General features: G+C 63.7%; 56 protein-coding genes (2 of these 56 cut by a window edge). 20 read left to right on the top strand and 36 right to left on the bottom strand.

Annotation, left to right across the window (positions count from 1 at the left end; genetic code table 11):
* The 14 genes from AC1DPX_RS27160 to AC1DPX_RS27225 form a co-directional block, all read right to left on the bottom strand.
* Nucleotides 1-328: the 5' end (the start) of an ABC transporter permease gene (locus AC1DPX_RS27160; protein ID WP_477240453.1), read on the bottom strand. It extends 422 nt beyond the left edge of the window; 328 of the gene's 750 nt are visible here — the first part of the coding sequence; the start codon lies at nucleotides 326-328; its stop codon lies off the left edge, out of view.
* A complete protein-coding gene (locus tag AC1DPX_RS27165; protein ID WP_477240455.1) occupies nucleotides 325-1263 on the bottom strand; it encodes an ABC transporter ATP-binding protein in 939 nt (312 codons plus the stop codon). Before AC1DPX_RS27165 ends, AC1DPX_RS27160 begins: the two co-directional genes overlap by 4 nt.
* Complete coding sequence (locus tag AC1DPX_RS27170) at nucleotides 1260-2459, bottom strand: ABC transporter permease (RefSeq protein WP_477240457.1); 1200 nt, start codon at nucleotides 2457-2459, stop codon at nucleotides 1260-1262. Before AC1DPX_RS27170 ends, AC1DPX_RS27165 begins: the two co-directional genes overlap by 4 nt.
* Nucleotides 2460-2477: 18 nt before the next feature.
* Nucleotides 2478-3389 carry a glycine betaine ABC transporter substrate-binding protein OsmF gene (gene osmF, locus AC1DPX_RS27175; protein ID WP_202354770.1) on the bottom strand — a complete coding sequence of 304 codons (912 nt, stop codon included), beginning with the start codon at nucleotides 3387-3389 and terminating at the stop codon, nucleotides 2478-2480.
* A 152-nt stretch (nucleotides 3390-3541) separates the two neighbouring features.
* Nucleotides 3542-4786 (bottom strand): MFS transporter, encoded by a 1245-nt coding sequence (locus AC1DPX_RS27180; protein WP_202354771.1) that lies wholly within the window; start codon nucleotides 4784-4786, stop codon nucleotides 3542-3544.
* On the bottom strand, nucleotides 4783-5283 hold the full coding sequence (gene nusB, locus AC1DPX_RS27185; protein WP_202354772.1) for a transcription antitermination factor NusB: 501 nt from the start codon (nucleotides 5281-5283) through the stop codon (nucleotides 4783-4785). The genes AC1DPX_RS27180 and nusB overlap by 4 nt, the downstream gene beginning before the upstream one ends.
* A complete protein-coding gene (gene ribH / locus AC1DPX_RS27190) occupies nucleotides 5280-5774 on the bottom strand; it encodes a 6,7-dimethyl-8-ribityllumazine synthase (protein WP_202354773.1) in 495 nt (164 codons plus the stop codon). Before ribH ends, nusB begins: the two co-directional genes overlap by 4 nt.
* Nucleotides 5775-6020: 246 nt before the next feature.
* Nucleotides 6021-6638 (bottom strand): riboflavin synthase, encoded by a 618-nt coding sequence (locus AC1DPX_RS27195; protein ID WP_477240459.1) that lies wholly within the window; start codon nucleotides 6636-6638, stop codon nucleotides 6021-6023.
* A 68-nt stretch (nucleotides 6639-6706) separates the two neighbouring features.
* Nucleotides 6707-7837, bottom strand: a complete 1131-nt coding sequence (gene ribD / locus AC1DPX_RS27200) for a bifunctional diaminohydroxyphosphoribosylaminopyrimidine deaminase/5-amino-6-(5-phosphoribosylamino)uracil reductase RibD (protein WP_202354775.1) — start codon at nucleotides 7835-7837, stop codon at nucleotides 6707-6709.
* A gap of 2 nt (nucleotides 7838-7839) precedes the next feature.
* Nucleotides 7840-8319 carry a transcriptional regulator NrdR gene (gene nrdR, locus AC1DPX_RS27205; protein ID WP_013895995.1) on the bottom strand — a complete coding sequence of 160 codons (480 nt, stop codon included), beginning with the start codon at nucleotides 8317-8319 and terminating at the stop codon, nucleotides 7840-7842.
* Nucleotides 8320-8414: 95 nt separating this feature from the next.
* Nucleotides 8415-8744, bottom strand: coding sequence for a GlpM family protein (locus tag AC1DPX_RS27210; protein ID WP_477240461.1), 330 nt, complete (start codon nucleotides 8742-8744; stop codon nucleotides 8415-8417).
* A 27-nt stretch (nucleotides 8745-8771) separates the two neighbouring features.
* On the bottom strand, nucleotides 8772-9350 hold the full coding sequence (locus AC1DPX_RS27215; protein WP_477240463.1) for a hypothetical protein: 579 nt from the start codon (nucleotides 9348-9350) through the stop codon (nucleotides 8772-8774).
* Between the two features lie 97 nt (nucleotides 9351-9447).
* Entirely contained in the window at nucleotides 9448-10761 is a 1314-nt protein-coding gene (gene glyA, locus AC1DPX_RS27220; RefSeq protein ID WP_477240465.1) for a serine hydroxymethyltransferase, read from the bottom strand.
* A gap of 194 nt (nucleotides 10762-10955) precedes the next feature.
* On the bottom strand, nucleotides 10956-12602 hold the full coding sequence (locus tag AC1DPX_RS27225) for a Na+/H+ antiporter (protein ID WP_202354777.1): 1647 nt from the start codon (nucleotides 12600-12602) through the stop codon (nucleotides 10956-10958).
* Nucleotides 12603-13005: 403 nt separating this feature from the next.
* Here AC1DPX_RS27225 and AC1DPX_RS27230 point away from each other — a divergent pair, with 403 nt between their 5' ends.
* Nucleotides 13006-13731, top strand: a complete 726-nt coding sequence (locus AC1DPX_RS27230; RefSeq protein ID WP_477240467.1) for a helix-turn-helix domain-containing protein — start codon at nucleotides 13006-13008, stop codon at nucleotides 13729-13731.
* Nucleotides 13732-13791: 60 nt separating this feature from the next.
* Here the strand turns inward: AC1DPX_RS27230 and AC1DPX_RS27235 are convergent, their stop codons facing one another.
* The 5 genes from AC1DPX_RS27235 to AC1DPX_RS27255 form a co-directional block, all read right to left on the bottom strand.
* Complete coding sequence (locus AC1DPX_RS27235; RefSeq protein WP_477240469.1) at nucleotides 13792-15045, bottom strand: L,D-transpeptidase family protein; 1254 nt, start codon at nucleotides 15043-15045, stop codon at nucleotides 13792-13794.
* 359 nt (nucleotides 15046-15404) lie between these two features.
* Nucleotides 15405-15812 carry a hypothetical protein gene (locus tag AC1DPX_RS27240; protein WP_477240471.1) on the bottom strand — a complete coding sequence of 136 codons (408 nt, stop codon included), beginning with the start codon at nucleotides 15810-15812 and terminating at the stop codon, nucleotides 15405-15407.
* Nucleotides 15813-16017: 205 nt separating this feature from the next.
* Complete coding sequence (ldtR, locus tag AC1DPX_RS27245) at nucleotides 16018-16533, bottom strand: transcriptional regulator LdtR (protein ID WP_013896002.1); 516 nt, start codon at nucleotides 16531-16533, stop codon at nucleotides 16018-16020.
* A gap of 238 nt (nucleotides 16534-16771) precedes the next feature.
* Nucleotides 16772-17194 carry a DUF6163 family protein gene (locus AC1DPX_RS27250; RefSeq protein WP_115139495.1) on the bottom strand — a complete coding sequence of 141 codons (423 nt, stop codon included), beginning with the start codon at nucleotides 17192-17194 and terminating at the stop codon, nucleotides 16772-16774.
* Complete coding sequence (locus AC1DPX_RS27255; RefSeq protein WP_202354780.1) at nucleotides 17191-18234, bottom strand: enoyl-CoA hydratase/isomerase family protein; 1044 nt, start codon at nucleotides 18232-18234, stop codon at nucleotides 17191-17193. Before AC1DPX_RS27255 ends, AC1DPX_RS27250 begins: the two co-directional genes overlap by 4 nt.
* A 185-nt stretch (nucleotides 18235-18419) precedes the next feature.
* Here AC1DPX_RS27255 and AC1DPX_RS27260 point away from each other — a divergent pair, with 185 nt between their 5' ends.
* From AC1DPX_RS27260 to AC1DPX_RS27275, 4 genes are all read left to right on the top strand, one after another.
* Nucleotides 18420-19241 (top strand): DUF2066 domain-containing protein, encoded by an 822-nt coding sequence (locus tag AC1DPX_RS27260; RefSeq protein ID WP_477240473.1) that lies wholly within the window; start codon nucleotides 18420-18422, stop codon nucleotides 19239-19241.
* Between the two features lie 109 nt (nucleotides 19242-19350).
* On the top strand, nucleotides 19351-20382 hold the full coding sequence (gene hemB, locus AC1DPX_RS27265) for a porphobilinogen synthase (RefSeq protein WP_202354782.1): 1032 nt from the start codon (nucleotides 19351-19353) through the stop codon (nucleotides 20380-20382).
* Nucleotides 20383-20641: 259 nt separating this feature from the next.
* Entirely contained in the window at nucleotides 20642-21184 is a 543-nt protein-coding gene (locus AC1DPX_RS27270) for a glyoxalase superfamily protein (RefSeq protein WP_202354783.1), read from the top strand.
* 167 nt (nucleotides 21185-21351) lie between these two features.
* Nucleotides 21352-21999: a dihydrofolate reductase family protein gene (locus AC1DPX_RS27275; protein WP_477240535.1), complete on the top strand. Its 648-nt coding sequence runs from the start codon at nucleotides 21352-21354 to the stop codon at nucleotides 21997-21999.
* Nucleotides 22000-22204: 205 nt separating this feature from the next.
* On the opposite strand, the gene ppk2 is transcribed toward AC1DPX_RS27275, so the two are convergent.
* Nucleotides 22205-23125 (bottom strand): polyphosphate kinase 2, encoded by a 921-nt coding sequence (gene ppk2, locus AC1DPX_RS27280; RefSeq protein ID WP_202354784.1) that lies wholly within the window; start codon nucleotides 23123-23125, stop codon nucleotides 22205-22207.
* Nucleotides 23126-23406: 281 nt separating this feature from the next.
* Here ppk2 and AC1DPX_RS27285 point away from each other — a divergent pair, with 281 nt between their 5' ends.
* Nucleotides 23407-24450, top strand: coding sequence for an aldo/keto reductase (locus tag AC1DPX_RS27285; RefSeq protein WP_477240475.1), 1044 nt, complete (start codon nucleotides 23407-23409; stop codon nucleotides 24448-24450).
* Between the two features lie 97 nt (nucleotides 24451-24547).
* On the opposite strand, the gene AC1DPX_RS27290 is transcribed toward AC1DPX_RS27285, so the two are convergent.
* Complete coding sequence (locus AC1DPX_RS27290) at nucleotides 24548-25519, bottom strand: glycosyl transferase family 90 (RefSeq protein WP_477240477.1); 972 nt, start codon at nucleotides 25517-25519, stop codon at nucleotides 24548-24550.
* Between the two features lie 196 nt (nucleotides 25520-25715).
* Here AC1DPX_RS27290 and AC1DPX_RS27295 point away from each other — a divergent pair, with 196 nt between their 5' ends.
* On the top strand, nucleotides 25716-25862 hold the full coding sequence (locus AC1DPX_RS27295) for a hypothetical protein (RefSeq protein ID WP_202354787.1): 147 nt from the start codon (nucleotides 25716-25718) through the stop codon (nucleotides 25860-25862).
* 54 nt (nucleotides 25863-25916) lie between these two features.
* Here AC1DPX_RS27295 and AC1DPX_RS27300 read toward each other — a convergent pair whose 3' ends face one another.
* Nucleotides 25917-26177, bottom strand: coding sequence for a DUF982 domain-containing protein (locus tag AC1DPX_RS27300; RefSeq protein ID WP_477240479.1), 261 nt, complete (start codon nucleotides 26175-26177; stop codon nucleotides 25917-25919).
* A 102-nt stretch (nucleotides 26178-26279) separates the two neighbouring features.
* The gene (locus AC1DPX_RS27305; RefSeq protein WP_477240481.1) at nucleotides 26280-26945 is read right to left on the bottom strand and encodes a GntR family transcriptional regulator; all 666 of its coding nucleotides are present in this window, start codon (nucleotides 26943-26945) and stop codon (nucleotides 26280-26282) included.
* A 112-nt stretch (nucleotides 26946-27057) separates the two neighbouring features.
* Here AC1DPX_RS27305 and AC1DPX_RS27310 point away from each other — a divergent pair, with 112 nt between their 5' ends.
* Both AC1DPX_RS27310 and AC1DPX_RS27315 read left to right on the top strand, forming a co-directional pair.
* Nucleotides 27058-28311, top strand: a complete 1254-nt coding sequence (locus AC1DPX_RS27310; protein WP_477240483.1) for a multidrug efflux MFS transporter — start codon at nucleotides 27058-27060, stop codon at nucleotides 28309-28311.
* 35 nt (nucleotides 28312-28346) lie between these two features.
* Nucleotides 28347-28706: a DUF423 domain-containing protein gene (locus AC1DPX_RS27315; protein ID WP_477240485.1), complete on the top strand. Its 360-nt coding sequence runs from the start codon at nucleotides 28347-28349 to the stop codon at nucleotides 28704-28706.
* A gap of 15 nt (nucleotides 28707-28721) precedes the next feature.
* On the opposite strand, the gene AC1DPX_RS27320 is transcribed toward AC1DPX_RS27315, so the two are convergent.
* Nucleotides 28722-28871, bottom strand: a complete 150-nt coding sequence (locus AC1DPX_RS27320) for a hypothetical protein (protein ID WP_477240487.1) — start codon at nucleotides 28869-28871, stop codon at nucleotides 28722-28724.
* Between the two features lie 55 nt (nucleotides 28872-28926).
* A complete protein-coding gene (locus AC1DPX_RS27325; RefSeq protein ID WP_477240489.1) occupies nucleotides 28927-29070 on the bottom strand; it encodes a hypothetical protein in 144 nt (47 codons plus the stop codon).
* 163 nt (nucleotides 29071-29233) lie between these two features.
* On the opposite strand from AC1DPX_RS27325, the gene AC1DPX_RS27330 reads away from it, so the two are divergent.
* Entirely contained in the window at nucleotides 29234-30310 is a 1077-nt protein-coding gene (locus AC1DPX_RS27330; RefSeq protein WP_477240491.1) for a LacI family DNA-binding transcriptional regulator, read from the top strand.
* A 12-nt stretch (nucleotides 30311-30322) separates the two neighbouring features.
* On the opposite strand, the gene AC1DPX_RS27335 is transcribed toward AC1DPX_RS27330, so the two are convergent.
* On the bottom strand, nucleotides 30323-31543 hold the full coding sequence (locus tag AC1DPX_RS27335) for an OpgC family protein (protein WP_477240493.1): 1221 nt from the start codon (nucleotides 31541-31543) through the stop codon (nucleotides 30323-30325).
* Nucleotides 31544-31744: 201 nt separating this feature from the next.
* On the opposite strand from AC1DPX_RS27335, the gene AC1DPX_RS27340 reads away from it, so the two are divergent.
* Nucleotides 31745-32449 carry an alpha/beta hydrolase gene (locus AC1DPX_RS27340; protein WP_477240495.1) on the top strand — a complete coding sequence of 235 codons (705 nt, stop codon included), beginning with the start codon at nucleotides 31745-31747 and terminating at the stop codon, nucleotides 32447-32449.
* Nucleotides 32450-32661: 212 nt separating this feature from the next.
* Here the strand turns inward: AC1DPX_RS27340 and sthA are convergent, their stop codons facing one another.
* Nucleotides 32662-34047 carry a Si-specific NAD(P)(+) transhydrogenase gene (sthA, locus tag AC1DPX_RS27345; RefSeq protein ID WP_477240497.1) on the bottom strand — a complete coding sequence of 462 codons (1386 nt, stop codon included), beginning with the start codon at nucleotides 34045-34047 and terminating at the stop codon, nucleotides 32662-32664.
* A gap of 210 nt (nucleotides 34048-34257) precedes the next feature.
* Here sthA and AC1DPX_RS27350 point away from each other — a divergent pair, with 210 nt between their 5' ends.
* From AC1DPX_RS27350 to AC1DPX_RS27360, 3 genes are all read left to right on the top strand, one after another.
* Nucleotides 34258-34728: an RDD family protein gene (locus AC1DPX_RS27350; protein WP_202354799.1), complete on the top strand. Its 471-nt coding sequence runs from the start codon at nucleotides 34258-34260 to the stop codon at nucleotides 34726-34728.
* 140 nt (nucleotides 34729-34868) lie between these two features.
* Nucleotides 34869-35633 (top strand): arginyltransferase, encoded by a 765-nt coding sequence (locus AC1DPX_RS27355; protein ID WP_010915563.1) that lies wholly within the window; start codon nucleotides 34869-34871, stop codon nucleotides 35631-35633.
* Nucleotides 35634-35761: 128 nt separating this feature from the next.
* Nucleotides 35762-36658, top strand: a complete 897-nt coding sequence (locus AC1DPX_RS27360; protein WP_202354800.1) for a DMT family transporter — start codon at nucleotides 35762-35764, stop codon at nucleotides 36656-36658.
* A 12-nt stretch (nucleotides 36659-36670) separates the two neighbouring features.
* Here AC1DPX_RS27360 and AC1DPX_RS27365 read toward each other — a convergent pair whose 3' ends face one another.
* Together AC1DPX_RS27365 and parC are read right to left on the bottom strand one after the other, a co-directional pair.
* Complete coding sequence (locus AC1DPX_RS27365; protein ID WP_477240499.1) at nucleotides 36671-37885, bottom strand: AI-2E family transporter; 1215 nt, start codon at nucleotides 37883-37885, stop codon at nucleotides 36671-36673.
* Between the two features lie 279 nt (nucleotides 37886-38164).
* Entirely contained in the window at nucleotides 38165-40417 is a 2253-nt protein-coding gene (gene parC / locus AC1DPX_RS27370) for a DNA topoisomerase IV subunit A (protein ID WP_477240501.1), read from the bottom strand.
* Nucleotides 40418-40756: 339 nt separating this feature from the next.
* Between parC and AC1DPX_RS27375 the strand changes: the two genes are divergently transcribed.
* A complete protein-coding gene (locus tag AC1DPX_RS27375; RefSeq protein ID WP_202354803.1) occupies nucleotides 40757-41947 on the top strand; it encodes a hypothetical protein in 1191 nt (396 codons plus the stop codon).
* Nucleotides 41948-42064: 117 nt separating this feature from the next.
* Here AC1DPX_RS27375 and aspS read toward each other — a convergent pair whose 3' ends face one another.
* Both aspS and AC1DPX_RS27385 read right to left on the bottom strand, forming a co-directional pair.
* On the bottom strand, nucleotides 42065-43855 hold the full coding sequence (aspS, locus tag AC1DPX_RS27380; protein ID WP_477240537.1) for an aspartate--tRNA ligase: 1791 nt from the start codon (nucleotides 43853-43855) through the stop codon (nucleotides 42065-42067).
* Between the two features lie 139 nt (nucleotides 43856-43994).
* Entirely contained in the window at nucleotides 43995-44753 is a 759-nt protein-coding gene (locus AC1DPX_RS27385) for a DeoR/GlpR family DNA-binding transcription regulator (RefSeq protein WP_477240503.1), read from the bottom strand.
* 112 nt (nucleotides 44754-44865) lie between these two features.
* Here AC1DPX_RS27385 and AC1DPX_RS27390 point away from each other — a divergent pair, with 112 nt between their 5' ends.
* From AC1DPX_RS27390 to rnd, 3 genes are all read left to right on the top strand, one after another.
* The gene (locus AC1DPX_RS27390; protein WP_477240505.1) at nucleotides 44866-46095 is read left to right on the top strand and encodes an MFS transporter; all 1230 of its coding nucleotides are present in this window, start codon (nucleotides 44866-44868) and stop codon (nucleotides 46093-46095) included.
* Between the two features lie 199 nt (nucleotides 46096-46294).
* A complete protein-coding gene (locus tag AC1DPX_RS27395; RefSeq protein WP_202354806.1) occupies nucleotides 46295-47539 on the top strand; it encodes an MFS transporter in 1245 nt (414 codons plus the stop codon).
* 75 nt (nucleotides 47540-47614) lie between these two features.
* Nucleotides 47615-48766 carry a ribonuclease D gene (rnd, locus tag AC1DPX_RS27400; protein ID WP_202354807.1) on the top strand — a complete coding sequence of 384 codons (1152 nt, stop codon included), beginning with the start codon at nucleotides 47615-47617 and terminating at the stop codon, nucleotides 48764-48766.
* Nucleotides 48767-48814: 48 nt separating this feature from the next.
* On the opposite strand, the gene AC1DPX_RS27405 is transcribed toward rnd, so the two are convergent.
* The 3 genes from AC1DPX_RS27405 to guaB form a co-directional block, all read right to left on the bottom strand.
* Complete coding sequence (locus tag AC1DPX_RS27405; RefSeq protein WP_202354808.1) at nucleotides 48815-49234, bottom strand: MAPEG family protein; 420 nt, start codon at nucleotides 49232-49234, stop codon at nucleotides 48815-48817.
* Between the two features lie 133 nt (nucleotides 49235-49367).
* Nucleotides 49368-49904, bottom strand: coding sequence for a hypothetical protein (locus AC1DPX_RS27410; RefSeq protein ID WP_477240507.1), 537 nt, complete (start codon nucleotides 49902-49904; stop codon nucleotides 49368-49370).
* A gap of 31 nt (nucleotides 49905-49935) precedes the next feature.
* Entirely contained in the window at nucleotides 49936-51438 is a 1503-nt protein-coding gene (gene guaB / locus AC1DPX_RS27415) for an IMP dehydrogenase (RefSeq protein ID WP_477240509.1), read from the bottom strand.
* 39 nt (nucleotides 51439-51477) lie between these two features.
* Between guaB and AC1DPX_RS27420 the strand changes: the two genes are divergently transcribed.
* Complete coding sequence (locus tag AC1DPX_RS27420) at nucleotides 51478-51627, top strand: hypothetical protein (RefSeq protein WP_284278590.1); 150 nt, start codon at nucleotides 51478-51480, stop codon at nucleotides 51625-51627.
* Nucleotides 51628-51742: 115 nt separating this feature from the next.
* Entirely contained in the window at nucleotides 51743-53164 is a 1422-nt protein-coding gene (locus AC1DPX_RS27425; RefSeq protein WP_477240511.1) for an MFS transporter, read from the top strand.
* Between the two features lie 7 nt (nucleotides 53165-53171).
* Here AC1DPX_RS27425 and AC1DPX_RS27430 read toward each other — a convergent pair whose 3' ends face one another.
* Both AC1DPX_RS27430 and AC1DPX_RS27435 read right to left on the bottom strand, forming a co-directional pair.
* The gene (locus tag AC1DPX_RS27430) at nucleotides 53172-53969 is read right to left on the bottom strand and encodes an RlmE family RNA methyltransferase (RefSeq protein ID WP_202354813.1); all 798 of its coding nucleotides are present in this window, start codon (nucleotides 53967-53969) and stop codon (nucleotides 53172-53174) included.
* On the bottom strand, nucleotides 53969-54901 hold the 3' portion of the coding sequence (locus tag AC1DPX_RS27435; protein ID WP_477240539.1) for a Ppx/GppA phosphatase family protein. It continues 414 nt past the right edge of the window; 933 of the gene's 1347 nt are visible here — the last part of the coding sequence; its start codon lies beyond the right edge, outside the window; it ends in the stop codon at nucleotides 53969-53971. Before AC1DPX_RS27435 ends, AC1DPX_RS27430 begins: the two co-directional genes overlap by 1 nt.

A 54901-nucleotide genomic window follows, 5' to 3' on the forward strand; every position in this document is an offset into this window, starting at 1 on the left:
GCACCGCGAGCGCCAGCACCGCCACCGGCGGGAAAGTCTGGCCGATATTGACCAGGCTGCGCGACAGCGGCAGGAATTCGGCGCCAGCCGGCCTGGTGACAAGGATGGCCAGGGCCACCGCCACGATGGTCGCGGCGACGGTGGCGATCAGCACGGTGCGCAGATGCAGCAGCGTCAGCGTCAGCAGGCTGCCCTGATTGTAGATCACCGGCGCGTTGTTTTCGGTCAGCGGCTTGAGCAGCGGCTCGAACCAGCCGGGATTGGTGAGGAAGGCCACGAGCAACATCACCAGCGCAAGCCTGAGCAGCAAGGGCAGCCAGGCTTTCATGCCGGCCTCGCCGCCCGCTTGACCAGCCCGTCCACCGTGACGCGGCCAAGCGGCTTGCCGTCGGCGCCTTGGACCGGCAGCGCCGGCCGGCCCGACCACAGGAGTTCGGCCAGTGCATCGCGCTGGCTGGCATCGCCGGGAATGGCTTCGCCCTCGGCGGCGCCGTTCTCCACCGCGTCACGCACCCGTCCGAGCGACAGCAGCCGGAATGGCCGTTCGCTGGCGCCGACCAGGGTTTCGACGAAGCTGCTGGCCGGGTTTGCCAGGATCTCGGCGGGTCTGGCGTATTGCACGAGCTTGCCGGCATCCATGACGGCGATCTTGTCGCCCATATGCACGGCCTCTTCCATGTCGTGGGTGACGAGGATGATGGTGGTGCCGAAGCGCTTCTGGATCGCCAGCAGATCTTCCTGCGCCTTGGTGCGGATGATCGGATCGAGCGCGCCGAACGGCTCATCCATCAACAGCACGTTGGGCTCGGCGGCGAGCGCGCGGGCCACGCCGACGCGCTGCTGCTGGCCACCGGACAGTTCGTGCGGATAGCGCGGTCCGAATTCCCGGGGATCGAGCTGGTAGAGCGTCATCAGCTCATCGACGCGGGCCTTGATGCGGTCCTTGTCCCAGCCAAGCAGCACCGGCACCGTGGCGATGTTCTGCGCCACGGTGCGGTGCGGGAACAGGCCGTGGCCCTGGATGGCGTAGCCGATGCTGCGGCGCAGTTCGTAGCCGGGCACAGAACGATTGTCGGCGCCATCGAGCTTGATGATGCCTAATGTCGGCTCGACCAGCCGGTTGATCATGCGCAGCAGCGTCGTCTTACCGGACCCCGAGGTGCCGACGATGACGGCGATCGTACGCGGCTCGATGACCATCGAGACGTCATCGACAACCGTTGTCGCGTCATAGCGCTTGGTAATGCCTTCGATCTCGATCATGCCGTTTCAACCCTGTGCTTGGTGGCGGTCATTTCGATCACTGCGTCGAGGATGATAGCGGCGGCGAAGGCCAGCGCCACGGTCGGCACGGCGCCGAGCAGCACCAGGTCCATCGCCGTCTGGCCAACGCCCTGGAAGACGAACACGCCGAAGCCGCCGCCACCGATCAGCGCGGCGATGGTCGCAAGGCCGATGTTCTGCACCAGCACGATGCGGATGCCGGTCAGGATCACCGGAAAGGCCAGCGGGAACTCGACGCCGAACAGACGCTGGCGGTCGGTCATGCCCATGCCGCGCGCGGCGTCGTTGGCCGCACGCGGCACACCGGCGAGCCCAACCACGGTGTTGGCCACGACCGGCAGCAACGAATAGAGGAACAGAGCCACGAAGGCAGGCGCCGTGCCGATGCCGCGAATGCCGAGCGCGGCCGCTCCCGGCACATGCGCGGCGACCCAGCCGAGCGGCGCGATCAGCAGACCGAACAGCGCGATCGAAGGAATGGTCTGGATGATGTTGAGCACATTGAGCACGCCGGCGCGCAGCCTTTCGACACGATGGCAGAGTATGCCGAGCGGCAGGCCGACAGTGACCGCCGCAAATAGCGAGCCGAGCGCCAGCGTCACGTGCTTGGAGCCCTCGGCCCAGAAACTGTCGGCGCGGTTGGCGTATTCCTTCAGGATGGAAAGGTCGTTCCAGGCTCCCGACACCAAGAGCAGGCCGATGGCCACGGCGGCAACTACCAGCACGCCGACACGGGCCAATGGCGACAAATTCAGGCGCGTCAGCACGTCCGCCAGCAAAAGCGTGAAGGCGAAGATGAGTATCCAGAAACCGGAGGCCGGCGATACTCTGGCAAAGGTGTTGCCGGCCGGCGTCAGGAATGTGCCGGCGACGCCGACGAGGAGCACGAGCGCGGCAAGCGCGACCAGACCGGCGGCGAGGCGCAGCACGAGCGGTGTCCTGAACAGCGCTATGAGCGCGGCCACGACCACGATTGCCAGAAGCAACGGCCCGGCGGTTGCCGGAAGCGCCTCGAGAATCGAGCGCGCCTGGCCCGGAACGATGCGGTTGGCGCGGAACGTGGCGAAGGGAGCGAGGAACGCCGCATAGGCCGCGATCGCGGCGATGACCACGCCGAGCTTGTCGAAACGGATATTCACGCCCTCCCCCGTCGGTGGTTCCGGCGCGCCACGCATGCGGCGCGCCGAAGCGTCCTACTTCAGGAAGCCGTTCTTCTTCAGGAAGTCCTCCGCGACGCCCTTGACCGGCTCGCCCCCGACCTGCACGCGGCCGTTCAGCTCCTGCAGCGTGACGAGATCGAGCTTGGCGAAGACCGGCTTCAGCAGCGTCTCGATCTCCGGGTGCTGCTTGAGCACGGATTCGCGGATGATCGGCGCCGGCTGGTAGACCGGCTGCACGCCCTTGTCGTCCTCGAGCACGACCAGGCCGGACGGCGCGATGCCGCCATCGGTGCCGTAGACCATGGCGGCATTGGCGCCGCTGGTCTGGTTGGCGGCCGCGGCGATGGTCGCCGCCGTGTCGCCGCCCGAGAGCGTGATCAGCTGATCCGGCTTCAGTGTGAAGCCGTAGGTGGTCTGGAAGGCCGGAAGGGCGGCCGCCGAATTGACGAACTCGGCGGAAGCGGCGAGCACCACCTTGCCGCCGCCGGCGACGTATTTGCCGAAGTCCGACAGCGTGACGAGCTTGTTCGCGTCCGTCACTTCCTTGCGCAGGGCGATCGCCCAGGTGTTGTTGGCCGGCGCCGGCGACAGCCAGACGATCTTGTTGGCATCATAGTCGAGCTTCTTGGCCGTCTCATAGGCCTTGGCGGCGTCCTTCCAGACCGGGTCATCGGCCTTCTCGAAGAAGAAGGCGGCGTTGCCGGTGTATTCGGGATAGATGTCGATCTCGCCGGCGGTGATCGCCTTGCGCACCACCGGCGTGCCGCCGAGCTGGATGCGATCCGATGTCTTGATGTTGTTGGCGTTGAGAACGAGCTGGATGATGTTGCCGAGCACGCCACCCTCGGTATCGATCTTCGAGGAGACGACCACCTGAGCACTGGCGGAAGCTGCCGTGACGGCCAGCGCCAATGCCGCGCCGGCGAAAACCTTGACTGAAAACATCGTGAAAATCCCTTGCTGTGAACCGGAATGCGGCGGCCGCATATGAGCATGGCTTCAACGGCCAGTCGGGGCACACGGTTTCATAACAATAGGTGCAGACGCAATAATTTTGTTTCAGATCGGCAAATTCAACCGAAGCAATCCTGACAGCATCATGTCAGGTCTGCATCGACCAGGGGATCAGGTACTGATTTACGCGAAGCGGTCAACTTGAGCGCGCCAAGTGCCACGAAGCACAGGACGGTGACCGGGAAGACCATCCAGTTCAGCATCTCCCAGCCCCAGGCGTTGTAGACCATGCCCGACAGCAGCGACGCGCAAGCGACGGAGCCGAACAGGACGAAGTCGTGGAAACCTTGCACCTTGCCCTTTTCCGACGGCCGGTAGCTGGCCGCCACCATGGCGGTGGCGCCGATGAAGCCGAAATTCCAGCCGAGGCCGAGCAGGATGAGGGACGTCCAGAATTGCCACAGCGCAAGGCCCGACAAGGCGACAATGGCGCAGCCGATGAGCAGGACCAGGCCGATGGCGACGATGCGCTCGGCGCCGAAGCGATGGATCAGCGAGCCGGTGAAGAAGCTCGGCGCGAACATCGCCATGACGTGCCAGGAAATGCCCAGCGTCGCGTCGTCCTCCGACAGGCCGCAGCCTACCATGGCCAGCGGCGCGCCGGTCATGACGAAGCTCATCAGCGCATAGCTGCCGACAGCGCAAAACAGCGCGGCGACGAAGCGCGGCTTGGTGACGATTTCGGCCAGGGGCCTGGCATCGCCGTCGGAAACGTCAACCTTGCTCGGCGTCTTCGCCGGCAGGCGCAGAAACGACAGGATGACAGCGCCCACCGCCGCCAGCGGCAGGATGGAGGCGAACGAGCCGGCAAACATCACCGGTGCGAACAGTTCCCGGGTGAAGATGACGATCTGCGGCCCGAGGATGGCGGTGATGATGCCGCCGGCCAGCACGAAGGAAATGGCGCGCGCCTTGAACTCCGGCGGCGCGTTGTCGGCGGCGGCGAAGCGGAACTGCTGGACGAAGGCGCCACCGATGCCGATCACCAGCAGCGCGAACGCGAACAGCCAGAAACTGCCGTGGAAGAGCGCCAGTGTGGCAAGCAGGCCGCCAAGCGCGGTGACGACGGTTCCGGTCATGAAGCCGCCGCGCTGGCCCAGCCGGCGAATGATGGCCGCGGCAGGCAAGGCTCCGAGCGCGACACCGATGTTGAAGCCGGTGATCGGCGCCGTCGCCAGCGATTTGTCGGCGCCTAGCAGATATTGTCCCGCCAGCGCGCCCATGGAAATGGCGATGGGCGCCGCGGAGCCGATGATCGCCTGCGAGACGGCGAGGATCAGCGCGGTGCGCCGCGCCTCCCTGCTCGTCTCGATGGCGATTGATGTCACGATGCGTCCTTGCCGCGCCCCTCGCCACGCACCCGGCGTGACACGCGGTCGAGCACGGCATTGACCAGCTTCGGCTCGTCTTCCTCGTAGAAGGCCTTGGCGATGTCGACATATTCCGAAACGATGACCGCCACCGGAACGTCGTCGCGCTTCATCAATTCATAGACGCCGGCGCGCAGGATGGCGCGCAGCGTCGAATCGAGCCGCGACAGCGGCCAGTCATCGGTCAGCGCCTGGCGGATGACCGGATCGATGGTCTTCTGGTCCTCGACGACGCCGGTCAGGATGGCGCGGAACCATTGGGCATCCGCCTCGCGATAGAGCGCGCCGTCGACTTCCTTGCCAAGCCGGAACGCCTCATATTCGGCGGTGATTTCGAAGACGCCACTACCGGCGACATCCATCTGATAGAGCGCCTGCACGGCGGCCAGACGCGCCGCGCCGCGCTTGTTGGCATGGCGCACGGCGGGCTGTCCGGGCGAAGCGGGTTCGCTCACGAGCGCGCCCCCAATTGTTCCTTGAGCGCAATCATGGTCAGCGCCGCGCGCGCGGCAAATCCGCCCTTGTCGCCTTCCGAGCGCTTGGCCCGCGTCCAGGCCTGGGCATCGTTTTCGGTGGTGAGGATGCCGTTGCCGATACAGACCGAGTCCTGCACGGACAGGTCCATCAGCGCGCGGCTGGATTCATTGGCGACGATGTCGAAGTGATAGGTGTCGCCGCGGATGATGGTGCCGAGCGCAACGAAGCCATCATAACTCGTGCCGCCTTCCGCCGCGCCGTCCAGCGCGAATGTGATCACTGCGGGAATTTCGAGCGAACCTGGAACGGTGACGACGTCGTAGGTCGCGCCCGCTTCCTCGAGCGCGCTCGTCGCGCCGTCGAGCAGCGCGTCGGCAAGGTCGTCGTGAAAGCGCGCTTCGACAATCAGCAGATGCGCCTTCGCCTTCGGACGAATGAAGGCTTTGCCGTGTTGGGATGTGCCTGCCATAAAAATCTCCGGGGGGTTGCCGGTGACTTAGGCCGAAGCCGGATTGATCGCAAGCGGAAGATTGAGGGAGGTGCGTTAGGCCTATCGTCTCTTTGGGGACGGCGCCAAGACCGGGCAGTCCGTACCAACGCTTTCAGCCCAGGCAACAACGGCTTCGTGATCCACCACACGGCCGGCATCTACATCGGCCAAAGCTTCCCGAGTGAGCCGCTCTTGCTCTTTGGAATTCCCGCTTTCCGTCACAGGCTATAGCCCCTCTTTCGCCGCTTCCGCCAGCCGCGCCGCGTAGCGAGCCATGGTGTCGATCTCGAGGTTGACGCGGTCGCCGGCCGTGCGTTCGCCCCAGGTGGTGACGGTCAGCGAGTGGTGGATCAACAGCACGTCGAAGCGGACGCCCTCAACCTTGTTGACGGTGAGCGACGTGCCGTCGAGCGCGACGGAGCCCTTTGGTGCGATGAATTTCGCCAGATGGCGTGGCGCCTCCAGCGTGAAGCGCACCGCGTCGCCCTCGTCCTTGCGCTCGACGATCTCGGCCATCCCGTCGACATGGCCCGACACGATGTGGCCGCCGAGTTCGTCGCCGATCTTCAGCGCCCGCTCAAGGTTGACCTTGCTGCCGGATTTCCAGCCCGAAGCCGTGGTCAGCCGCAAGGCCTCTTCCCAGGCCTCGACCTCGAACCAGCGCGCGTTCGAGCCATGTTCGGGCAAAGCCGTGACCGTCAGGCAGACGCCGCCGCAGGAGATCGAGGCGCCGATGGCGATGGTTTCGGGGTCGTAGGCGGTGTCGATGCGCAGACCGACGCCTTCGCTGAGCGGCTTGACGGCCGCGACGGTGCCGATATCGGTGACAATTCCGGTGAACATCGATGCTATCTTCCCGTTTTGACCATGACCTTGTCCGAAAACCGGGTCCCACTTTTCGGGATCATGGTCTAGAGGTCTCTTACCCATTCGGCGTAGCTGTCCTCGCCGAAGCGCATTTCGCGCAGTTTGCGGAAGCCTGCCGGGATATGGTCGGCATCGACCGGCGATGCAATGCCATCCTCGCCAATCGCCTCCGGTCCCTGGAACAACACGATGCGATCGACCAGCTCTTCGTCCAGGAATGCCCTGGCGACCTGGGCGCCGCCCTCGACCAGCACGCTTGCCATGCCGAGCGCCGCCAGGTCTTCGAGCAGTTCCGGCAAGGCGACGACGCCGTCATGCGTTTCGGTGCCGATGAAGCGCACGCCGGCGCGTTCGAGTGCGGCGCGACGGTGCGGATCGGCTTCAAGACAGGAAGCGACATAAAGCGGAACGCGGTCGACACCGGAAACAAGCTTCGAGGCTTCCGGGAGCCGTATCTGGCGATCGAGGATGATGCGCGCCGGCGAACGGTTTTCCAGCCCCGGCAACCGCACGGTCAGCGCCGGATCATCCTCCAGCGCCGTGCCGATGCCGATCAGGATGGCATCCGACTCCGCGCGCATCAGATAGACGTCACGGCGCGCGATCTCACCGGTGATCGCAACCTGGCCGGCGCCTTTCCTGCCGATCTTGCCGTCGCTCGAAAGTGCAAGCTTCAGCGTCACTTCCGGGCGTTTTCGCAGGGATCGAATCAAATAGCCCGCCATCTGCTCGGCGGCTTCCGTGGCCAGCACCTTCTCGACCACCTCGATGCCGGCGGCGCGCAGGATGGCGTAGCCCTTGCCTGAAACGCGCGGATCCGGATCGCTGGCAGCCCCCACGACGCGCGCAATACCGGCGTTGACCAGCGCGTTGGCGCAAGGCGGGGTGCGGCCGTGATGGGCGCAAGGTTCAAGCGTGACATAGGCGGTGGCACCACGCGCCAGTTCGCCGGCCTCGGCCAGCGCCTCTGTCTCGGCATGCGGCCGGCCGCCGACGGCGGTGACACCGGTGCCGACGATCATCGGCCCGGCGCCGTCATCGCGCACGATCAGCGTGCCCACGGAAGGATTGGTGGAGGTGCGGCCGGCATTCCTGCGCGAAAGCCGCAGGGCGGCGGCCATGAAACGACGATCAAGGGCCGCTTGTTCGGCCTCGCTCCGTTGCGATGCTGCCATGCTCAGCCGGCTTCCTCTTCACTCTTGTCTTCGTCGCCCTTCAACTCGCCCAGCAATTCGTGGAAATCCTTGGCCTCGCGGAAATTGCGGTAGACCGAAGCAAAGCGGACATAGGCGACGTCATCGAGCGATTTCAGCGCCTCCATGACCAGCCGGCCGACTTCGCCGGAGGCCACTTCCGTCTCGCCGGAGCTTTCGAGCTGACGCACGATGCCGGTCACCGCGCGGTCGATGCGTTCGGGGTCGACATTGCGCTTGCGCACAGCGATCTCGACCGAGCGCAGCAGCTTGTCTCGGTCGAACGGCACTTTGCGGCCCGACTTCTTGACCACGACCAGATCGCGCAATTGCACGCGCTCGAACGTGGTGAAGCGGCCGCCGCAATCGGGGCAGACACGGCGCCTGCGGATCGCCGCGCCATCCTCGGCGGGGCGCGAATCCTTCACCTGCGTATCTTCGGACTGGCAATAGGGACAGCGCATGGAGAGCCTTGGGTTCGCGAATCTGGTGAGGCGGAAGGCTTAGAGCCTTTCCGGCCGGGATTGAAGCCGTTCCGTCTCGTCAACGGACTGCAGCATCAGAGATAGCGAGGCGCGAGGAAGATTGCCAGCGCGGCAACCAGCCAGACAGCGATGCCGCCGGCAACGGCCAGCCGATAGTCGACCTTGTCGATGAACAGCCAGCAGGCGCCGAGGAAGGCGAGATAGGCGGGAATTGTCTTCATTCCGGCAAGGCAGGCATCGCGGAAACCGCCCGGATCGCCATTGGCGCCGACGGCGAGCAAGGCAATGACGGCAAAGGTGGGCGCCAGCGGCAGGATACCCGGCAGGACATTACCGCGCTTGAACGCCCAGACGATCAGCGCCGTCACCAGCCCGCCGACCACACCCTTCCAGACAATATCCATCCGCGGCCCACTACTGCGACCTGACCGTCACGGCGCGACGTCCTTGGTCGGGAAGCCGCAAGACGTTCCGAGATTGCGGTAGGCCTTGGTGAAGCCGTCCATCGGGATGCTGGCGAAGGCCTGCTTGCCGAAAGTCACGTCGAGCGAGACGACCTGGCGCATGGCTCGCAGCAGCGCGAGACTGGTCTTGGCCTGGTTGTCGACCGTCCAGCTTGGACGGCCAATGAGGGCATCGTTGGAATAGACCGTTGCGGAAACCTTGACGCCTGGATCGCCGAACGTCGCCGCTATCTTCTTGCCGGTCGGCAACTGCTTGTTGTCAACGGTGAGCATGATGGCCGGGTAGGCATCAGGCGGCAGCGCATCGCCGGTCGAGATCGACAAGGTCAGCGTGCCCGAATTGCCGCTCGCATCGAAGAACGCCGTCGAGGCCGCGCAGGTCTTGTGCGCATCCTGGCCGGTGTCAAGCGTATCGACCATGGTTGTCCATCGGCCGAAGGTGCTCGTGGCAGGCAGGTCCGGAGCGGGCTGCGTTTGCGCCGAAACAGGACCGCAAATGGCCAGCCAGCCGACAGCGCCGAGCAAGGCGATACGAAAATTGCGCATCATCAAATCTCCAGTTCCATGCGCCACCCGATCAGGGGTGGCGCACCGCCGGCGGATAAAAGATGACGCTTCGCGCCTGGTCAATCGATAAGGATGGTCAACCGAGATAAGGATAGAGCGGGAAACGATCGGTCAGCGCCACGACCTTGGCCTTGACCGCCGCCTCGACCGCGGCATTGCCCTCGTCCGAATTGGCGACCTTGAGACCATCCAGCACCTCGGCGATCAGCTTGCCGATCTCGCGGAATTCGGCCTGGCCGAAGCCGCGCGTGGTGCCGGCTGGCGTGCCGAGACGCACACCCGAGGTAACGAAGGGCTTTTCCGGGTCGAAGGGAATGCCGTTCTTGTTGCAAGTGATGTTGGCGCGGCCAAGAGCGGCCTCGGCGCGCTTGCCTGTGGCGTTCTTGGGGCGCAGATCGACCAGCATCAGATGGTTGTCGGTACCGCCGGAGACGATGTCGAGGCCGGTCTCCTTGAGGCTCGAAGCCAGCGCCGTGGCGTTGGCGGCGACACTCTCGGCATAGATCTTGAAGCTCGGCTTCAGCGCCTCGCCGAAGGCCACCGCCTTGGCGGCGATGACATGCATCAGCGGGCCGCCCTGCAGGCCGGGGAACACGGCCGAGTTCATCTTCTTGGCAATCTCTTCGTCGTTGCACAGGATCATGCCGCCGCGCGGGCCGCGCAGCGACTTGTGCGTGGTGGTGGTCACCACATGGGCGTGCGGCAGTGGCGAGGGATGCACGCCGCCGGCGACGAGGCCCGCAATATGCGCCATGTCGACCATCAGATAGGCGCCGACCGCATCGGCGATCTCGCGAAAGCGCTTCCAGTCCCAGATGCGCGAATAGGCGGTGCCGCCGGCCAGGATCAGCTTCGGCCTGGTCTCATGCGCGGTCTTTTCGATCGCGTCCATGTCGAGCAGGTGGTCTTCCTTGCGCACGCCATAGGAGACGACCTTGAACCACTTGCCGCTCATGTTGACCGGCGAGCCGTGGGTGAGATGGCCGCCGGAATTGAGGTCGAGGCCCATGAAAGTGTCGCCGGGCTGCAGCAGCGCCAGGAACACCGCCTGGTTCATCTGGCTGCCGGAGTTCGGCTGGACGTTGGCGAAATTGCAGCCGAACAGCTTCTTCGCCCGCTCGATGGCCAGTTCCTCGGCCACGTCGACGAACTGGCAGCCGCCATAGTAGCGCTTGCCGGGATAGCCCTCGGCGTATTTGTTAGTCATGATCGACCCCTGCGCCTCGAGCACGGCGCGGGAAACGATGTTTTCCGAGGCGATCAGCTCGATCTCATGGCGCTGGCGGCCAAGCTCGTTGCGGATGGCGCCGAAAATCTCCGGATCGGCGTCTTCCAGCGTGGTTTCGAAGAAGGATTCGAATTTGTTCGACGCTGCCGCTGCTGTTGCCATGGCCTGAAATCCTCCGGTTCGGGGCAATTTACCTATGCTTATCGTTGCCCCAAAACCGCTGCACACTTTTGGGCGACATGCATTGCCGCGCCATTAACACAGTTGTTTTCGACCCGCCACGTTTGCGGCGCGAAATTTGCTGGCCGGTTTGCGGCAGAGACTGCAAATCCACCGCCTCTGGGGCATCGCCGGCGCTATTTCCGCGTCTGCCTGCCGTTCAAAAGGGCTTCGGTGAGCGTGATCTCGGTGAACAGCGCCCGCGCCGTGTGGTCGTTGATATCGCCGCGGCGAAGCATGGCGCGCACGGCGTCACGCTCGGCGGCGATGCCGGCCAGCCTCAGATCGATCTCCAGCCTTCCCGCCTCGCGCATCTCGGCGCGTGCCTCGTCGGCCTCGTCGGACGCCGCGATGCGTCGCCGATAGGCAGCAACGATGCCGTTGGCGGCGGCCAGCTTGAGGCCGGGCACATCGCCCTCCCCTTCGTCATCGGTCTGCGCGATGCTTTCGAGGTGGGCGATCGCCGCCTTTGCCGCGCCGACGCGCGCCATGCGTTCCTCGGCAGCACCAGCGTCCTCGCCGGGCTCTACCAGTCCGCGCGCGATCACCGGCAAGGCCAGGCTGGCGATGACGAGCGAGCAGATGATGACGCCGGCGGCGAGGAAGATGACCAGGTCGCGCGCGGGGAATGGCGAACCATCCTGCAAGGCCAGCGGCAGCGACAATATGCCGGCCAGCGTGATGGCGCCGCGCACGCCCGCCACCGAACCGGCGAGCCGCACGCGCATGCCGAACGGTTCGGCCTGCCGCTTGCCGAGCCGCGCCGCAAAACCGGCCGTGATGTCGCCAATCCAGATCCAGACGAAGCGTAGCGCGATCAGGCAAAGGGTCAGCAGCAGGACCGTCAGCACCGGTTCCAAAAACCAATGGCGGCTGGACAGTTCGGGCGGAACCTTGCGGATGATCTCGGGAAGCTGCAGGCCAAGCACGATGAACAGCGCGCCGTTGAAGACGAAGGAAAACGTCGTCCACAGCGAGATCGTCTGCATGCGCGCCGAGACGCCGAGGAAGCGGAATATGCCGGTGCTCCCGGTCAAGAGGCCGGCGGTCACTGCCGCCAGGATGCCCGAAGCGCCGAAATGCTCGGCGCCAAGATAGGCGACGAAGGGAAGCAGGATGGTGATCAGCACCTGCGCCTCGGCCGGCACGCCGCCGATGCGGTTCAAGAGTTGCAGCGCCTTGGCGGCGACGAACAAGGCCGCCACGCCGGCCAGGATGCCGACCGCCACGGCGTAGAGGAAACTCAGCGAGGCGGCGGCAAAGGAAAAACTGCCGGTCAGTGCCGCCGCGACGGCAAAGCGGAACATCACCAGGCCCGACGCATCGTTGAGCAGCGACTCGCCTTCCAGAATGTGCATCAGCCGCGCCGGGACGACGTTCCTGTCCACAATCGAGGAGACGGCCACCGCATCGGTCGGCGACAGCACCGCCGCGAGCGCGAAGGCAACGACCAGCGGAATGCTCGGCACCAGCCAGTGCAAGGCATAGCCGAAGCCGACAATGGTGAAGAAGACGAGGCCGATGGCGAGGTCGAGGATCGGCCCGCGCAGCGCCATCAGTTCTCGCTTGGGCGCGCCGAAAGCGTCGCTGAACAGCAGCGGCGGAATGAACACCAGCAGGAACAGTTCCGGATCGATCTCGACATGGATGCCGCGCACCGGCCAGGCAAGGGCAGCACCTATGGCGATCTGCAGCACCGGCAGCGGCACCCGCACCAGCCGCACCAGCGCGCCGGAAACGGCGACGAAGACGAGCACGACGAGGACGAAGATGGCGGCTTGCATGGCGCGATTCCGGCTGTTTGGGGAACCATGCGCAATCGTCGCCGTCGCGTCCAGACAGCGCCGGCTCGGCGATTGCCGGAGCACGGCAGACCGTGCGGCCGGCATCAGGCCGACGCCAAAAAAAGGCCGGCACCTGGCGTCAGCGCAAGGCTGCCTAGGGGCACCAGGTGGCCGGCCGCACGCCAGCCCCCCGTTGACGTGCGTATGCAGGGGCGCCGGTGTCCAGGCATTCGGACTTGAATGCCGGATGCCGGCGCTGCTCCTTTCTGGATAATCGAGCATCGTCCGGCATCAACCTCCCGATAGCGCGGGGTTGACAGAGGGGTTTCGCCGGGCGGCTGCCTTGCAGCCGACATACCGCTGTGCCACGCTGCATCACGGCTGGCGAGCGGGGGTTCGATCGATGCTGTCACGGATCATGGCACTTGCCGAACCGGCCCTGGCCTCGGAAACGGCCGAGGGCGCAAGCACCGCTTATTTCGCGGCGATGGAAAGCTTCGGCGCTTCGTATCTGCAGACCCGCCTCTACCGAAGGCCGACAGCGACGCTGACCTCGGCCAGCCATTGGGCGGCTGGAGGCTTCATCACGCGGCTGGCGCCGGCGGACTGGCCGGGCAGCCCGGCATTCGACTATGTCTGCTTCGAATGCAATCCGTTGCTGGGCGCGATCCGCGAAAACCGCACGCGCTACCGCTTCTCCGATTTTGCCCCGCGCGGCAGCGCGCAATTCGGTACCTACTGGGACGCGCTCGGCGAGGCGGCGATCAACGACGCGCTTTGTTCCACCTCCTATGGGGCGGATGGCGCCATAGCCTCGCTGCATCTCGGCTTCCACCGGCGCGACTTCACGGATGAAGAGAGTTTTGCCATCCAGATGGCCGGCCTCGTGCTGACCGAACGGCTGATGGATCTGACGACGCCCCCGCCCACCGCCACCGTCCGGCTGACGGTGCGCGAGCGCGACAGCCTGGCGCTTGTCGCCGAAGGCAAGACGGATTGGGAAATCTCGGTCATTCTCGGCATTGCCGAAGCGACGGTGCGCTTCCATGTCGACAATGCCAGGCGCAAGCTCGGCGCCGTCAACCGCGCGCAAGCGGTGGCGCGGCTGGTGAACCAGCGGCTGATCTAACAATCCCGCAAACAAAAAGGCCGCCCCTTCGAGCGGCCTTTCGTCAAGACTATCAGCTGCTTACAGCGAAGATGTGATCTGCAGTTCGCTGGCGCCGTCCAACGCGTAGACGTCGTCGCGGAACTGGACGACCCCTGGTCCGGTCGACCAGGCGGAGAGATAGAGGAAGTGCACCGGCACCGGGTTGGTGACCTGGATCGGCGTGTTCTGGCCAGTCTTGATCGCCGCCTCGAAATGCTGGCGGTCCCAACCGGGCGTGTCGCGCAGGATCCAGGTGACGAGATCGCGCACGTTCTGGACGCGCACGCAGCCCGAGGAATCGAAGCGCATCATCTTGCCGAACAGGCTCTGCTGCGGGGTGTCGTGCATGTAGACGCCGTCCGGGCTCGGGAAGTTGATCTTGACCGACGCCATGGCGTTTTCCGAACCGGGATCCTGGCGGAACCGGTACTTGGCCGCATCATCCGTCGACCAGTCGACATTCATCGGATCGACTTCGCTGCCATCCGGCGCGAACAGGCGGATATGGCTGTTCTTCAAATAGTTGGGGTCCTTCCGCATCAGTGGAATGATGTCCTTGCGCACGATCGAAACCGGCGCGTTCCAGTACGGGTTGACGATGATCTCGTTGATCTTGGAATTGACGATCGGCGTCTGGCGATCGATCTTGCCGACGATAGCGGTGTGGCGGAGCACGACGCGGTCATTCTCGACCGCTTCGATCTGAGCGGCCGGAATGTCGACCAGCACGTAGCGGTTGCCGAGCGTGCCGGCCTTCTCCTTCAGCCGCAGCAGGTTGGTCTGCAACTGGCCGAGCCGGACCTGCGCCGAAACATTCATCGCCGCATAGGTGTATTTGCCCATGGAGCCGTCAGCCGGCAAGCCGTGGCGCAACTGGAACCGCTTGACGGCCGAGTCGACATAGGAATCGAAGGCCGTCGATATGCCGGCGCTCTGCGACAGATCGCCCGCAACCATCAGGCGCTTGCGCAGCGGCACCACGTCCGGATCATCGACGCCTAGTTCCAGCTTCTTGGTCGCGGGAACCTCTACCCAGCCGCCCTGCCCGACAATGTTCTGATACTGCGCGACCGCCTGCTCGGTAAACGCAACGGTCTGCGGGCTGAAGATCGGCAGCGTCGAGGCGACCTTGCCGCCTTCGCTGGCGCGGGCGTCGAACTGATCGTCCCAATTGCCGCGGGCCGAGGATTTCAGGATATCCCCGATCACATCCTGCGCGCTCGCACGGCCGGCCACCATGGCGGCGGCGAGCAACGAGGCTCCGGAAAGGAAAAAGCGGCGGCTGGTTCTCATGGACGTTCCAGACATAGGTAGCGGTTCGATCATTTGCTGTGTCGATCATCGGGCGATCTCGCCCGCACTCTAAAATTGGCAATCTTAACAATTAGCCAACCATGGCCCGTATCACATTGCCAAGAAACGCACGAGGCGCGATACGGTTGCGGGTGGACGCATGATCTTCACGACAGCATCACTGCCACCCTCGGTTCCATTGGAATATGGCGGCAACGTGGCCTTGCGCCCAATTTGAGCCGACCGGCGTGGCGAAATGAAAGGGGCGTGGTTTTTCGGTATCGAACCCACCTTGCCCTCGCATTGTCAGGGCCATGACGTGGCGCGCGGGAACCGCGGCGTTCTATCGGCGCGGACAGCTAAGGCTTCGGGCTGGTCTTGGCCTTTAGCTCCGAACACCGTTGCAGCACCTGGTACTCGGGATACCGCAATATCTTGTTGTCATCGAGTTTGAGCAACAGCGCGCGTCTCTTCTCGACACTCTGCTCGTCATCCGAGCAGGTCATGTCCATGATGACTGCCTCCAGGCCCCTGAGTTTCTGGACCCTGTCGAGTGTGCAGCCGACTTCCCACATGTCCACGGACTTGTCGGTGAAGGTCACCCTGGAATCATTGTTGTCGCAGGGGCTGCTGCCTTCGATGGCGAAGGAGTCTTTCCACCAGTCCTCCGCGAAGGCCATTTCCGGTGCCAGCAGGAGCACCGCGGCGACCGAACAGATTTTGAAGCAGTTCCTCGAGCCCATCATGTCCCCCTTGCGCGGCGACATTAGCATTGTCGAGGCGAAAGCAAAGCGGGCGGCGGAAGCCGCCGGTGACCGGCTTCCGGTGCTGCATCGGTCAAGAGACGACCACCGAACTGCCGGCTGGCTGTCCTTGACGAGAAAAAGGGCCGGTGCTTTTCGGCACCGGCCCCTGACTGGAGGTCGCTGTTCCGGCCACGCTTCTGCGGCGCGGCTGCCGTTCGTGGATTGCTTACATCCGGTAGGCGATGGTGTCGTTCCAGAAGCGGTCGAGGCGCTGCAGGGCGCGGTTCATCTGCTTGAACTCGTCGGTGTTGATGCCGCCGACCTGTTCGATCGAGCCGACATGGCGCTCATAGAGACCGGCGACCACGTCCGCCACCTCATTGCCCTTCGGGGTCAGCGAGACGCGGACCGAACGGCGGTCGATGCGCGAACGCTGGTGGTTGATGAAGCCGAGATCGACCAGCTTCTTCAGATTGTAGGAGACGTTCGAGCCGAGATAGTAGCCACGCGAGCGCAGCTCGCCGGCGGTCAGCTCGGAATTGCCGATGTTGAAGAGTAGCAGCGCCTGGATGGCATTGATGTCGGAACGGCCGTTGCGGTCGAATTCGTCCTTGATGACATCAAGCAGACGGCGGTGCAGCCGCTCGACCAGCTGCAGCGATTCCATGTACAGGGAACGGATAGCCTCGCGGCGATCGTCGGAAACGTTGGCGGTCTTCGCCGCCGGACGCGAATTGATCATTGTCTTTGCCTCTCGTTTGTCGCCCTGGTGATTTTTTGTTTTTCACCTTGATCGCGACACTATCGAATACTCATAAAATTCGACTTAAACGCTAGGGCTAACAAGAGCTTACCGGTAAGAGGTTTCGGAAGAGGCTTAACGAACGGTCACCCGAGTAAGGATAATTAACCTAAAGGCTTAGGCAGTCATCGCAGGGTTCAATCCGGGCGTTTGCCAAGACGCCAACGGGCTCAACGGTTTAGTGCCGGACGGGGCGTTTTTGCAGCCATATGACGACGCGAAAGACGATGTAGAGCAGCGCCACCGCCGCATGCGAGACGACGATCAGCAGGCGATGACCGAAAAGCTCGGGAAAACCGGCATACATGACGGTCTCGGTGACCGCGCAGATGAACCAGATCACCGGCCCCCACGAGGCCAGCATCCAGAGCCCCGCCGCGGCAAAGGGGAAAAACACGGCGAGCATCACCGCCGCCACCTGCCAATGCACCGGCATCAGGTCGAAGCGCCACAGCGAGCCCGGATAGAAGCCGATCAGCTTGATCCAGTAGAGAATGCCGAACAAAAGGCAGTAGCCGGCGATGACGCGCTGGAACCAGGCGAAGATCACCTCGACCGTCGAGGGCTGCAGCACGACGCGTCTCGACGTCACCTCGCTCATAGCTGGAGTTCCCGTTCGCCGAGCGGGGCGAAATAGGCATCGATATCGGCCGCGCTCACCGCATCCAGTTTCGCCGGCCGCCATTGCGGGGTCGAGCCTTTGTCGATGATGGCGGCGCGGATGCCCTCGTAGAAATCATGGCCGGCGAGCATGCGGTTGAGAATGCGGAACTCCATCTTCATGCATTCATCCATCGACAGCGTCTGGCCGGCACCGATCTCGCGCCAGGCAATGTGAAGGCTGGTCGGCGAGCGGCTTCTGATCATCGCCAGTGTCTTCTCGGCAAAGGCATCACCGCCGGCTGCGTCCTCAAGACTGGCGATGATGCCGGCGAGCGTGCCTTGCGAAAAATGGCGGGCGATCGAATCAAGGTCCTGCCGTTCCGTCTCGCGTTTGGCCGGGACGAAGAAATCCCGCAACTCGGCGTTCGGGTCATTGCTGGTCGCCAGCTCGTCAAGCAGCCCTGCCTGATCGTCGGCCTTGATCGTGTGCGTGGCAAGGCCGGACCACAGCGCATCGCCATAACGGATACGCGCTCCCGTCAAGCCGAGATACATGCCAAAGCTGCCGCCAAGATCCGGAAGCAGATGGCTGGCACCGACATCGGGGAAGAAGCCGATGCCGACCTCGGGCATGGCGAACTGCGCATTCTCGGTCATTATGCGGTGTGAGCCATGGAAGGAGATACCGACGCCGCCGCCCATGACGATGCCGTCGATCAGCGCGACATAGGGTTTCTTGAAGCGCGCGATGCGGGCGTTGAGCCTGTATTCATCAGCAAAGAAATCGACTGGCGGCTTGCCGGCGCGGCCGCCCTCGTAGACCTGCAGGATATCGCCGCCGGCGGAAAACGCCCTGCCCTCCGCCTTGACGACGACGACGTTGACGCTCGCGTCCTGCTCCCAGGCATCGAGCGCCTTGCCGAGCGCCTTGACCATGTTGTGCGTGATGGCATTGAGCGCCTTCGGCCGCGTCAGCGTGACGACACCGGCTCTGCCCAGCCGCTCGAAGCGGATCTCGTCGCCGCCACCAAAATCCATCGCCAGAGAATCCCTCCCCCGCGCCTGCGGGATTGAAGTGCTAAAGGCGGCGCATGGGTGCGTCAATGGCAGCAGCCTCCGCGCCGTGGTCTTGGCGACCGGCGGCGGCCGATGCTACGAAGATCGCCGCCGTCGCAAGCGATGCGCCGCTATCGCGCGCCGACGGCGTCGGGGAACAGTTGGCCATGCCAGGATTTCTTTGTGCCTTGCTTTTGACGATCGGGGTGACAATCGCCTGCATGGCGCCTCGTGATGCGTTCGCCGTCACGACCGACGAGCTCTACCAATCACAGACCATCGTCACCGGCCAGGGCGAGGTGAACCGCCAGATAGGCTTCAGGGATTGCCTGGACCGGGTCCTGGTCAGGGTCTCAGGCGATCGGCGTCTTCCTGAGAAACCCGAAATGGCGGCCCTTCGCGACAAGGCCGGCGATTTCGTCGACACCTTCCGCTACCACGACCGGCTGGAGGGCATTCCGATCCATGACGAGCAAGGCACGCATGACCGGCCGCACGATCTGACCTGCCTCTACAAGCCCGCCACGGTCGACAAGCTGCTCGCGCAACTCGGCAGCAAGCCCTGGCCTGGCGAGCGACCGACGCTTGCCGTCTTTTTCACCGCCGAACAGGGTGCCCGGCATTTCGTGCTCAGCGCCGAAGAGAAGCGTGGTGAGACGATGCGCGAATCCTTCGCCAATGCCACCGGTCCGCTGTTGATGCATGTGGTGTTTCCGAAGGCAGCGCTGCTGGCCGAATTCGGCGAAAAAGGGCTGCGCACCGACGACATGGCAAGGCTGGATCGCCTGGCCAAACAGACCGGTGGCACACAAGCGCTCGCCGGCAGCATCGTATGGAGCGACAAGGAGCTCGGCTGGATCGCCGACTGGCGGCTGGCCGATCAGGGCAAGACCTATCGCTGGCAGGTCCGCGGCGTCAGCTTCGACGAGGCGTTCCGTGTGGCCATCGGAGGCGCAGCGCAGATTCTTTCGGGCAATGGGCAACCCTGACCGGATAGACATGGCAGGACGTACGCCCCACCGCCGGCTTGGCACAAACGTGTCGCATTGGTCTGCGCCAAGGGCTCGTGGTAAAAGCCGCTGAAAGAGAGTTTTGGCGATGAACAAATTCACCCCGACAAAGCCAGCCGGCGCGCGCAGCGTCGACGAAATCACCGGCAGCCGCCGCCTGCGTCGCATGCGCAAGGCCGATTGGTCGCGCCGCCTGGTGCAGGAGAACCGGGTCACCGTCGACGACCTGATCTGGCCGATCTTCGTCGTCGAGGGCAGGAACGTACGCGAGCCGATCGCCGCCATGCCCGGCGTCTTCCGCCTGTCGGTCGATCTCGCTGTCAAGGAGGCCGAACGCGCGGCCAAGCTCGGCATTCCGGCGCTCGCCACCTTCCCCAATGTCGAACTCGGCCTGCGCGACCAGACCGGTTCGCACATTCTCGACCCGGAAAACATCATCAACCGCGCCACCCGCGCCATCAAGGACGCGGTGCCCGGGATCGGCATCATCACCGACGCGGCGCTCGACCCGTTCACCAGCCACGGCCATGACGGCATCCTGCGCGACGGCATCATCGTCAACGACGAAACGGTCGAACAGGTCGCGGCGGCGGCCGTCATCCAGGCAGCGGCCGGCGCCGACATCATCGCGCCGTCCGACATGATGGACGGCCGCATCGGCGCCATCCGCGACGCGCTCGACGCAAACGGCTTTCAGGACGTGGCGATCATGTCCTATGCGACGAAATTCGCCTCGGCCTTCTACGGCCCCTACCGCGAGGCGGTGGGCACCGCCGGCCTGCTCAAGGGCGACAAGAAGACCTATTACATCGACCACGCCAATTCGGACGAGGCGGTGCGCGAGGCCGAGCAGGACATCGCCGAGGGCGCCGACATGCTGATGGTCAAGCCCGGCCTGCCCTATCTCGACATCATCCGCCGGCTGAAGGACGAATTCCAGATGCCGACCTTCGCCTACCAGGTGTCGGGCGAGTATTCGATGATCAAGGCGGCGGGCGCCAATGGCTGGATCGACGGCGAGAAAGCGATGCTGGAATCGCTGCTCGCCTTCAAGCGCGCCGGCTGCGACGGCATCCTGACCTATTTCGCGCCAGAAGTGGCACAGATGCTTAAGGGCTAGTCCCGGCCTCCCCGCAAAGCCTTTCAGCAGATGTCACCATTCTTTCGCCCCGCCGGCGGTTCTTTCGAATTCCCGCAGACAAAAACCGGCGGCTGCGGCTATGATGCCGGCACGGCCGGAGGCGGCCGGCAGCCCGCACCTCGCCGAGAGGTATGGCGAACGCCTCCAGAGGATGCTTCCTGACCGTTTCACCGTCGGGCGAAGGCGTCGGCAATGCGGGCACTGACGAAGGCTTCGCCGTGACCCCGAGGAAACGGACATGCTTGCCTATCGTGATGCCAAGACCATGGCGAAAGCCATGCGGGAGGCGCTTGCCGACCGCGACCTGACGATCAGCCACAGCGAAGCGCTAGAGATCGTCGCGCGCCAGTTCGGACTGGCGACCTGGAATATCCTTTCGGCGAAGATCGAAGCGCCGCCTGCCAGGCAGGAGACAATCATCTTCGAACGGATAGCACCGATCGTGCGCATCTTCGACATAGCCAAAGCGCACGAATTCTACCTCGGCTATCTCGGCTTCAGCGTGGACTGGGAGCACCGATACGGCGACAACTTCCCGCTTTATACGCAGGTTTCGCGCGGCAACCTTGTCCTGCATTTGTCCGAACATGCCGGCGACGCGACCCCGGGCGGCAACATGGTCGTCTATATGAGAGGCATTCGCGACTTCCACAGGGAACTTGCGGGCAAGGGTTACCGCTACATGAACCCCGGCCTGGAACATGAGGACGGGCGGCTGACGGTCGAGGTCATCGACCCGTTCAGCAACCATATCCGCTTCATGGAACTCACCGACGAATGAGCCGACAGGGCAGCCGTCGCCGGCGGCTGCCCGTCGCCATCCGAACAATGCGGACATCGATTGGCAGCGATGTCCGGCTTTCGTTCTGCAAATAGCACTTGCAATTCGCAATCGGATTGCTACAAAAAACTGCTTGCGAAACACAACCGGTTACAAAGGAGGCTTTCATGTCCATGCTGCGTGTCAACGCATTCACCCTGTCGCTCGACGGCTACGGCGCCGGTCCCGATCAGGATCTGCAAAACCCGCTCGGCATCGGCGGGGAATCCTTGCACAAGTGGTTTGTCGACACCCCAACCTTCCGCAATATGGTGCTCGGAAAAGATGGCGGCACCAACGATATCAACGAGACGTTCGCGGCGCGCAGTTTCGAAAACCTCGGCGCATGGATCCTCGGCCGCAACATGTTCGGGCCGATCCGCGGCGAGTGGCCCGACGACAGTTGGAAAGGCTGGTGGGGCGTCAACCCTCCCTACCATGTGCCGGTTTTCGTGCTGACGCACCACGAGCGGGCGCCCATCACGATGGAAGGCGGCACGACCTTCTATTTTGTGACCGACGGCATCCATTCGGCGCTCGAACAGGCCAAGGCGGCGGCCGGCGGCAAGGATGTGCGGATCGGCGGCGGGGTCTCCACCATCCGGCAATATCTGCAGGAGAGCTTGATCGACGAGATGCATCTGGCAATCTCGCCGGTGTTGCTCGGCAAGGGCGAGCACCTCTTCGCTGGCCTGGACATGTTGAAGCTTGGCTATCAATGCACCGAGCAGGTGGCGACGGCGCTTGCCACGCATGTGGTGATCAAACGTGGTTAGCGGCTTTCTCCCCGTTCTACGGGGAGAAATGCCCGGCAGGGCAATGAGGGGCGGCGCTGACGTTTCGAAGATTTGCGCTGCCGGCGACGCAAGCGATTGCATACGGTTGAAGGATGACTAGGCCCAACTTTCGACGCTGGCGCTGCCTCTCATCCGCCTGCCGGCACCTTCGCCCCGTATAGTGACGGGGAGAAGGGAGCTAGTCTCAATACTTCTCCGGCACGTAAAGTTCGCGCGGCAGCGTCTGGCGCTCGTATTCGGGATTGAAGACGCGTTCCGGTAGTGTGATTTCCTCGTGCGGCACCTCTTCATACGGCATCTGCTTGAGCAGATGATCGATGCAGTTCAGACGCGCGCGCTTCTTGTCGTTGCCCTCGACGATGAACCAGGGCGCCTCGGGAATGTTGGTGCGGGCGAAGGTTTCTTCCTTAGCCTTGGTGTACTGCTCCCAGCGCACGCGCGACTGCAGGTCCATCGGCGACAGCTTCCATTGCTTCATCGGGTCATGGATGCGCATCAGGAAGCGCATCTGCTGCTCCTCGTCGGTGATCGAGAACCAGTACTTCACGACAGTGATGCCCGAGCGCACCAGCATGCGTTCGAACTCGGGGACGTCGCGGAAGAATTCCTCGACCTGCCCTCCATCGGCAAAGCCCATCACCCGCTCGACGCCGGAGCGGTTGTACCAGGAGCGGTCGAACAGCACGATCTCGCCGCCTGCCGGCAGATGCGGGACATAACGCTGGAAGTACCATTGCGACTTCTCGCGCTCGGTCGGCGCGGGCAGCGCCACGACACGGCAGATGCGCGGGTTGAGCCGCTGGGTGATGCGCTTGATGACGCCGCCCTTGCCGGCGGAATCGCGCCCCTCGAAAATCACCACCAGCTTCTTCTTGTGGTAGGCGACCCAGGACTGCAGCTTGATCAGTTCGGACTGCAGGGTGATCAGGTCGCGAAAATATTGCATGCGGTCGATCGAAGGCGGATGCGCGTTCTTGTAGATCTTGGCGATCTCCATCGACAGCGCCGGCTCCGACATCTCGAGCTCATAATCTTCGTCGAGCGTGTCGGCGAGCTCGGCTTCGAGCCAGTCCTTGGCGGGAGAATTCTGTCTTAGCTCGGTCATTTGCACTGCTCCGCTTGCAAGCCCTGTCGGTTTCCGTACGGCGCCCCAAAGTGCTGGCCAGCAGCCTGGAAGGGAAACACCTGAGCCGACTTCAATATAGACCGGCAGTGACGGTTTTATTGCAGCCCAAGCGCGATAGCGGCCGCCGCGGCGGCCGCCATGTCCAATTGATCCATCGCCATGGCATGGCGACAAGCCGGCTGAATTGTCCTACAAATGGCCGTCACATTCCGGGCAGCCCTTTGGCCCCGCCCCCATTCAACACGATCGCGAGGACTGACATGGAATACCGCACCCTTGGCCGTTCCGGCCTGAAGGTTTCGACACTGACTTTGGGCACGATGACCTTCGGCGGCACYGGACCCTTCGCCGCGGTCGGCAACAGCGATCTTACCGAAGCCAAACGCATGATCGACATGTGCATCGACGCCGGCATCAACCTCATCGACACCGCCAATGTCTATTCCAACGGCCTGTCGGAGGAGATCATCGGCGAGGCGCTCGGCGGCAAGCGCAGGAACGACGTGCTGATCGCCTCCAAGGCGCGCATGCGGATCGGCGGCGGGCCGAACGACGAAGGCCTGTCGCGCCACCACCTGATCCGCGAATGCGAGAAGAGCCTGAAGCGGCTGAAGACCGACGTCATCGATATCTATTTCGTTCACCAGTGGGACGGGCTTACCCCGGTCGAGGAAACGGTCGCGGCGCTCGACACTTTGGTCAACCAGGGCAAGGTGCGCTATATCGGCTGCTCCAACTGGTCCGGCTGGCAGGTGATGAAGGCGCTCGGGATCAGCGACAGCCGCCACCAGCAGCGCTTCGTCACCCAGCAGATCCACTACACGCTGGAGGCGCGCGAGGCGGAATATGAACTTCTGCCGATCTCGGTCGACCAGGGACTGGGCGTGCTGGTCTGGAGCCCGCTCGCCGGCGGCCTGCTGTCCGGCAAATACCACCGCGACAGCCCGACCGCACGGCAACTCGCCGGCTGGTCCGAGCCGCCGATCCGCGACGAGGACCGGCTCTGGCGGATCGTCGACGTGCTGGTCGAGATCGGCAGGGATCGCGGCGTGTCGGCCGCACAGGTGGCACTCGCCTGGCTGCTCGGACGCCCCGCCGTCTCCTCGCTGGTGATCGGCGCCCGCAACGATGCCCAGCTCAAGGACAATCTCGCGGCCGCAAGCCTGGCGCTCAGCCATGAGGAACGCCAGCGCCTCGACGAGGTCAGCCGGCCGGCCTTGCTCTACCCCTATTGGCACCAGCAATTGACGGCAAAGGATCGTTTTGGCGCCGCCGATCTGGTGATCGACCGCAGCGTCATCTGACAGCAGAGGAGCAACGCCCAAAGCACGTCACGTCGAAGCGGATTGAGGTGACGCGCTTCATGCCTGTTTTGCATGTCGTTCGTTTGAGCGACATGCTTCAGCCCTCGATGAAACGCCAGACTTGGGCATCCGGCTTGAGCTGGCCGCTCAGCACGAAATATTTGTAGAGTACCAACAAGGAGATCGCCTGTTCGGTCCGTTCGTTAGCGAAGGTCCGGCAATAGGCATTCGCAGCCGCGACGATGCGCTCTGCCTTCTCCGGGTGCCGTTCGAAATAGGCCACATGCTCGGCAACGTCGGAGAAATCCGCCGCAAGCGGCACATAATGGACATTGGCCTCGAGATGCCGCTCCGCGAACCATGTTTCGTATGTCGGCGGCGGCATCAGGCAGAGCGACTTCGAGCTCAGTATCCATTTGAGATTGGTCGCCACGTCATTGCCTTCGAGCGAGACGATGTAGCGGTAGCGCTGGTGCTGGCTGATGCTGAGAAAGGGCTTGGCATATTCGGCCGGCGCGTTCGGCTTGTGCGAGCCGACGTCGCAGAACGGCAGGTCGCGCACCGCTTGCAGAAACCGTGTCCTGATCGGATTGTTGAGATCGCCGCGCCACACCACCATAGGCAACTTGTCGGCGAACGAAATGGGATCAGCCGGCATCTGGAAGTGACGGAATTTGTCGAGCTTCATGATGACCGCGTTCCGGTCGTCATCACGGATGGGCCGATCCTTCACGATCGCCGGCACTTTCGGCACATCCCTGACGTCGCCAAATTCGATGTCGATGAGCAATGCGGGATCGAAATAGCGGGCGAATTCCTTCAGGTCGTAATAGTACATGGTCGGCGTGAAGGGCAGCTTGCTGACCCGCACGGCATTGGCGCTTGGCGCGAACCCATCCTGCAGCTTGTTGTAGTAATTCAACCGCCGGCGCGCCGCCTCGTCGGAAAGCATGGCCTGTTCGAGCCGAACAGCCAGCCTGCGACGGAACAGGGCTTGGGGAATGACATCGCGCACGACGTTTCGCGCATAGTAGAAAACCCTTGCCGACGTCCGCGCAATTGTGGCCATGATTCACTTGGTCAAAACAAACAGGCAGCTCTCAAATACGCTGGCGCCCCGCGTTTCCTACATCATTATGGCGCCGATCTGGCAAGCCCCCGGATCTCTTGGGTCGCGCCCGCACACTGTCGTTTCAGCTGTTGTGTTTGACGGCTAATGCTCCTAGGCAGGGTCAGAGCCGCAAGGCAGGTCAAAAGGAGCCGATATGGCGCGAGCACCAAACTACGATCAGGAACGCAAGGAACGCGACCGGCAGAAGGCGGCGAAGAAGGCCGAAAAGCTGGCGGCCAAGGTTGCCGCGCGCGAACGTTCCAAGCCCGAGACAGAGATCGAAAGCGAAACGGCGGAATGACGGCAAAAGGCCCGCATATGCGGGCCTTGCCTCAATCCAGGGTGTGGCTCAACGTCAGGCAGGAGCCTTGTCGCTGACAAAGACGTCCACTTCGCGCGCCGCGGCGATAAAGGCGCGCCGCGCGTTCATGGCCGGCTTGTCGCCGGCCAACGCATCGTGGCAGGCCTGCAGCGCCGCGCGGTGCTTAGGGCTGCGCTTGCCGGGCCAGTTGTTGAGCAGGTAGTCGGAAGCCTCGCGGGCCGTGCGCAAGAGCTGAGTGCTTCCCGCCGTGACGGACTTGACGGTCACGGGTGTATCAAATCGGTTGTTTTCCATCGCCGCTCTTACGCCATCGGCGTCCGTGAAGCGAGGCCGAAAGTGCGCTTGGCGTCAGGCGCCGTCCGTTTTTGCCGGCGAGCGCCCTGCCCTGTAGCGGTGCTAAGCAGCCACGACGGCAAATCCCCTGGCGCGAAGACCGCGCCGGTCGTTGGCGAGCGACGTCACCAGCCGGTCGCGGCTGCCGACGATGTGAGCGGCAAGCAGGCGGGCCGCTTCATCGGCCTCGCCAAGGCGCGCGGCGGCCAGTATGGCGCGGTGTTCAGCCCAGGCACGACCAAGGGCCGCTTCGTCACGCACTTCCAGCCAGCGGGCGCGAGACAGGCGCGTCATGGCATCGCGCACCGCCCGGAACAGGAATTCGTTGCCCGACAGGCGCGCCAGCTCGATGTGAAAATCCATGCCGACGCGATGCCACTCCTCGCGCGGCGTATTCTCGTCGCAGGAATCGAGCATCGCTTCGATGACGTCGATGGCGCTCTTTTCGGCATGCATGCATGTCAGCCGCACGGCCGCGACCTCGACCGCTTCGCGATAGACCGCGATCTGCTCGAGCTCGGCAAGGTTGATGGGCGATACCGTCCAGCCGCGGCCGTCCCTGCCCACCAGCCCCTCGGTCTCCAGCCGCAGAAGTGCGGCCCTGACCGGCGTGCGCGAGGCGGCGAAGCGGCCTTCGATCCAACGCTCTGTCAGTTTCTCGCCTGGACCGATCTCGAGCCCCAGGATCATCTCGCGCAACTGCCGTTCGACATTCTGCATTTGCGACATCGGGCTTCCTTGTTGCCGCATTGACAGCAGCCGGGCTGGGGTTCATGACGGATACCATCTTGGTATCCCAAAACGGTATCCGCAACAAGCGCGGATGTCGAGCAGGCAGGACATGACACAGGAAGACACGAAACAGAGCGGTTACAACATCCATTGGCGGGGCAATCTCGCCGTCTGTTTCGCGGGCTCGTTCAGCACGCTGATCGCCATGACCCTGCTGCTGCCTTTCCTGCCGCTCTATGTCGAACAGCTCGGCGCGCAGGGCCATGCGGCCATCGTGCAGTGGTCCGGCGTCGCCTACGGCGCCACCTTCTTCGCCGCAGCCTTGGTCGCGCCACTGTGGGGACGGCTGGGCGACCGCTTCGGCCGCAAGGTGATGCTGGTGCGCGCCAGCTTCGGCATGGCGATCTGCATGTCGCTGACGGGCATGGTCGAAACGGTCTGGCAACTGGTGCTGCTGCGCCTGCTTATCGGCTTTGCCGGCGGCTATTCGTCGGGGTCGACCATATTGGTGGCCATGCAGACGCCCAAGGACCGTTCCGGCTGGGCGCTGGGCGTCCTGTCGGCGGGGATAACGGCGGGCTCGCTGGTCGGCCCGCTGCTCGGTGGTGCGCTGCCGCCTGTGATCGGCATCCGTGCCACCTTCCTCTTGTCCGGCGGCGTCATCTTCCTGGCCTTCCTGGCAACGACCTTCCTGATCAAGGAGACCCCGCGCCCGAAGCCGGTAAAGGCGGAATCGGGCGCCAGGCCGAAAAGCGGCTGGTCCCGGATCCCCGACAAGCGCCCGGTCGTGGCCATGCTGGTGACCGGCATGCTGCTGGCCTTCGCCACCATGTCAATCGAGCCGATCATCACCGTCTATGTGCAGCAGCTCGTCGAGGACCAGGGCCGGGTGACCATGGTCGCCGGCGTGGTGATGTCGGCGGCGGCGCTGGGCACCATCCTGTCGGCGTCCTGGCTCGGCAAGCTCGCTGACCGCGTCGGCCACTGGAACGTCGTCGTCGGGGCATTGGCCGTCTCTGCCCTGCTGCTCATTCCGCAAGCCTTCGTCACCAATGGCTGGCAACTGATCGGCCTGCGCTTCCTGATGGGTCTGGCGCTCGGCGGCTTGCTGCCTTGCATCACCAGCGTCATCCGTCACAATATCCCCGACGGCATCGGCGGCAATGTGCTTGGCCTGGCGATCTCGGCGCAATATGTCGGGCAGGTTGCGGGTCCATTGTCCGGCGGCTTCGTCGGCGGTCACTTCGGCATGCGTTCGGTGTTTCTCGCCACATCGGTGCTTATGGCCGGCGGAGCGGTCTACAACTGGATTGTCCAGTCGCGACGCACACGACATATGGCGTTGGAAGCAAGCGAGTCCTGAGAGGCTCCGGATCGTTGCGAAGAGGGACAGCCGACATGAATTCCACCGAACCCAGCCGCGCCCTCGTGCTTGCCGGCGGTCTCGTCGGCGCGGCGGGCGTGGCGCTGTCGGCAGCGGCCGCGCATCGCGGCGGCGCCTTCACCGGCACGGCCGCGTCGTTCCTCCTGATGCACGCGCCGGTCTTCCTCGCCGTCGGCCTCATCGGCGCGAATCGCTGCCTGCGGATCGCCAGCCTCGTCCTGCTTGCCGGGCTCCTGCTTTTCGCGGGCGATCTCCTCGCCCGCGACTTCCTCGGATCGAGACTGTTTCCGATGTCGGCGCCGATCGGTGGCACCCTGCTCATCGCCGGCTGGCTGGGAGTAGCGATTTCCGCCTTGGTGCGTCCGCGTTCCTGAGGCCTACAGCCAGGGTCAATCCCTGGGGCGTTCGGTGCGGATCCAGAGATCGCGATTGCGTGCGGCCGGCTTCGTCAGCCGCCGCACCTCCGGCCGCTCCGCGGCCGGAGCGATGCCCCAGTAGTTGCGATAGATGTCCTCGAACAGATGCTTGATGGGATGCATGGGCCTTCTCCCTTCGGATTGAATCGATCCAATGACTGAGCAAAAAATACCTCGCTCAGCTACGCTTGAGCTCCACAAGGAAGCGAAAGTCGCGAATCCATGGGCCGGTCCTGTCCCGGCGCCTGGAACTGTTGGCGCCCGACCTGATGCTCCAGTCGTTGCGATAGATGTCTTCGAACAGATAATTGACGGGATGCATGGCGCACCTCCCCTAGACTATTGCGGGAGAACAAATCCCCCTCTTGGATCGATTCAAACATAGGCCTGCGGGCACCTCCAGTCAAGCAAAATTTGAATCGATCCAACAAAAGTGCTAGATGCAAATCCTGAACGTGCTAAATGCATGTCAGGAGGCACGCACAATGGCGTCACTCACCGCAGGCAATCCAAGGCCCGTCCGGCTGGCCGACATCGCCAAGGCAGCCGGCGTTTCGCACGGCACCGCGTCCAACGTCTTCAGCCGCCCCGAGATCGTGCGCGAGGAAGTCCGCGAACGGGTCAAGGCAGCAGCCGAAGCGATGGGCTATGGCGGGCCGGATCCCAAAGGGCGGTTGCTGCGGGCCGGCAAGGTCAACGCCATTGGCGTCGCCACGGCCGAGCCCCTCTCCTACTTCTTCGACGATCCGTTCGCGCGCGTCATGATGGCGGGCATCTCGCAGGCCTGCGACGCAACAGGAGCCGGCATCTCGCTGGTCTCGGCCGCCAATAACGAGCAGCTTGCCTGGAACATCCAGAGCGCCCTCGTCGACGGTTTCATCGTCTTCTGTATCGAAGGCGGTTCGCGCCTGGTGCAATTGGCACGCGAGCGCAAACTGCCTTTCGTGGCGCTCGACCTCGCTTCCGAAGATGGGTCGGTCGCGACAATCGGCATCGACAATGTCGCTGGTGCCGCCATGGCCGCGCGCCATCTCATCGACCTTGGGCACCGTCGCTTTGCCGTGCTGGCGCTGCAGTTTGCCGACGGCAGGACAGGCCCCGTTTCCCCAGAGCAGGTGCAGACCGCGGTTTATGCAGGAACGCGAGACCGTCTCACCGGCTATTTCCAGGAGCTTTCGCGGGTCGGCGTCGACACATCCAAAGTCCCGGTCTACGAAACCGCCAACGATGCGGCCAGCACGATCGCAGGGCTGGAGACCATCTTCGGCGCCGCCGAACCGCCTACGGCGATCCTGGCAATGTCGGACAGGATGGCTCTGGTGGCGCTCGAATGGCTGAGCGCGCGCAAGCTGAACGTCCCCGGCGACGTTTCGATCGTCGGGTTCGATGGCGTTCCGGAGGCCGCGGTGTCCGAGCCGCCATTGACCACCGTCGCCCAACCGATTGCCGAGATCGGCCGTCTCGCCGTCAAGGCGATCCTGGAAAACGACGGCACGGCAAATCGCCGGCAACTGCCTGTCGAACTGATCGTGCGGGCCTCATCGGCTCCGCCGCGCGGCTGAACCGCCCGCCGGTTAGCGATTGGCCCTTGCTACCGCCGAGATGCCGAAAGACGTACGGACCGGCATGACGTCCTTTTGCGCCGCGCGAACCTTGCCAGAGCCGCCGATGGTCGACAGCCATTCGAGATAGAAGGCGAGCGCGAACTGCATGGCTATGCCGGCCGACAGCAGCAGGCTGTCATAGCCAAGCCCGCCCGGATTGATCAGTTTCATCACCTGCGCGACCATGGCGATCACCGTGCCGGCGATGAAGACCGGCAGCGAGCGCTTGCCCAGAATCGCCAGCGGATGGTCCGGGCTGGTGCGGAACAGGTTCGACAGCGCCGGCAAGGCGACGATCAGGTAGCTGACCGCCAGTATATGCAACAGACGCGGCAGCGACAGGAAGGTCTTGTCGAAGCCGCCGATCACCACGGGCAGCTTGAACCAGGTTATCTGCCCCCAGAGCGGACTGTGCACCCAGATCAGCGCCGCTGCCACATAGGCCGCGGCCGCGCCGACCAGCCAGCGGTTGACCGGAATGACGCCGCCGCGCCGGACATGCAGCATGGCCGCCACGCCGATGTTGAACAGGAACTGCCAGGACAGCGGGTTCAGAAACCAGAAGCCGGGCTCGGGACAGTTGGGCGGGGCGATCTGCCAGATGCCGGCGACGAACCACAGCGCACCGGAGGCGACAAGTGCGGCGACCGGCCGGGAGCTGATGAACAGGACGAAGGCCGGAGCCATCAGGAGCAACACAGCATAGACCGGCAGGATGTTGTTGTAGCCAAGCTGATGGCCGAGCGTGACGATGCCAACCAGCCCTTCCGGCGTGTTCTTCATCAATGGCTCGATGTTGATCAGTTTCAGCAGTTCCGGCCGCCTGGTGAACACTGCCACGGTGCAGAACAATGCGATCACCACCATGGTCGTGACAAGATGGGCGACGTAGAGCACGCCTGCCCGCCGCCACATCTTCAGCGTGGCCAGAAGCCGGCCACCCGGCCGGAACTTGGTGCCGTAGGCGAGCGCGACGGAGATGCCGGAAATCAGCACGAACGCCTCGGCCGCGTCCGAGAACCCGAAATTCTTGTATGTCAGCGTCTCGAACGCCGTGCCGGGCACATGGTCGATGAAAATGACAATCAGCGCCAAAGCGCGCAGCACATCGATACGCGTATCGCGTTCGGGGATACGCGGGTCGCGATCCGGGATACGCAAATCGCGATCCGACAAAACAGGGGTAGTCATCGACAAAAGGCCTCAAAGCTGGTTGTTCATGTCCAGCAATGCGACCCCCGACGCACCGCTTCGATTCCTCCCACGCGGAGTATATCGGCGCATAAACGGGCCGGAATGCGCCTGGTTCAATCAACTTTCGCGGAGCGTGAAAATATTGCGTTTTGAAGCCGGCAAATTGAGCGGAACCTCATATAATCAAGAGGATGCGGGATGATCGGCGACAGCATCGAAAACGGCCCCCTGGTCACGGATCTGGCCTTTGCCTATCGCCTGCTGGGTGCCGACAAGGGCGGTCGCGAATGCCTGTTCCTGTTGCATGGATCGGGTGTGGACGAGACCACTTTGGTGCCGCTGGCAAGACGGATCGCACCCGGCGTCACGCTGGTGGCGGTGCGCGGCCGCATCCCGCAGGAAGACGGTTTCCGCTGGTTCGAGCGGATAGACCCGACGCGCTTCGAACAGAAGAGCATCCTCGCCGAAACCGCTGCCTTCGCGGCATTTGCGCGCGAGGCCGCCAGCCGCCATGGGCTCGATCTCGCCAGCACAACATTTCTTGGCTATTCGAACGGCGCCAATCTGGTTTCCAGCCTGATGCTGCTTCATCCAGGCATCGTTCGCAGGGCAGCCCTGCTGAGGCCGATGCCGGTGCTCGACCATGTGCCGGCGACGGATCTTGCGGGAACAAGGACGCTGATCATCGCAGGCGCCTCAGACGAGACTTACGGGCCCTTCGCGCCGGCGCTCGTGACGCTGCTCAGCCGGCACCAGGCCGAGGTCGACGCCCGGATCCTTCCGTCGGGCCATGAAATCGGCGATCCGGACGCCGCGATCGTCAGGCACTGGCTGGCGGGATCGGCGGCGGCACATGTAGGCAGACAAGCTGAACCGGACACCCAGGCACGATCAGTGCTCTGACGCAAGGCGGGCCTCGGCCCCGGCAATCAAAAGCCCGAGTCCGCTTTCGAACAGCGCTTCGTGGCCGCCGGCCCGATAATGGACCAGCGCTTGCCTCAAAAGCGGATAATCCTGTGCTGCGGTGTCCTGCCTTTGCAGGTCGCAGCAAAGCGAGCCCCGCCGAGACACGCGGCCACGAAGTAGCGTCGGCCGCGCATCGAGGGCGCCAGAGCCTACCGCCCCATCCTGTTCCAGGCATCGAGCCCGGCGATCTTGTAAGCTTCCGCCAGTGTCGGATAGTTGAAGGTGTTGTTGACGAAGAAGTCGACCGTACCGCCGAGATTGATGACAGCCTGGCCGATATGGATGAGTTCGGTGGCGCCCTCGCCGACGATGTGCGCGCCGAGCAGGCGGCGCGTTTCGATCGAGAACAACAGTTTCAGGAAGCCGGTGTTGACGCCCATGATGTGTCCACGCGAAGTCTCGCGAAAGCGCGCCACGCCAACCTCATAGGCGGCTCCACTCTCGCGCACCTGTTCCTCGGACTGGCCGACAGTGGAGATCTCCGGCACGGCGTAAATGCCATAGGGGAATGTTTCCGGCGGCGGAGGGAGCGGCACGCCGAAGGCGTGGCAGGCGGCCACCCTGCCCTGCTCCATCGAGGTCGAGGCAAGGCTCGGAAAGCCGATGACATCGCCGGCGGCGTAGATGTTGGGAACGTTGGTCTGAAACGTCTGCGGATCGACCTTGATGCGGCCGCGGGAGTCGGCCTCGATGCCGACCACGTCCAGCCCCAGGCTGCCGACATTGCCGGTGCGGCCGGCGGCGTAGAGCACGACCTCCGAGCGGATGGTGCGGCCATCGGCCAGTTCCACTTCGGCGGCTTCAGGCTTGGAGCGGATTTCCTTCACCGCGCTGCCCAGCCTGATCGTCATGCCGCGATCGCGCATCTGGTGGATGAAATCGTCGACGATCTCGCGGTCGACGAAATCGAGGATTGTGTTGCGCGGCTCGACCAGTGTCACCGGCACGTCGAGCGCCGAAAAGATCGTGGCGTATTCGACGCCGATGACGCCGCCGCCGATGACCGTCAGCGTGCGCGGCAGGCGGTCGAGTTCCAGCATCTCGTCGCTGTCGAAGACGCGGGTCTTGTCGAAAGGCACGTCGCGTGGCCGGTGCGGCCTGGTGCCGACCGCGATCAGCGCGTTGGCGAAGCCGACTTCGCTGTAGTCGCCATTGTCCGATGTCAGGCTGACCTTGTTGGTGCCGAGAAATTTCACCGCCGCCCGCGCGCTCTTGACCGTGTTGCGCATGAACTGGTGCTGCAGCACCTCGACCTCGTGATCGAGCGTCTTGTGCAGCCGCTCGATCAGGTCGCCGACGGAAATATCCTGCTTGACCCGATAGCCGCGTCCATAAAAACCGCGCTCGCGCCAGCCCGAGAGATTGAGCACGGTTTCGCGCAGCGTTTTGGAGGGAATGGTGCCGGTGTGCACGGAGACGCCGCCGAGACGCCGGCCGCGGTCGACGACCAGCACCGATTTGCCGAGCTTGGCCGACTGCACCGCTGCACGGCGGCCGGAGGGGCCGCTGCCGATGACCAGCATGTCATAGTCCATAGTGCCCCGTCCCTCTGCCCCTCAGCGCTTTGTTGCGCCGCAGCAAGCTAATGCCATCCACACGGCAAATTCAACCGATTCGGATTGTGTCTCGCCTCGCTCGATCCTTGTGCCCCGGGAAAACCCCGACCTTGATTCCGACACGGGCCTTCACCATTTCATTGGCGAGCGGCCCGCACCCTATGCCGGGCCCTGTTACGAGGAAATGACATGAACGCGCGCGTTCTCGACGGCGAAATCATCAACACAAGGCTTGACGATGTCAGGGCCTATGAAGGCGTGCGCACGCGGCGCATCCTGGCCTTCGTGCTCGACTACATCATCGTCGCGCTGCTCACCATTCCCTTCGCCATACTGGTGTTCTTCCTCGGGCTTTTGACCCTCGGTCTCGGCTGGATGCTGTTCGGCATCCTGGTGCCGGCCGTCGCCATCCTCTACATCTGGAACACGCTGGGCAGCGCCGACCAGGCGACCACCGGCATGAAGATGATGGGCATCCGCCTCGATCGTCTCGACGGGCGGCCGATCGACGGCCTGACCGCGGTGGTCCATTCCGTGCTGTTCTGGGCGGGCAACGTCATCCTGTCGCCGCTGGTTCTGCTGGTGACCTTGTTTTCCGATCGCAAGCGCACGCTGCACGACCTTCTGCTCGGCACGGTGGTCAGCCGCACTGGCCGTTAAAAGGCGTTTTCCAGGGGCGCTTCCGCCTCTTCGGCGCAAATGTGAAGGCATCCGCGTGCCCACACCTTCACAATCCTGTTGAATTTTTCGCTTTCCGCGCCAAAGGTAGAGCGACTCGAAGGAGTGTTTCCAAGACTTAGATGACGCAGCATCCGACCCAGTCGCCGCAGTTCTTCCTGACCGCGCCGTCGCCGTGCCCCTATCTCGACGGCCAGTTCGAGCGCAAGGTGTTCACGCATCTGGTCGGCGACAAGGCGTCGGAGATGAACGACCTCTTGACGCAAGGCGGCTTCCGGCGCTCGCAGAACATCGCCTACCGGCCGGCCTGCGAGACCTGCCGCGCCTGTGTTTCCGTGCGCATCCTCGCCCAGGAATTCACCGCCAGCCGCAACATGAAGCGCGTGTTGCAGCACAATTCCGACCTCGTCGGCGCCATGCACAATGCCGAGCCCTCGACTGAGCAATATTCGCTGTTCCGCAGCTATCTCGATGCCCGGCACCGCCGCGGCGGCATGTCCGACATGACGGTGCTCGACTACGCCATGATGGTCGAGGACACCCATGTCGACACCAAGGTGATCGAGTACCGACGGCGCGGGCCCGACACCTTCATCACCGGCAAGGGTCAGGGTGAACTCATTGCCGTGGCGCTCACCGACAAGATGGCCGACGGCCTGTCGATGGTCTATTCCTACTTCAATCCCGAATTCGAGGAGCGTTCGCTCGGCACGTTCATGATCCTCGATCACATCGCCCGCGCCAGGGCGATGGGGCTGCCCCATGTCTACCTCGGCTACTGGGTCAACGGCTCGCGCAAGATGAATTATAAGATGCGCTTCATGCCGCAGGAGCATCTCGGCCCCAAGGGCTGGGAGCGCTACACCAACGAAGCGGTTTCACGCTGAGTTTTTCCACGATCCGCGCTTAAACAGTTTCAAGGCAGGGGATGCTGGTCTTTCAGCCGGTCGGCTGGAGAGAGTGCGCCATTGCACCGGTCAGCCGTCGGCCTGCATTTCATTGCGAAAGTTCCTGCATGTCCTCTCACCATGACCACCAGAAGGGCCTTTTGATAACCGCCATCGGCGGGCTGACGCTGACTGTCGACATACCGTTGATCCGCCTCGCCGACGGCGGCGCATGGACCATCATGCTGCTGCGCACCGGCACCACATTCGTCGCCGCCATGGTCATCTGGTCGCTCTGGCGGGCGTTGAGCCGGAACGCCCCGCCGCTTATCCCCGGCTGGTCCGGCCTGATCGTGGCGATATGCTATGGAATGACAGGGATCACCTTCGTCACCGCCGTCTATCACACCTCGACCGCCGATCTGGTGTTCATCCTTGCCTTCAACACCGTGTTCGCGGGGCTATTGTCCTGGATATTCCTGCGGGAAAGACCTCGGCTGGCGACCATCGCGGCGATGGCGATCATGATCCTCGGCGTGCTGGTCATCGTCGGCGGATCGGTCGGCACCGGCAAGCTCTTCGGCGATTTCATGGCGCTGTGCTCGGCCTTCTTCATCGCCGTCGCCATCACCATCTCGCGCGCCAGCGGCAAGGACATGGGCTTCACCTCACTCGTCGGCGTGCTCCTGCCGATGGCGCTCGCCGCCTTCATGGTGTCGGGCGAAGGCTTTCATGTGAACGCGCCCTGGTGGATCATCTTCAACGGCGCCGTCATCATGCCGATCTCGTTCTTCTGTCTTGCCGCCGGGCCGAAATACATTTCGGGGCCGGAAGTGGCGATGTTCTATCTGCTCGAAACCGTGCTGGCGCCGGTCTGGGTGTGGATGATCTTTGCCGAGACACCGACCCGCAACAGCCTGATCGGTGGCGCGATCCTGATCGTCACGCTGGTCGCCCATTCGCTCTGGCAGCTGCATGATGGCCGTAAGCGCCAGGGTGACTTCGCGGTGCACCACCCGGTTTAAGGCACGTTGGGCTTAGCTGGCCTTCTTCGCCACGCCAGGTTCCGGCAGGATCTCGATCTGCGGCGGCCCGCCTTCGATTTCGGCCGCCGAGCCGGCGGCCAACTCGTCGACCAGTTCCACCTCGCGCAGCCACTCGCGCCAGATGGCGACCAGCAGCGCCATCAGCACCGGGCCGATGAACAGGCCGAGAAAACCCATCGTCTTGACGCCGCCGATCAGCCCGAAAAAGGTCGGCAGGAAGGGCAGCTTTATCGGGCCGCCGACGAGCTTCGGGCGCAGCGTCTTGTCGACGATGAACAACTCGACCGCGCCCCACAGGAACAGCGCCAGACCGGCCATGGGCGAGCCGCTGGCGGCGAGATAAATCGAGACAAGGGTGAAGGACAATGGCGCCCCGCCGGGAATGAGCGCCATGACGCCGGTCAGCGCACCGAGCGTCACCGGCGACGGCACGCCGGCCAGCCAGTAGGCGATGCCCAGCACCAGCCCCTCGCCGATGGCGATGACGGTCATGCCGGTCACTGTCGAGGAAATGGTCGCCGGAACGACGCGCGAAATCCGCTCCCACCGCGTCGGCAGGATGCGCTCGCCGAGGCGGTCGACCTGGCCGGCAAAATGCTCGCCGTCACGATAGGCGAAGAACAGGGCGATCATCATGAACAGCAGCGTCAACAGCAGCCCAAAGGCGCTGCCGCCGGCGGCGAGCGCGCCACGATAGATGCTGCCGATATTGGCGCCGCTGATCAGCTGGATCAGTTCACCAATGCCGCCGGGATGGCCAAAATTGGTCGTCCATTGCTCGTTCAGCCAGTCGCCTATGACAGGCATGGTCGCGATCCAGTGCGGCGTCACAGCCCCGTGCCGGTTGGTCTCGATCGCCCACCCGACCCACTCGCGCACCTCGTTGATGGCGTAGGTGCCGGCAAGGGCGATCGGTATCACCAGGAAGGCGAGGATGAACAGGATGGCCAGAGTGGCGGCGATGGTGCGGTTGCCGCCGACGCCAGCCAGCAGTCGCAGGTAAAGCGGCCAGCTGGCGAAGGCGATGACAAGTGCCGCCAGCACAGGAAACAGAAAGCCATGGAAGAAATAGACACCGGCGGCGACGATCAGCACCAGCAGCCAGCGCGCCGCCGATAGCGGCGGAATGACAGCCGACCGCAGCGGCGTCGACAGGCCGAACAGGCGCTGCTGCCGTTCCGGTTTCTGGTCTCTGGATTCCTTCAAACGCCCGTCTCTCTCAAAAACCCTGCCCCGTTATGCACTGATATAGTGCAGCAATCGTGACGATACTCCAAATGAGTTGGGTGATGCCGCCAATCTCCCCCATCGTGAGGGAGATGTCCGGCAGGACAGAGGGTGGCGCCGTAGAGCGCCAACGTTGATATTCTGAGATCAAGAACCGAGACAGGTGTTGGAGGCCGTGACTATTCGATACGCCCGCGGGACAGCGCCCCCCCCTCTGGCCTGCCGGACATCTCCACCACGAGGGGGGAGATCGCAGCTTCAACCAAACTTTCCAGTCCTCGGGAATCCCTTAGGCACCATGCGACCGGCCGACGCCCGGGCGCCGATCCATTCGGCCAGTTCCTCGCGCGACCTCGTGAAGGTGCGGTCGGCTGAATCCTGCCAGGACAGACCCGTTTCCAAAGTGAACGGCTTGAGATCGAGCAGGCCGCCATCCTTGTATTTCTGCAGCCGCACGCCCTTGCCGCGGCCCATTTCGGGGATTTCGGAAAGCGCGAACACCAGCATTTTGCGGTTCTCGCCGACGATGGCCAGATGATCGCCGGTGACCGGCACGCAGCGCTTGGCATCGTCCGGCGCCTTGACGTTCATCACCTGCTTGCCCTTGCGGGTGTTGGCGACGACTTCCTCCTCCGGCACGATGAAGCCATTGGCGTCATAGGAGGCCAGCAGCAGCTTGCGCTTGGGATCGTGGACGAAGGCGGTGACGATGTCCTGGTCATTGTCCATGTCGACGATGATGCGGATCGGCTCGCCATGGCCGCGCCCACCCGGCAGCCTGTCGGCGCCGATTGTGTAGAACTTGCCGCCGGTGGTGAAGACCAGCACCTTGTCGGTGGTCTGCGCATGGAAGGCGAGCTTGAGGCTGTCGCCTTCCTTGAAGGTCAGCGTCGAAAGGTCGGCCAGATGCCCCTTCATCGCCCGCAGCCAGCCTTTTTCCGAAACCACCACGGTGACCGGCTCGCGCTCGATCATGGCGTGGGCGATGTCGGTCAAATCGTGTTCGGGTGCATCGGCGAACTGGGTGCGGCGCTTGCCGAGTTCGGTCTCCGGCCCGAACTTGTCCCGGATGTTGGTGACTTCCCACTTGATCGTCGACCATTGCTTGGCATCCGACGCCAGCAGCGCCTCGATCTGCTTCTTCTCCGCGCTCAGGCCGTCGAATTCCTTGCGGATCTCGAACTCTTCCAGCTTGCGCAAGGCGCGCAGGCGCATGTTGAGGATGGCCTCGGCCTGGTTGTCGGTGAGCGACCAGCGGGCCATCATCACCTGCTTGGGCTCATCCTCCTCGCGGATGATCTTGATCACCTCGTCGATGTTCAGATAGGCGATCAGGTAGCCGGCAAGGATCTCCAGCCGTCTTTCGATTTCGCCCAGCCGATGTTTCGAGCGGCGGATGAGCACGTCACGGCGGTGGTCGAGCCATTCCTGCAGCACGCCCTTCAACGACAGGACGTTGGGCACCTTGCCGCGCGACAGCACATTCATGTTGAGCGGAAAGCGGCTTTCAAGCTCGGTGAGTTTGAACAGCGATTCCATCAGAATGCCCGGGTCGACGGAACGGCTTTTCGGCACCAGCACGACGCGGATGTCCTCGGCGCTTTCGTCTCTGATGTCCTCGAGCAGCGGCAATTTGCGGGCCATCAACAGCTCGGCGATCTTCTCGATCAGCCGCGCCTTCTGCACGCCATAGGGGATTTCGGTGACGACGATGCTCCAGGTGCCCCTGCCCTGGTCCTCCTGGCTCCACTTCGACCGCACGCGAAAACCGCCGCGCCCGGTCTCGTAGGCTTCGAGGATGGAGGCGCGGCTGTCGACGATGATGCCGCCGGTCGGGAAATCCGGGCCCTGGACGAAATCCATCAGCTTGGCCACCGGCGCATCCCGGTGCTCGATCAGGTGCAATGCCGCGTCGCAGAGCTCGGCCGCGTTGTGCGGCGGGATCGATGTCGCCATGCCGACGGCGATGCCGGACGAGCCGTTGGCCAGGAGGTTCGGGAAGGCGCCGGGGAGCACCACCGGCTCCTCGTCCTCCTCATTGTAGGTCGGCCGATAATCGACGGCGTCCTCGGTGATGCCGGAAAGCAGTTCGGTCGCCACGTCGGTCATGCGCGCTTCGGTGTAGCGCATGGCGGCGGCGTTATCGCCGTCGATGTTGCCGAAATTGCCCTGTCCGTCGACCAGGGGATAGCGCATCGAGAAATCCTGCGCCAACCGCACCAGCGCATCGTAGATCGACTGGTCGCCATGCGGATGGAACTTGCCCATGACCTCGCCGACGATGCGGGCGCATTTGGCAAAACCCTGGTCGGGGTTGAGCCTGAGCAGCCGCATGGCGTGCATGATGCGGCGATGGACCGGTTTCAGCCCGTCGCGAACATCGGGCAGCGCCCGGTGCATGATGGTCGACAGCGCATACGCGAGATAGCGCTCTTCCAGCGCCTTCTTCAGATCGACCGGTTCAATGTGATCGCCACCGCCATCTTGAGGCGGCAAAAGCCTTTTTCCCATGGGCTGGAACTAGCCGAGCGGGTGATTCGCGGCAAGAGGCGCGCACCGGACCGATCGACTTGTGCGCTTTTCTGCAACAGGAAACTGCAAGGCCGCGCTTGCGGGCCAACATCAATCTGTTACATGCCACATCTATTGCGAAGCACTATAATGCTCGACGGCCCGACCTTCATGCCAAATTCACCGCATTCTGCAATAGCGTTCGGGTCGGGTTTGCCTTTCGCCGCGATTTTCGACCATTGTGCCGGGACACGCCTTTTTCCCGTCCAGTTCGTCACGGAATGGTGATGGCGCGAAGAATTGAAAAACAAATTTCAGGACACTCTCAGGGACCTTGCGATGACAATCAAACGCTCAACTCTCCGGAAATTCGCTCTTTCGACCTTCTTGTTCACACTGCCGCTGAATGCGGCCCTTGCCCAGGACGCCGCGGTTGCCGACCGGCTGAAGGCGGCGCTGGCGGCCCAGGGTGTCGACATCTCCTGGACCGGCGTGACCGGCGACAACACCAGCATGGTGCTGCAGGGCGTTGCCATCAAGCCGGCGGCGGAAAAGGAAGCCCTCCCCATCGGCGACGTGAAGCTCGAGAACGTGACCGCGGCCAATGGCGGCTTCGACATCGGCACCGTCTCGACCTCGGCCTTCGAACACGCCAAGGACGGCGTCACGCTCAGTCTCAGCCCCTTCGTCATCCATGACATGACAGTTCCGGCCGATGGCGCCACCGGCCCGCTGGGCTCGCTGATGATGTATAAGTCGGCCGAACTCTCGAACATGACGGTCAAGGTCGCCGACAAGACCGCCTTCTCGATGGACGGGCTTGCCGTCGAGATCACGCCGCCGGCGGACGGCAAGGCGATGGAATTCACCGCCAACACGGAAAAGTTCAACGCCGACCTGACACTGGTCGACGATCCCAAGTCTAAGGAAGTCATCAACGCCCTCGGCTACCAGAACATCTCCGGCAATCTCGAGATGGCCGGCACCTGGCAGCCCTCGGACGGCAAGATGGAACTGTCGAAATACGACATCTCCGTCGAGAATGCCGGCACGCTCGGCATGACCTTCGACCTCGGCGGCTACACGGTCGACTTCATCAAGTCGCTGCAGGAAATGCAGAAGAAGATGGCCGCACAGCCGGAAGGCGCCGACAATTCGGCGCAAGGCATGGCCATGCTCGGCCTGTTGCAGCAGCTTTCCTTCAACAGCGCCTCGATCCGCTTCGACGACGATTCGCTGACCGGCAAGGTGCTGGAATATGTCGGCAAGCAGCAGGGCATGTCGGCCAAGGACATCGCCAACCAGGCCAAGGCGATCGTGCCGTTCGGCATGGCGCAGCTCAACAATCCGGAGTTGACGGCGCAAGTGACGGCGGCGGTCAGCAAATATCTCGACGATCCGAAGAGCCTCGAAATCTCGGCCGAGCCGCCGGCATCGGTGCCGTTCGCGCTGATCATGGCCGGCGCCATGTCCAATCCGCTCGACCTGCCGAAGACGCTCGGCGTCAGCGTCAAGGCGAACGAAGACTGATCGAACGGCCTCAAGGCCAACAAAAAGCCCGGCAGCGATGCCGGGCTTTTTTGCTGGATTATCGAATCGAAAGAAACGGTTCCGGCGGGTTTTTAAAGTACCGCCCGAAGTTCGCTATCAAGCGTCCTTCTTGGTCGGCGCGACACGCAGCGCCAGCTCGCGAAGCTGCTGCGGCGAGGCTTCCGACGGCGCGTTCATCAACAGGTCATAGGCCTGCTGGTTCATCGGGAACATGGTGATCTCGCGCAGGTTCTTGGCGCCGACCAGCAGCATGACGACACGGTCAATGCCGAACGCCGCGCCGCCATGCGGCGGCGCGCCGTATTGGAAGGCGCGGTAGAGGCCACCGAAGCGCTCCTCGACCGTCTGACGGTCCAGGCCGACCATCTCGAAGGCCTTGACCATGGTTTCCGGCAGGTGGTTGCGGATGCCGCCCGATGCAATCTCGAAGCCATTGCACACGGCGTCGTACTGAAACGCCTTGATGCCAAGCGGCTCCTGGCTGTTGAGCGCATCGATGCCGCCCTGCGGCATGGAGAACGGGTTGTGGGCGAAGTCGATCTTCTTCTCTTCCTCATTCCATTCGAAGAACGGGAAGTCGACGATCCAGCACAATTCGAAGCGCTCGCGGTCGACGAGGTTCAGTTCCTCGCCGGCGCGCGTGCGCGCGGCGCCCGCGAAGCTGACGAATTTCTTCGGATCGCCGGCAACGAAGAAGGCGGCGTCGCCATCGGCAAGGCCAAGCTGCTGGCGGATCGCCTCGGTGCGTTCCTCGCCGATGTTCTTGGCGAGCGGTCCGGCGCCTTCAAGCTTGTCACCTTCCTTGCGCCAGAAGATATAGCCCAACCCCGGCTGGCCCTCGCCCTGCGCCCAGGAATTCATACGGTCGCAGAAGGCGCGGCTGCCGCCGGTCTTGGCCGGAATGCCCCACACCTCGGCCTTCGCATCGTTCGCCAGGATGTTGGCGAATACCTTGAAGCCGGAATCGCGGAAATGATCGGAGACGGCCTGCATGACGATCGGGTTGCGCAGGTCCGGCTTGTCGGAGCCGTATTTGCGCATCGCGACGTCATAAGGGATGCGCGGCCAGTCCTTCGTCACCGGCTTGCCGTTGGCGAAGGCCTCGAAGACGGAGGTCATTACCGGCCCCATGGTGGACAACACTTCGTCCTGCTCGACGAAGCTCATTTCGAGGTCGAGCTGGTAGAATTCGCCGGGCAGGCGGTCAGCGCGCGGATCCTCGTCGCGGAAGCAGGGCGCGATCTGGAAATAGCGGTCGAAGCCCGACACCATGATCAGCTGCTTGTACTGCTGCGGCGCCTGCGGCAGCGCGTAGAACGTGCCGGGATGGATACGCGACGGCACCAGGAAGTCGCGCGCACCTTCCGGCGACGACGCGGTCAGGATCGGCGTCGAGAATTCAGTGAAGCCGACCTCGCCCATGCGCTTGCGCATCTCGGCGATAATCTTGGTGCGCGCCACGATGTTTTTGTGCAGCGTGTCGCGGCGCAAATCGAGGAAGCGGTATTTCAGCCTGATGTCCTCGGGATAGTCCGGCTCGCCGAACACCGGCAGCGGCAATTCCTTGGCCGCCGACAGCACCTCGATCTCGCGGGCGAAAATCTCGATCTCACCAGTCGGCAGGTTGGCGTTGACCGTCTCCGGCAGGCGCGCCTTGACCTCACCATCGACGCGAATGACCCATTCGCCGCGAACGGTCTCGGCGACCTTGAAGGCAGGCGAATCGGGATCGGCGACGATCTGGGTCAGGCCGTAATGGTCGCGCAGGTCGATGAAGAGCAGGCCGCCATGGTCGCGCACGCGATGCACCCAGCCCGACAGGCGAACGGAATTGCCCACGTCGCTCTTTCTCAACTGGGCACAGGTGTGGCTGCGGTAACGGTGCATGGTCATTGCTGAAGTCCGGGGTGCTGGGTGGCAGGCCAAAGCATCAAAGCCCGGCCCAAAATTTGCGCGAAAAGCGCATGGGAGGCCGGATTTGTCAAGGCAAGCGGGCAATCCCCATGCCCGGCATGCCGCGGAGCCTTCAGGCGAAGTGGATTTCGGCGCCCTGGCGTTCGAAATCGGCGAGGATGGCGGACGGCGCGGTCTTCTCGACGACCAGGTGGCGGATCGCCTCCGCACCGGCGACGCGATAAGGCGCCGCGGTGGCCAGCTTGTCGTTGGTGACGGCGATGACGATGCCAGCGCTATTCCTGGCCATGGCCCGTTTCACCTCCGCCTCCGCCGAATCGAACGCCGTCACGCCTCGCGAGGCATCGAGACCGCAGGAGCCCAAGATAAACAGGTCCGCGCCAAGCTGCGAGACGGCGGCAAGGGTGTCGGCGCCGACACAAGCGCCGAGGTGGCGGTCGAACCTGCCGCCAAGTACAATCAGCTCGATCAGGGCGTGGTCTGACAAGGCCGAGGCAACTTCGAGCGAATTGGTGGCGACGGTCAGATCGAGGTCGCGCGGGATGGCCCTGGCAATCGCGGCATTGGTCGTGCCGCTGTCGATGAACAAAGTCTGTCCGCGCGCGAGCAATGCCACAGTCACGCGGGCCAGCCGCGTCTTCTCTTCGACCGCATGGCTGGCGCGCAGGCCGACCGGCGTTGTCGCGAAAGGCGCCGGCGCCACCGCGCCGCCATAGACCCGGCGACAATGCCCGGCTTTCGCCAGTTCCCTGAGGTCGCGGCGCACCGTGTCTTCCGAAACGCCGAAGCGGCTCGCCAGTTCGCCGGCCAGCACCCTTCCCTCGGCCGCAAGGCGATCGCGGATGATTTGATGCCGCTCATCGGTAAGCATTGCATGATCCTGTTTTCTTCATGCACGTTCTTGCATGATTTGCACGATTATGCAAGAAGCGGACATTCCAGGCGGCGATCACCGCCAGATCTCTCGCCCTGAAAGCATCGCCATGACCTTTGGCCTCAACCTTGCCCCGCAACACCGCGTCTATGCGGGGTTTGCGATCTATTCCTTCGCCATGGGCAACATTTTTCCACGGCTGCCCGATATCAAGCACGCCATGGGCATCGGTGACGGCACGCTCGGCCTCGCCCTGATCGGAACACCGATCGGCACCTTGACGGCGCTGACGCTGGCGACGCCGCTGCTCGAGCGAGTCGGCTTCCGCCGCGCGCTGCTTGCCCTGGTTCCGCTGCTGGCGCTTGCCTATGCCGTCGCGGTGCACGCGCCGGGTCCGCTGGCGCTGTTCCTGATGCTGTTGCCGGTCGGTCTGATGATCGGCAGCATCGAGATCATGCTCAATGTCGAGGCCGACCGGACCGAATTCCTGGTCAAGCGCCGTATCATGAACCGCGCGCATTCGTTCTGGAGCATTGGCTTTTTCGGCGCCGGCCTGTTCGGCGGAGCACTTGCGCATCTCGGCATATCGCCGCAACTGCATCTGGCGCTGATCGTCCCGATCGTCGCGATCTCGATGGCACTGTTCCTCGGCGGTTACCAGCCGGCGCCAAGCCGTTTCGCCGGCACCGGCGAGAAGGTACCCGTGCTGGCGCGGCCGACGCTGCCGATCCTCGTCCTCGTTGCGGTGACGCTCTCGGCGATGCTGATGGAAGGCGCCAGCATCGACTGGTCGGCAATCTACATGCGCACCGTGTTCGAATCCGGCCCTTTCGTCGCCGGCTTCACCGTGGCGCTGTTCGCCTTTTCCCAGGCAACCACGCGCTTCTTCGCCGACAGTTTCGTCGACCGCCATTCGCCGAGCGGCGTGGCGCGGGTGCTGCTGGCGATGATGGCGGCCGGCGTGGCGATTGTTTTTTTCTCGCCCGCGCCGTTCGTCTCCATGCTGGGCTTTGCTCTTCTGGGGATCGGCACCAGCGCCCTCTTTCCGCTGGCGATCTCGGCTGCCGCCCAGCGGACGGACCGGCCGGCGGCGATCAATGTCGCGGCGCTGTCGCAGATCTCGTTCGTCGCCTTCCTGCTCGGCCCGCCGCTGCTCGGCTTCGTCTCCGACCATTGGGGCATCCGCTCGGCCTTTGGCATCGGCATCCCGTTCATCATCCTCAGCCTGCTGACCGCAGGATCGCTCGGCCGGCGGCCGGCCACCGGAAAATCCGCGCCAGCGGACGAAGCGATCGAACCGGCGCGGGACAAGGTACTTGCACGGACAACTGAGGGGTGAAGGGCGTCTCCGCCGTCACGGACAGGACTGACGGCCGGTTGAGATCGCGTCGCCAAACTGACGTTGGCAGCGGGCCATACGGACCAACGTGCACGTCAAACCAGGCAATGCAGCGGAGGCGCTGCAGAACGGCAATTGCCGCTGGCATTGACGAGGGCAATGGTTCAAGAAGGGGTCACCGATACGTGATCGCCTTTTCATGTCCTCCATCCGCCCGCTGATCCCGCTTCTTCTCGCCGCAGGCATCCTGCTCGGCGGCAATGGGCTGCAGAGCACGCTGATCGCACTGCGCGGCGCGCAGGAGGGGTTTTCCGCTTCCGATATCGGCCTGATGGGCACCTTCTATTTCGCCGGCTTCCTGCTCGGTTGCCTGGCCATCACCCGCATCATGAAGGCGGTCGGCCATATCAGGGCGTTTTCGGCACTGGCCGCCATCGCCTCGGTCGGCACTCTGCTTTTGGTGCTGGTCCTCGATCCGGTGATGTGGTGCGCGGTGCGCTTTGCCGGCGGCTTCTGTTTCGCCGGACTGTTCACCATCGTCGAGAGCTGGCTGAATTCCGGCGTCACCAACAAGGACCGCGCCCGCGTGCTGGCGATCTACCGGATGGTCGATACCGGCTCGGTGACATCGGCCCAGTTCCTGATCCCGGTCTTCGGCGCCGGCGGCTTCACCATCTTCGCCATCATGTCGATCATGATCACGCTGTCGCTGGTGCCGGTCTCGCTCGGCGACCGTTCCAACCCGACGCCGCCCGAGGAGGTCAAGCTCGACCTGGCGCGCGTCTGGCGCATTTCGCCGCTTGGTTGCTTCGGTTGCATTGCCGTCGGCGTCACCAACAGCGCGTTTCGCACGCTGTCGCCGGTTTATGCCGAGCAGATCGGCATGTCGGTCGCCGATGTCGTGACCTTCGTCAGCGTCGGCATCTTTGGCGGCGCCATCATCCAATATCCGCTCGGCTATCTCTCCGACCGTTGGGACCGGCGCCGGGTGCTGTTGCTGACGACCTGCTGCGCGATGCTTTCAGCCCTGGCGCTGGTGTTCATCGCCGGCAGCAATCCGCTGCTAAACTTCATCATCATCTTCATCTTCGGCTGTTTCGCCATGCCGCTTTATTCGTTGTCGGCGGCGCACTCCAACGACCGCGCCGGCACGGGCGAGTTCGTGCTGATCAACGCGGCGCTGATGTTGTTCTACTCCTTCGGCGCCATTGGCGGCCCTTTCGCCGCCTCGACAGTGATGCAGCATTTCGGGCCGAGCGCGCTCTTCGTCTTTAGCGCCGTCGTCTATGCGATCTTCATCGCCGTCATCCTCTACCGCATGCAGGCACGCTCCGGCGTGCCCGCGGGCAAGCGCAGCCGCTTCACCGCGCTGTTGCGCACGTCGACCGTTTTCGCGCGGCTGGCCAGGCGCAATGGCGATTCCGATGACCCGGGAAGCGCATGACGGAGGCGCCAAAGCTTGACGAAAGCCTTCCCGGCTGAAATCTAGGAAGACCTTACTCCTGCCAAAAGCGATTTGATGCACGTCATCACCACCCAGAAAGAACTCGAGACCGTTCTCGCCGCTTTCGAAAAGTCGGATTTCGTCACCGTCGACACCGAATTCATTCGCGAAACGACCTTCTGGCCAATCCTGTGCCTGATCCAGATGGCGGCGCCTGGCGTCACCGCGCTGATCGATCCGCTGTCATCAGACATCAATCTCGCGCCGTTCTTCCGGCTGATGGCCAACGAGGCGGTGGTCAAGGTCTTCCACGCAGCGCGCCAGGACATCGAAATCATCGTCCATCTCGGCGATCTCGTGCCGCATCCGGTGTTCGACACGCAGGTCGCGGCGATGGTTTGCGGCTTCGGCGACAGCGTTTCCTACGACCAGCTCGTGCAGCGCATAACCGGCGCGCGGCTCGACAAGTCGTCGCGCTTCACCGACTGGCGCCACCGGCCGCTGTCCGACAAGCAGCTCGACTATGCCCTGGCCGACGTCACCCATCTGATCGACGTCTATCAGCACCTCAGCGCCGAGTTGGAGCGGGAAAACCGCGCCCACTGGCTGAACGAAGAAATGGATGTGCTGACCTCGCGCGAGACCTACGATCCGCATCCCGAAGACGCCTGGAAGCGGCTGAAGATGCGGCTGCGCAAGCCGCAGGAACTGGCGATCGTGCAGGCCGTGGCGGCATGGCGCGAGCGCGAGGCGCGTGAACGCGACGTGCCCCGCGGCCGCGTGCTCAAGGACGACGCGATCTACGAGGTTGCCCAACAGGCGCCGCGTGACGCGGCGGCCCTTGCCAAGCTGCGCACCACGCCAAAAGGCTGGGAGCGCTCCTCGACGGCAACGGCCCTGCTCGGGGCGGTCAATGCCGCGCTGGCCTTGCCCAAGGAGCAGATGCCGAAACTGCCGAAGAATTTCCAGCCGCCGGAAGGCTCGAGTGCCGCGGCGGAACTGTTGAAGGTGCTGCTCAGGATCGTCGCCGAAAAGCAGGGGGTGGCGTCGAAGGTGCTGGCCTCCAGCGACGACATCGACCGCATCGCGGCCGAGGGCGAGGAAGCCGATGTGCCGGCGCTGCAAGGCTGGCGGCGGGCCGTGTTCGGCGAAGCGGCGCTAAAACTGGTGCGTGGCGAGATCGGGATCAAGTTCGACAAGCGCAAGATCGCGGTGTTCGATCTGTAGACGAGCTTTTTCCTTCTCCCCTTGTGGGAGAAGGAAGAGTTGCCGTGTTCAAACCGCTCCCAACAGGTGCAGCGCGAACCAGATCCAGGCCAGCGCCAACACCACCGCGCCTGCGAAGAACGAGCGGCTGCGCAGCCGCAGATTGTTGCTGGTCAGGTGTACCCAGGCGTGGAAATAGCGCGTCAGGACAAAAATCCACATCAGCGCCAGGGTCAGATAATTGACGCCGTTGGTGACGTGGAGCGTCAGGCACAGCACGTAGAAAAGCACCGGCAATTCGAACTGGTTGCAGAGATTGGCCGCAACGGTGACGCTGGATGCGGGCTCGGTCGAACGCGTCTTGAACTGGCCGACCTTGGCCTCGCCGGACTTCACCGCGACGAACCGGCGCCGGCCCATCACCACGTAAACGATATAGACCAGCAGAACTTGCGCCAGGAGAGGCCAGAAAACCGCGGTCTGGTTCATGATATTTCCCCTGCCCTGTCCAGAATCAGGCTTAGAGCGTTTCACCGTTTCACGGAAACGGCTAACCGCTCTAACTCCTTGTTTTGACGCAATTCCGAACGGAAAACCGCTTCACACTTTTCCTGGAATTGCTCTAGCGTCTCTGGCCCACCAGCCAGAAAGCGGCGATGACGACCGCCGGGATGGCGAGAAGCGCGAATTTGGTGACGATCAGAGCCGAAGCGAAAGACAGCGAATCCGGATTGGCCGACAGGAAATCGGACAGAAGCCGGGACACGGCGATGTTCTGGGCATAGTCGGCAAGCGTGTAGGGCAGCACCAGCACCAGCGCGAAGATCGACTGCACCTGCCCGGGAAGCACGCGGAAGGTCTCCAGGCGCCGGCCGGTAGCCAGAATCAGGCTCACCAAAGTCAGCGACAGCAGCGCCGGGAACAACAGGTCGAAGGTCAGATAGTGCCAGACCAGAATGATCTCGCCGCCGCGCCGGCCGAGCGCCGTCAGCCAGGCCATGCCTTCGTCGGGCGTGAAACCTAAATAGCGCATGTCGAGCGACGGCAGGCCGCCGCTCAACTGGCGGAAATAGAAGAATTCCATCATCGTCATGGCGACGAAGACCGCCGCCGACAGGAAACACAGTGCGGCCACGTGACGTGGCAGCCGCATGATCATCGCGGTCAGGCTCCGCCCGAGCCCGTATTGTTCAGGCTCCGCCGGGATAGTTCGGGCTTTCGCGGGTAATCGTGACGTCATGGGCGTGGCTTTCACGAAGTCCGGCGTTGGATATGCGCACAAAAGTGGCGCGCTCGCGGAAATCGGCAAGATCGCGGCCGCCGACATAACCCATAGCGGCTTTTAGCCCGCCCGCAAGCTGGTGCAGCACGCCAGACACAGGTCCTTTGTATGGAACCTGGCCTTCTATGCCTTCCGGCACCAGTTTCAGGGTATCGCGCACCTCGGCCTGGAAGTAGCGATCGGCCGAGCCGCGCGCCATGGCGCCGACCGAACCCATGCCGCGATAGGCCTTGAAGGAGCGGCCCTGATGCAGATAGACCTCGCCCGGGCTCTCGTCGGTGCCGGCCAGCAGCGAACCGATCATGGCGGCGCTGGCGCCGGCGGCGAGCGCCTTGGCGAGATCGCCGGAATATTTGATGCCGCCATCGGCAATCACCGACACACCCGATTTGTGCGCCGTCTCGACCGCCGACATGATGGCCGAGAGCTGCGGCACGCCAACGCCGGCAACGATGCGGGTGGTGCAGATGGAGCCTGGGCCGATGCCGACCTTGACGGCGTCGGCGCCGGCATCGATCAGCGCCTGCGTGCCTTCGGCGGTGGCGACATTGCCGGCCAGGATGCGAACCGAGTTGGAGAGTTTTTTCGCCCGCGTGACCGCGTCGAGCACGCGCTGCGAGTGGCCGTGCGCGGTGTCGATGACCAGGAGGTCGACGCCGGCGTCGATCAGACGCTCGGCGCGCTCGAAGCCGTCGTCGCCGACGCTGGTGGCCGCCGCGGCGCGCAGGCGTCCCTGCGCGTCCTTGGTGGCGTGCGGGTTGAGCTGCGACTTCTCGATGTCCTTGACGGTGATCAGCCCGACGCAATTGCCTGACTTATCAACAACAACGAGCTTTTCGATGCGATGCTGGTGCAGAAGTCGCTTGGCCTCGTCCTGGTCGACATTCTCCTTGACCGTGATCAGGTTCTCACGGGTCATCAACTCGTAGACCTTCTGCGCCGGGTCGGAGGCAAAGCGCACGTCGCGGTTGGTCAGGATGCCGACAAGCCGGCCTATTTTGTGGCCGCCGGTGCCGCCATTCTCGACCACCGGAATGCCCGAGATCGAATAGGTGCGCATCAGCGACAGCGCGTCGGCGAGCGTGGCGTCCGGACCGATGGTGACCGGATTGACCACCATGCCGGATTCGAATTTCTTCACCTGCCGCACCTGCTCGGCCTGTTCGGCCGGCGAGAAATTGCGGTGGATGACGCCGATGCCGCCGGCCTGAGCCATGGCGATGGCGAGACGCGCCTCGGTGACGGTGTCCATCGCGGCGGAGAGGATCGGCACGTTGAGATCGATGTCGCCGGCAATGCGGGTGCGGACATCGGTTTCGCCGGGCATGACCTCGGAATGACCCGGCTGCAAAAGCACGTCGTCAAAGGTCAGCGCCAGTGCGCCGGTGGACGTTTCGATGATTTTTGCCATGGCCAGCCCTTTAGAATGCGGAAAAAGCGCTGGACCAGGATGGACAGCGCCGACTCTCATCTTCCCTTTCAGGATTGGCGCTGGCTGGTAACACGTCGCGACGCGGATGAAAAGCCGATCGTTGCATTGCACAACAGCGTCTTCGACCATTTGATTGTGCCACCCGTGGTTGCGGTCGCACAAAAGTGACAGCAAATTAACACGACATCGATGGCCAGCCATGATAACCGCCCCCTGTACCGGCTCGCTCCCTTTTTTCTGCACAAGAATTGGGCCGGAAAGAAAATTTGAAACGGCCACGCTCGTGAACCGCACCATTCCGCTGATCCTGGCGGTCGCTCTTTTCATGGAAAACATGGATTCGACCGTCATCGCAACATCGCTGCCGGCGATCGCCATCGACATCCACACCAGCCCGATCGCGCTCAAGTTGGCGCTGACGGCCTATCTCGTGTCGCTGGCGATCTTCATTCCAATCAGCGGCTGGATGGCCGATCGCTTCGGCGCCAAGACCGTTTTTCGCGCGGCGATCGCGGTGTTCATCGTCGGCTCGATCGCCTGCGCCTTCTCCGGTTCGCTGCCGGCCTTCGTGGTGTCGCGCTTCCTGCAAGGCATTGGCGGGGCCATGATGACGCCGGTCGGGCGCCTGGTTCTGGTGCGCGCCACGCCCAAGAGCGACCTGGTCGCCGCCATGTCGTGGCTGACCGTTCCCGCACTGGTCGGACCGCTGGTCGGCCCGCCAATCGGCGGCTTCATCACCACCTACTTCACCTGGCACTGGATTTTCCTGATCAATGTGCCGATCGGCCTGGTCGGCATCTGGCTCGCCACACGCTTCCTGCCGGAAACCGAATCGATGGAGACGCCACCGCTCGATTTCATCGGCTTCGTGCTGAGCGGCGTCGCGGCATCCGGCGTGGTGTTCGGCCTGTCAGTGGTCAGCCTCCCCTATCTGCCGCCGGCCACCGGCTTCATCACCGTTGGGGTGGGACTGCTGTCGGGCGCGCTCTACCTGATGCATGCGCGGCGCGCGAAAAACCCGCTGCTGGCGCTCGAACTGTTCCGCAACCAGGTGTTCCGCTCGTCGGTGCTTGGCGGCTCGCTTTTTCGCATCGGCATCGGGGCGGTGCCGTTCCTTTTGCCGCTGATGTTCCAGATCGGTTTCGGGCTGACGCCGTTCCAGTCCGGCATGATCACCTTCGTCTCGGCGATCGGCGCCATCGGCATGAAGTTCGTCACCGCGCTGATTTTTCGCGTTGCCGGCTTCCGTCGCGTGCTGATCTGGGGCTCGCTGATCGCGGCCGCATCGATCGCCATATACGGCCTGTTCACGCCAGAGACGCCTTATACGCTGATGCTGGCCATATTGCTGGTTGGCGGCTTCATCCGCTCGATGTTCTTCACCGGCGTCAACGCGCTCTCCTATGCCGAGGTGTCGGCCGAAGACACCAGCAAGGCAACGCCGATCACGGCGGTGTTCCAGCAATTGTCCATCGCGCTCGGCGTGGCGCTGGCCGGCGGCATTCTGGAAGTCTCGACATCGATCCATGGGGGACCGCTGACGCTGGGCGACTTCCACATCGCCTTCTTCATCGTGGCCGCGGTGTCGGCGGCTGCATCGCTGTCGTTCATGCGGCTGGCGCCAGATGCCGGCAATGCCGTCTCCGGCCATGGCCGGTTGACCACGCCAAAGACGCTGGAACCGGCGAGATCGCCGGGAGAGTGAAGGCCGATTAGCCTTCCGAGTCGCCCGGCCCTTCGCTATGGCCCCGGGCGCTCGAGCCCTTCGGAACGTCCACTGGACGTTCCGATCCGCCTGACGGCAGACCGGACTCTCGCCCCTTGAAGTCCTTCGCCAGCAAATACAGCTCGACCGATTCGTCGCGCGAGGCCGGTGGCTTGACGTGGTGGACGGAGCGGAAATTCTTCTTCAGCATGGAGAGCAGCTCGTTTTCGGCGCCGCCCTGAAAAGTCTTGGCGAGGAAATGGCCGCCCGGCTTCAGGACGGACAGGGCGAAATCGGCCGCCACCTCGCACAGATGCATGGTGCGGATGTGGTCGGTCCGCTTGTGGCCGGTGGTCGGTGCGGCCATGTCGGACAACACGACATCCGGGTCCCCACCCAGCGCTTCGGCGAGCTTGCGCGGCGCATCCGGATCGAGGAAATCCATCAACAGCACAGGCGCGCCGGGCACGGCATCCATTTCCAGATAGTCGATGCCGACGACATGTGGATTTTCCGCTGTCGATTTCGTGCGCGCGGCCGCGACCTGGCACCAGCCGCCGGGGGCGGCACCGAGATCGATCACCTTCATGCCGGGTCTCAGCAGATGGTGCTTGTCGTCGATCTCGATCAGCTTGTAGGCCGCGCGCGAACGATAGCCGTCTGCCTTCGACCGCTGGACATAGGGATCGTTGATGTGGCGCTGCAGCCAGCGGCGCGACGATTCCTTCAGGCCGCTCTTCTTCTTGATCCGCGTCTTCAGCACGCGAATGCCTGCGGATCCTGGGTTTTCCGGTTTCTTGGTCATTAACGGCCACGCCCATCGTTGCGCCAGACGCCGTCATCGGCCATCAGCTCGCTCAATATGCCTTCGCGCAGGCCCCGGTCGGCGACGCGCAGCCGCTCGGAGGGCCAGACCGCGCGGATCGCTTCGAGGATCGCACAGCCGGCCAGCACCAGATCGGCGCGGTCCGCACCAATACAAGGGTTGGCGCAGCGCTGCTGGAAATCCCAGCCGACCAGTCGCTCCACCATGCGGTCGACGCTGTCGCGGTCCATCCACAGCCCGTCGACCCGACGTCGGTCGTAACGCTCCAGGTCGAGGTGGACGCCGGCCAGTGTCGTCACCGTGCCGGACGTGCCCAGCAGATGGAAATTCGGGCTGGCCTTGAGGTGACTCAACCGGTCGCGGCCGTCAAAACTCGCCAAACGGCCGGCGACGTCGTCGACCATGGCGTTGAAGATGTCGCGCGTCACGGTGCGGCCGCCAAAGCGCTCGGCCAGGGAGACGACGCCGACCGGCAGCGACGTCCACGAGACGATATGGTTGGCGAGCCGCGGCGAACGGCGGCCGGTGAGATCGATCAGCGCGATCTCGGAAGAGCCGCCGCCGATGTCGAACAGCACGACACCTTGCGTGTCACGTTCGACCAGCGAGCCGCAGCCGGAGACCGCCAGCCGCGCTTCGGTCTGGCGGTCGATGATCTCGAGCTTCAGCCCGGCCTCGCGCTCGACGCGCTTGAGGAATTCGACGCCGTTCTCGGCCGAGCGGCAGGCTTCGGTGGCGATCAGCCTGGCCTTCCTGATCTTGCGGCTGCGCAATTTGTCGCCGCAGATCTTCAGGGCCTCGACGGCGCGGTCCATCGCCGGCTGGCCGAGCCGGCCATTGGCGGTGAGCCCCTCGCCCAGCCTGACGATGCGCGAGAAGGCATCGATGACGCGGAATTGGCCATGCCGCGT

Source organism: Mesorhizobium sp. 01N446 (assembly GCF_056399285.1).

What these genes read in the sequence shown, in the direction of transcription:
- AC1DPX_RS27335 (WP_477240493.1), bottom strand. Translation starts at nt 31,543, where the DNA reads ATGACTACCCCTGTTTTGTCGGATCGCGATTTGCGTATCCCGGATCGC.
- AC1DPX_RS27340 (WP_477240495.1), top strand. Translation starts at nt 31,745, where the DNA reads ATGATCGGCGACAGCATCGAAAACGGCCCCCTGGTCACGGATCTGGCC.
- AC1DPX_RS27195 (WP_477240459.1), bottom strand. Translation starts at nt 6,638, where the DNA reads ATGTTCACCGGAATTGTCACCGATATCGGCACCGTCGCGGCCGTCAAG.
- AC1DPX_RS27420 (WP_284278590.1), top strand. Translation starts at nt 51,478, where the DNA reads ATGGACAGCGCCGACTCTCATCTTCCCTTTCAGGATTGGCGCTGGCTG.
- osmF (WP_202354770.1), bottom strand. Translation starts at nt 3,389, where the DNA reads ATGTTTTCAGTCAAGGTTTTCGCCGGCGCGGCATTGGCGCTGGCCGTC.
- AC1DPX_RS27255 (WP_202354780.1), bottom strand. Translation starts at nt 18,234, where the DNA reads ATGGATTTTGGTGGCGGCGACGAGATCCGCTTCGAGCGGCTGGGCAGA.
- AC1DPX_RS27275 (WP_477240535.1), top strand. Translation starts at nt 21,352, where the DNA reads ATGTCCATGCTGCGTGTCAACGCATTCACCCTGTCGCTCGACGGCTAC.
- glyA (WP_477240465.1), bottom strand. Translation starts at nt 10,761, where the DNA reads ATGGCAACAGCAGCGGCAGCGTCGAACAAATTCGAATCCTTCTTCGAA.
- AC1DPX_RS27355 (WP_010915563.1), top strand. Translation starts at nt 34,869, where the DNA reads ATGACGCAGCATCCGACCCAGTCGCCGCAGTTCTTCCTGACCGCGCCG.
- AC1DPX_RS27390 (WP_477240505.1), top strand. Translation starts at nt 44,866, where the DNA reads ATGACCTTTGGCCTCAACCTTGCCCCGCAACACCGCGTCTATGCGGGG.
- nrdR (WP_013895995.1), bottom strand. Translation starts at nt 8,319, where the DNA reads ATGCGCTGTCCCTATTGCCAGTCCGAAGATACGCAGGTGAAGGATTCG.
- AC1DPX_RS27375 (WP_202354803.1), top strand. Translation starts at nt 40,757, where the DNA reads ATGACAATCAAACGCTCAACTCTCCGGAAATTCGCTCTTTCGACCTTC.
- AC1DPX_RS27330 (WP_477240491.1), top strand. Translation starts at nt 29,234, where the DNA reads ATGGCGTCACTCACCGCAGGCAATCCAAGGCCCGTCCGGCTGGCCGAC.
- aspS (WP_477240537.1), bottom strand. Translation starts at nt 43,855, where the DNA reads ATGCACCGTTACCGCAGCCACACCTGTGCCCAGTTGAGAAAGAGCGAC.
- guaB (WP_477240509.1), bottom strand. Translation starts at nt 51,438, where the DNA reads ATGGCAAAAATCATCGAAACGTCCACCGGCGCACTGGCGCTGACCTTT.
- AC1DPX_RS27325 (WP_477240489.1), bottom strand. Translation starts at nt 29,070, where the DNA reads ATGCATCCCGTCAATTATCTGTTCGAAGACATCTATCGCAACGACTGG.
- ppk2 (WP_202354784.1), bottom strand. Translation starts at nt 23,125, where the DNA reads ATGACCGAGCTAAGACAGAATTCTCCCGCCAAGGACTGGCTCGAAGCC.
- AC1DPX_RS27170 (WP_477240457.1), bottom strand. Translation starts at nt 2,459, where the DNA reads ATGCGTGGCGCGCCGGAACCACCGACGGGGGAGGGCGTGAATATCCGT.
- AC1DPX_RS27350 (WP_202354799.1), top strand. Translation starts at nt 34,258, where the DNA reads ATGAACGCGCGCGTTCTCGACGGCGAAATCATCAACACAAGGCTTGAC.
- AC1DPX_RS27235 (WP_477240469.1), bottom strand. Translation starts at nt 15,045, where the DNA reads ATGAGAACCAGCCGCCGCTTTTTCCTTTCCGGAGCCTCGTTGCTCGCC.
- AC1DPX_RS27270 (WP_202354783.1), top strand. Translation starts at nt 20,642, where the DNA reads ATGCTTGCCTATCGTGATGCCAAGACCATGGCGAAAGCCATGCGGGAG.
- sthA (WP_477240497.1), bottom strand. Translation starts at nt 34,047, where the DNA reads ATGGACTATGACATGCTGGTCATCGGCAGCGGCCCCTCCGGCCGCCGT.
- AC1DPX_RS27215 (WP_477240463.1), bottom strand. Translation starts at nt 9,350, where the DNA reads ATGCGCAATTTTCGTATCGCCTTGCTCGGCGCTGTCGGCTGGCTGGCC.
- ribH (WP_202354773.1), bottom strand. Translation starts at nt 5,774, where the DNA reads ATGGCAGGCACATCCCAACACGGCAAAGCCTTCATTCGTCCGAAGGCG.
- AC1DPX_RS27320 (WP_477240487.1), bottom strand. Translation starts at nt 28,871, where the DNA reads ATGCATCCCATCAAGCATCTGTTCGAGGACATCTATCGCAACTACTGG.
- hemB (WP_202354782.1), top strand. Translation starts at nt 19,351, where the DNA reads ATGAACAAATTCACCCCGACAAAGCCAGCCGGCGCGCGCAGCGTCGAC.
- AC1DPX_RS27410 (WP_477240507.1), bottom strand. Translation starts at nt 49,904, where the DNA reads ATGATCATGCGGCTGCCACGTCACGTGGCCGCACTGTGTTTCCTGTCG.
- AC1DPX_RS27360 (WP_202354800.1), top strand. Translation starts at nt 35,762, where the DNA reads ATGTCCTCTCACCATGACCACCAGAAGGGCCTTTTGATAACCGCCATC.
- AC1DPX_RS27385 (WP_477240503.1), bottom strand. Translation starts at nt 44,753, where the DNA reads ATGCTTACCGATGAGCGGCATCAAATCATCCGCGATCGCCTTGCGGCC.
- AC1DPX_RS27305 (WP_477240481.1), bottom strand. Translation starts at nt 26,945, where the DNA reads ATGTCGCAAATGCAGAATGTCGAACGGCAGTTGCGCGAGATGATCCTG.
- AC1DPX_RS27165 (WP_477240455.1), bottom strand. Translation starts at nt 1,263, where the DNA reads ATGATCGAGATCGAAGGCATTACCAAGCGCTATGACGCGACAACGGTT.
- ribD (WP_202354775.1), bottom strand. Translation starts at nt 7,837, where the DNA reads ATGGCAGCATCGCAACGGAGCGAGGCCGAACAAGCGGCCCTTGATCGT.
- AC1DPX_RS27225 (WP_202354777.1), bottom strand. Translation starts at nt 12,602, where the DNA reads ATGCAAGCCGCCATCTTCGTCCTCGTCGTGCTCGTCTTCGTCGCCGTT.
- AC1DPX_RS27210 (WP_477240461.1), bottom strand. Translation starts at nt 8,744, where the DNA reads ATGGATATTGTCTGGAAGGGTGTGGTCGGCGGGCTGGTGACGGCGCTG.
- parC (WP_477240501.1), bottom strand. Translation starts at nt 40,417, where the DNA reads ATGGGAAAAAGGCTTTTGCCGCCTCAAGATGGCGGTGGCGATCACATT.
- rnd (WP_202354807.1), top strand. Translation starts at nt 47,615, where the DNA reads ATGCACGTCATCACCACCCAGAAAGAACTCGAGACCGTTCTCGCCGCT.
- AC1DPX_RS27250 (WP_115139495.1), bottom strand. Translation starts at nt 17,194, where the DNA reads ATGAGCGAGGTGACGTCGAGACGCGTCGTGCTGCAGCCCTCGACGGTC.
- AC1DPX_RS27430 (WP_202354813.1), bottom strand. Translation starts at nt 53,969, where the DNA reads ATGACCAAGAAACCGGAAAACCCAGGATCCGCAGGCATTCGCGTGCTG.
- AC1DPX_RS27315 (WP_477240485.1), top strand. Translation starts at nt 28,347, where the DNA reads ATGAATTCCACCGAACCCAGCCGCGCCCTCGTGCTTGCCGGCGGTCTC.
- AC1DPX_RS27300 (WP_477240479.1), bottom strand. Translation starts at nt 26,177, where the DNA reads ATGGAAAACAACCGATTTGATACACCCGTGACCGTCAAGTCCGTCACG.
- AC1DPX_RS27260 (WP_477240473.1), top strand. Translation starts at nt 18,420, where the DNA reads ATGCCAGGATTTCTTTGTGCCTTGCTTTTGACGATCGGGGTGACAATC.
- ldtR (WP_013896002.1), bottom strand. Translation starts at nt 16,533, where the DNA reads ATGATCAATTCGCGTCCGGCGGCGAAGACCGCCAACGTTTCCGACGAT.
- AC1DPX_RS27310 (WP_477240483.1), top strand. Translation starts at nt 27,058, where the DNA reads ATGACACAGGAAGACACGAAACAGAGCGGTTACAACATCCATTGGCGG.
- AC1DPX_RS27295 (WP_202354787.1), top strand. Translation starts at nt 25,716, where the DNA reads ATGGCGCGAGCACCAAACTACGATCAGGAACGCAAGGAACGCGACCGG.
- AC1DPX_RS27405 (WP_202354808.1), bottom strand. Translation starts at nt 49,234, where the DNA reads ATGAACCAGACCGCGGTTTTCTGGCCTCTCCTGGCGCAAGTTCTGCTG.
- AC1DPX_RS27230 (WP_477240467.1), top strand. Translation starts at nt 13,006, where the DNA reads ATGCTGTCACGGATCATGGCACTTGCCGAACCGGCCCTGGCCTCGGAA.
- AC1DPX_RS27290 (WP_477240477.1), bottom strand. Translation starts at nt 25,519, where the DNA reads ATGGCCACAATTGCGCGGACGTCGGCAAGGGTTTTCTACTATGCGCGA.
- AC1DPX_RS27395 (WP_202354806.1), top strand. Translation starts at nt 46,295, where the DNA reads ATGTCCTCCATCCGCCCGCTGATCCCGCTTCTTCTCGCCGCAGGCATC.
- AC1DPX_RS27240 (WP_477240471.1), bottom strand. Translation starts at nt 15,812, where the DNA reads ATGTCGCCGCGCAAGGGGGACATGATGGGCTCGAGGAACTGCTTCAAA.